At 35.3% G+C, this 42,321-nt stretch carries 33 protein-coding genes, 1 rRNA gene and 1 pseudogene (1 of these 35 cut by a window edge); 13 read left to right on the forward strand and 22 right to left on the reverse strand.

From position 1 onward, the window contains the following. The 3 genes from IPK14_10250 to IPK14_10260 all read right to left on the reverse strand — a co-directional run. Positions 1–749, reverse strand: a 16S ribosomal RNA gene (locus IPK14_10250); it reaches 805 nt to the left of the window's first position. A 627-nt stretch (positions 750–1,376) separates the two neighbouring features. Further along, positions 1,377–2,618, reverse strand: a complete 1,242-nt coding sequence (locus tag IPK14_10255; protein ID MBK7993776.1) for an alpha/beta fold hydrolase — start codon at positions 2,616–2,618, stop codon at positions 1,377–1,379. Further along, positions 2,609–3,262: a proline dehydrogenase family protein gene (locus tag IPK14_10260; protein ID MBK7993777.1), complete on the reverse strand. Its 654-nt coding sequence runs from the start codon at positions 3,260–3,262 to the stop codon at positions 2,609–2,611. The genes IPK14_10255 and IPK14_10260 overlap by 10 nt, the downstream gene beginning before the upstream one ends. A gap of 277 nt (positions 3,263–3,539) precedes the next feature. Here IPK14_10260 and IPK14_10265 point away from each other — a divergent pair, with 277 nt between their 5' ends. From IPK14_10265 to IPK14_10280, 4 genes are all read left to right on the forward strand, one after another. Continuing rightward, on the forward strand, positions 3,540–6,917 hold the full coding sequence (locus tag IPK14_10265; protein ID MBK7993778.1) for a methylmalonyl-CoA mutase family protein: 3,378 nt from the start codon (positions 3,540–3,542) through the stop codon (positions 6,915–6,917). Between the two features lie 225 nt (positions 6,918–7,142). Further along, complete coding sequence (locus IPK14_10270) at positions 7,143–7,826, forward strand: response regulator (GenBank protein MBK7993779.1); 684 nt, start codon at positions 7,143–7,145, stop codon at positions 7,824–7,826. Positions 7,827–7,840: 14 nt separating this feature from the next. Further along, positions 7,841–8,245: a cobalamin B12-binding domain-containing protein gene (locus IPK14_10275; GenBank protein ID MBK7993780.1), complete on the forward strand. Its 405-nt coding sequence runs from the start codon at positions 7,841–7,843 to the stop codon at positions 8,243–8,245. Further along, the gene (locus IPK14_10280; GenBank protein ID MBK7993781.1) at positions 8,245–8,976 is read left to right on the forward strand and encodes an enoyl-CoA hydratase/isomerase family protein; all 732 of its coding nucleotides are present in this window, start codon (positions 8,245–8,247) and stop codon (positions 8,974–8,976) included. Before IPK14_10275 ends, IPK14_10280 begins: the two co-directional genes overlap by 1 nt. A 64-nt stretch (positions 8,977–9,040) precedes the next feature. Here the strand turns inward: IPK14_10280 and IPK14_10285 are convergent, their stop codons facing one another. The 7 genes from IPK14_10285 to IPK14_10315 all read right to left on the reverse strand — a co-directional run bounded on the left by IPK14_10285 (position 9,041) and on the right by IPK14_10315 (position 16,347). Beyond that, the gene (locus tag IPK14_10285; GenBank protein MBK7993782.1) at positions 9,041–9,832 is read right to left on the reverse strand and encodes a zf-HC2 domain-containing protein; all 792 of its coding nucleotides are present in this window, start codon (positions 9,830–9,832) and stop codon (positions 9,041–9,043) included. Between the two features lie 16 nt (positions 9,833–9,848). Further along, positions 9,849–10,412: a sigma-70 family RNA polymerase sigma factor gene (locus tag IPK14_10290; GenBank protein MBK7993783.1), complete on the reverse strand. Its 564-nt coding sequence runs from the start codon at positions 10,410–10,412 to the stop codon at positions 9,849–9,851. A gap of 81 nt (positions 10,413–10,493) precedes the next feature. Continuing rightward, positions 10,494–11,564 carry a hypothetical protein gene (locus IPK14_10295; GenBank protein ID MBK7993784.1) on the reverse strand — a complete coding sequence of 357 codons (1,071 nt, stop codon included), beginning with the start codon at positions 11,562–11,564 and terminating at the stop codon, positions 10,494–10,496. Beyond that, entirely contained in the window at positions 11,561–12,865 is a 1,305-nt protein-coding gene (gene hemL, locus IPK14_10300; protein MBK7993785.1) for a glutamate-1-semialdehyde 2,1-aminomutase, read from the reverse strand. The genes IPK14_10295 and hemL overlap by 4 nt, the downstream gene beginning before the upstream one ends. 127 nt (positions 12,866–12,992) lie before the next feature. Beyond that, entirely contained in the window at positions 12,993–13,766 is a 774-nt protein-coding gene (locus IPK14_10305; GenBank protein MBK7993786.1) for a succinate dehydrogenase/fumarate reductase iron-sulfur subunit, read from the reverse strand. Next, on the reverse strand, positions 13,766–15,679 hold the full coding sequence (locus IPK14_10310) for a fumarate reductase/succinate dehydrogenase flavoprotein subunit (protein MBK7993787.1): 1,914 nt from the start codon (positions 15,677–15,679) through the stop codon (positions 13,766–13,768). The genes IPK14_10305 and IPK14_10310 overlap by 1 nt, the downstream gene beginning before the upstream one ends. Continuing rightward, positions 15,679–16,347, reverse strand: coding sequence for a succinate dehydrogenase cytochrome b subunit (locus tag IPK14_10315; GenBank protein MBK7993788.1), 669 nt, complete (start codon positions 16,345–16,347; stop codon positions 15,679–15,681). The genes IPK14_10310 and IPK14_10315 overlap by 1 nt, the downstream gene beginning before the upstream one ends. 377 nt (positions 16,348–16,724) lie before the next feature. On the opposite strand from IPK14_10315, the gene IPK14_10320 reads away from it, so the two are divergent. Then, complete coding sequence (locus IPK14_10320; protein ID MBK7993789.1) at positions 16,725–18,317, forward strand: hypothetical protein; 1,593 nt, start codon at positions 16,725–16,727, stop codon at positions 18,315–18,317. 67 nt (positions 18,318–18,384) lie between these two features. Here the strand turns inward: IPK14_10320 and IPK14_10325 are convergent, their stop codons facing one another. After that, a complete protein-coding gene (locus IPK14_10325; GenBank protein MBK7993790.1) occupies positions 18,385–19,245 on the reverse strand; it encodes a class I SAM-dependent methyltransferase in 861 nt (286 codons plus the stop codon). Positions 19,246–19,429: 184 nt separating this feature from the next. Here IPK14_10325 and IPK14_10330 point away from each other — a divergent pair, with 184 nt between their 5' ends. After that, a complete protein-coding gene (locus IPK14_10330; GenBank protein MBK7993791.1) occupies positions 19,430–20,035 on the forward strand; it encodes a hypothetical protein in 606 nt (201 codons plus the stop codon). Between the two features lie 22 nt (positions 20,036–20,057). Here IPK14_10330 and IPK14_10335 read toward each other — a convergent pair whose 3' ends face one another. Then, the gene (locus IPK14_10335) at positions 20,058–22,463 is read right to left on the reverse strand and encodes a pentapeptide repeat-containing protein (protein ID MBK7993792.1); all 2,406 of its coding nucleotides are present in this window, start codon (positions 22,461–22,463) and stop codon (positions 20,058–20,060) included. A 252-nt stretch (positions 22,464–22,715) separates the two neighbouring features. After that, positions 22,716–23,087 (reverse strand): hypothetical protein, encoded by a 372-nt coding sequence (locus IPK14_10340; protein ID MBK7993793.1) that lies wholly within the window; start codon positions 23,085–23,087, stop codon positions 22,716–22,718. A gap of 235 nt (positions 23,088–23,322) precedes the next feature. Between IPK14_10340 and IPK14_10345 the strand changes: the two genes are divergently transcribed. The 3 genes from IPK14_10345 (at position 23,323) to IPK14_10355 (ending at position 27,345) form a co-directional block, all read left to right on the forward strand. Next, positions 23,323–24,486, forward strand: coding sequence for a hypothetical protein (locus IPK14_10345; protein ID MBK7993794.1), 1,164 nt, complete (start codon positions 23,323–23,325; stop codon positions 24,484–24,486). A 61-nt stretch (positions 24,487–24,547) separates the two neighbouring features. Further along, positions 24,548–24,952, forward strand: a complete 405-nt coding sequence (locus tag IPK14_10350; protein MBK7993795.1) for a hypothetical protein — start codon at positions 24,548–24,550, stop codon at positions 24,950–24,952. 77 nt (positions 24,953–25,029) lie between these two features. Beyond that, positions 25,030–27,345 (forward strand): hypothetical protein, encoded by a 2,316-nt coding sequence (locus IPK14_10355; GenBank protein MBK7993796.1) that lies wholly within the window; start codon positions 25,030–25,032, stop codon positions 27,343–27,345. An 18-nt stretch (positions 27,346–27,363) separates the two neighbouring features. Here IPK14_10355 and IPK14_10360 read toward each other — a convergent pair whose 3' ends face one another. The 8 genes and pseudogenes from IPK14_10360 to IPK14_10395 form a co-directional block, all read right to left on the reverse strand. Further along, entirely contained in the window at positions 27,364–27,951 is a 588-nt protein-coding gene (locus IPK14_10360) for a hypothetical protein (GenBank protein ID MBK7993797.1), read from the reverse strand. Next, positions 27,929–29,087 (reverse strand): annotated as a pseudogene (chrA, locus tag IPK14_10365) (chromate efflux transporter). The gene IPK14_10360 and the pseudogene chrA overlap by 23 nt, the downstream one beginning before the upstream one ends. Before the next feature lie 8 nt (positions 29,088–29,095). After that, positions 29,096–29,377, reverse strand: coding sequence for a hypothetical protein (locus IPK14_10370; protein ID MBK7993798.1), 282 nt, complete (start codon positions 29,375–29,377; stop codon positions 29,096–29,098). A gap of 15 nt (positions 29,378–29,392) precedes the next feature. Continuing rightward, complete coding sequence (locus tag IPK14_10375) at positions 29,393–30,436, reverse strand: hypothetical protein (protein MBK7993799.1); 1,044 nt, start codon at positions 30,434–30,436, stop codon at positions 29,393–29,395. A gap of 39 nt (positions 30,437–30,475) precedes the next feature. Further along, entirely contained in the window at positions 30,476–31,669 is a 1,194-nt protein-coding gene (locus IPK14_10380; GenBank protein MBK7993800.1) for a hypothetical protein, read from the reverse strand. Positions 31,670–31,838: 169 nt separating this feature from the next. After that, complete coding sequence (locus IPK14_10385) at positions 31,839–32,405, reverse strand: DinB family protein (GenBank protein ID MBK7993801.1); 567 nt, start codon at positions 32,403–32,405, stop codon at positions 31,839–31,841. 165 nt (positions 32,406–32,570) lie between these two features. Then, a complete protein-coding gene (locus tag IPK14_10390) occupies positions 32,571–35,573 on the reverse strand; it encodes a marine proteobacterial sortase target protein (GenBank protein MBK7993802.1) in 3,003 nt (1,000 codons plus the stop codon). A gap of 130 nt (positions 35,574–35,703) precedes the next feature. After that, on the reverse strand, positions 35,704–36,258 hold the full coding sequence (locus tag IPK14_10395) for a Uma2 family endonuclease (protein MBK7993803.1): 555 nt from the start codon (positions 36,256–36,258) through the stop codon (positions 35,704–35,706). Between the two features lie 242 nt (positions 36,259–36,500). On the opposite strand from IPK14_10395, the gene IPK14_10400 reads away from it, so the two are divergent. Together IPK14_10400 and IPK14_10405 are read left to right on the forward strand one after the other, a co-directional pair. Then, complete coding sequence (locus tag IPK14_10400; protein ID MBK7993804.1) at positions 36,501–37,733, forward strand: hypothetical protein; 1,233 nt, start codon at positions 36,501–36,503, stop codon at positions 37,731–37,733. Between the two features lie 19 nt (positions 37,734–37,752). Then, positions 37,753–38,331, forward strand: a complete 579-nt coding sequence (locus IPK14_10405; protein MBK7993805.1) for a hypothetical protein — start codon at positions 37,753–37,755, stop codon at positions 38,329–38,331. Here the strand turns inward: IPK14_10405 and IPK14_10410 are convergent. Then, on the reverse strand, positions 38,301–40,265 hold the full coding sequence (locus tag IPK14_10410; protein MBK7993806.1) for a tetratricopeptide repeat protein: 1,965 nt from the start codon (positions 40,263–40,265) through the stop codon (positions 38,301–38,303). The genes IPK14_10405 and IPK14_10410 overlap by 31 nt on opposite strands. A 195-nt stretch (positions 40,266–40,460) precedes the next feature. Here IPK14_10410 and IPK14_10415 point away from each other — a divergent pair, with 195 nt between their 5' ends. Both IPK14_10415 and IPK14_10420 read left to right on the forward strand, forming a co-directional pair. After that, the gene (locus tag IPK14_10415; protein ID MBK7993807.1) at positions 40,461–41,573 is read left to right on the forward strand and encodes an aromatic ring-hydroxylating dioxygenase subunit alpha; all 1,113 of its coding nucleotides are present in this window, start codon (positions 40,461–40,463) and stop codon (positions 41,571–41,573) included. A gap of 38 nt (positions 41,574–41,611) precedes the next feature. Further along, positions 41,612–42,175 carry a ferritin-like domain-containing protein gene (locus IPK14_10420; GenBank protein ID MBK7993808.1) on the forward strand — a complete coding sequence of 188 codons (564 nt, stop codon included), beginning with the start codon at positions 41,612–41,614 and terminating at the stop codon, positions 42,173–42,175. Positions 42,176–42,321: the final 146 nt, after the last annotated feature.

The following is a 42,321-nucleotide window of genomic DNA, read 5'->3' on the forward strand; positions in this document are numbered from 1 at the left end:
GGCCCAGTTGCCCGCCTTCGCCTCCGGTGTTCCTCCTGATATCTACGCATTTCACCGCTACACCAGGAATTCCGGCAACCCCTTCCACACTCTAGTCGACTAGTATCGAACGACCTGCCTAGGTTAAGCCTTGGTATTTTACATTCGACTTAGTCTGACCGCCTACGCGCCCTTTACGCCCAATAATTCCGAACAACGCTTGCCCCCCCCGTATTACCGCGGCTGCTGGCACGGAGTTAGCCGGGCTTACATTAGCACCGTCATCGCTTGCAGTATTAGTACAAACTTATTCTTTCCTAATTTACGAAGTTTACATTCCGAAAATTTCATCCTTCACGCGGCGTTGCTGGGTCAGCCTTTCGGCCATTGCCCAAAATTCCCCACTGCTGCCTCCCGTAGGAGTCTGGCCCGTATTTCAGTGCCAGTGTGGCCGACCGCCCTCTCAGGCCGGCTACTGATCGTCGCCTTGGTGGGCTTTACCCCGCCAACTAGCTAATCAGCCGCGGAACTCCTCTACAGGCGAGAGGTCTTACGATCCCCCCTCTTTGATCTAACTAGGCTACCCCAACTAGATTTTATGCGGTATTAGCCTTCCTTTCGGAAAGTTATTCCCCACCCGCAGGTAGATTATTCACGTGTTACTCACCCGGACGCCACTCTACTCAGGATTGCTCCCTTTCGCGTTCGACTTGCATGTGTTAGGCACGCCGCCAGCGTTGATTCTGAGCCAGGATCAAACTCTCAGTCAAAAAAATCTTTTTGCTTTTATTAGTCTTATCTCAAGACTAAACAGTTTGCATATCTTGGCTATTGTTTACTTCTCAAAAAAATGACGTGTGATTACTTCCTTACCTATTCAGTTTTCAAACATCAATATTTAATATTTATACTTAAATATTTTTTATAAAGAACTTGTGCTTTAGAATAATTAATTCCGTATTCAGATTTAATTTTTTCTACCGCCGGAAAGTTTTGATTATACTTTTTTATTTCTTTTCGTCAACTTTTTTCCGGCTTTTTTAACTTCTTCCGAAAACTTTTCATTGACTTCCTAGCTTCTAAAACCATCTTAAACAATTAAAGCAAAAATATCTTTAAGCTTAGTTCTCACTAAGTTTTAAGTTAGTTTTGGTTGTTAGGATTTTCTCTTGCAAATAGCTTTTGAGGTTACTACCTTTTTACTTGCAGCGTTTGTTAGATTACTCTCACTGCTTTTTCTTTGCAACCCCTTTTTCCTGATTTTCTGCCACTATTTTTGTTTCATCAATTGATAAATTTAATGGCTTTTCAAAGAGGAAATTGCGATTCTACTCGCATTTTCTTTTCTGTCAACAACTAGTTGCCTTAAAAGTTGGAGACAATAGTTTAAAATAAGTTTAACTTATTGATTTTGCACTATTTAACTTCTTTTTCTTAACAGGGACTTTTTGGGTTATATTATTGAGATCAGTTTTTCCATTGCTTCCACTGAGTTTAGAATAAGCTTTTAATTTGGATTTTCGTTTTGATCTAGCCATTAACCATTGAGCAATAAATTCCCAAGTATCACTAGAGCCTTTACCAGCTAACATACCTAAATGACCGCCAGATACTTCATAGTAGGTTTTGTCTTTGCTGCTAATTACATCAATTATTGGACGTACCGATTCAGGATGCCCTAGAAAATCTTGTTTTCCAGCTAACACTAAATAAGCAGCTTTAATTTTACCTAGATCAACCTTTTTATCTCTTATAATTAACTTACCTGTAAAGAGTTTATTTTGTGTAATTATTTCATTAAAAAACTGCTTAAATGCGTCTCTAGGGTAAGTAACAAAGTCATCAAACCATTTTTCCATAGCTTCATAACCTTCAATATATTCTTCATCCCAAAGGTTAAACATTAAATTTGCAGGTAGTGTGATGGTATTAAGAGGCTTCATCATTTCAAACATACCCCTTGATACATAGGCTGGAACACCTTCCAAAGTATCTGCAATCCAATTGATCGGCTGGTTAATAGTTTTTGCTAGTTCTCCATAAGTAGGCCAGCGGCTAATGTCACAAGGGGATCCAAGTGCAACAATATTTTTAACTTGATCGCCTTCATCTAAAGCAGCAAAAATATTGCTAAATATTCCTCCCATACTATAACCAATTAGACTAACGTTAGGTGAGGCAGTTAATTCACAGATCCGATTAATAGCTTGTCCAATATTGCGTACATAATCATCTAGGCAAATAGTTTTATCGCGTTTAGTAGGTGCGCCAAAATCCAGCATAAAAACATCAAAATCATAATTCATCAGGTGTCTAACAAAACTATGTCTTGGACGTAGATCATAGATTTGAGGTGTAACCATTAGAGGAGGAATAAATAAAATAGGAGTATAATGAGAGTCTTGATAGTCTTGCCAAAATCGTTTTAAGTTAAATTGTCGATCACTCATTACAACTTCGGATGGTGTACGCTCAAACCTAGTCAAATATTTGCTTCCTGTTAAGAGTTTCATTGCATTAACTACACGAACAACACCCCGGTAAAATTCTCTTTTACAACGATTATTTACACTTTCCCTTGAAGACTCTATGGTGTCTATAGTTTGTCCCAACAGTTCTAAAATATCTTTTATTTCCACTTGTTTATCCTAAGAAGAAATTTTTCATGATAATTTTTGTCTGTGTCTATCTTTTTAGGAAACGCTACTGTAGCTGGCTCATCATAAGCACCTTTACATAATCTAATTCTAGCATTGCATTTTAGTAAATCTTGAATATCTTCCTTACTACGATAAAGATAAGCTTGGATAACTATGCCTACATTGTCATATTCTTGTCGCAGCTTTTTAAACATATCAATAGTAGCTGTCGTGTAGGGTGTATCTTCCATATCTATGCGGACAAAATTATTATAAGCTCTAGCTTTTTCTACCACTCGTTTGATATTACGTAGCCCTAGCTCAGGATCTATTGCTAACCCTAATTGAGTAGGTTTAAGGGAAACATTAGAGTTTAGTCCGTCTTTATCAATTTTACTTAAGATTTTTCCATATTCAACAACTTCTGCTTCTGCTTCTGCTTCACTTTTGATAGCTTCTCCTAAATGGTCAAAAGTAACACTAATATTAAGTTTATTAAGTTCTTTTACAGCTACAGCAGCTTCTTCAATAGTTTCACCAGCAACAAAGCGATCTGTAATTTTTTTAAATAAACTAATATTAGTTAAGACATTTTTTAGGCTTTCTTGTTTAGATAAATATAAAAGAGCATCTTTGGTAATCATAAAAATTATTTTTAACCTACACCGCAGAGATAGTAGCGAAAAAGATGCTACACCAAGCAATCAAAAGAAATCAACTTCTCTATAATAATTAAATACTTAGTGGTAAAAGTTAAAAAAATCTCCAGTAATTTAAGTTTTATCAAAGTAGCAAAAATTATAATATTCTTGTGAACAAAGAACTTGGCCCGAATTAGATTTGCATTCTTTGAGGCTTTGTGTTTTTATTTTTCTATTTACACATACCAAATTACTTTTATAACTTACTTAAATTAAAGCTATGGAAACACTACCTTATCAATCACAAAATAAAATACGAATAGTTACAGCCGCCGCCCTTTTTGATGGGCATGATGCAGCAATAAATATTATGCGGCGCATTATGCAAAGCAGCGGAGCAGAGGTAATTCATCTAGGACATGATCGCAGCGTACAAGACGTAGTAAATTGTGCTATTCAAGAAGACGCTAATGCTATAGCTATAACTAGCTATCAAGGCGGGCATGTTGAATATTTTAAGTATATGTACGATCTGCTGAAAGAGCGTGGATGCGGTCATATAAAAATTTTTGGTGGTGGTGGAGGCGTAATTCTACCCAATGAAATAGAAGAATTACATAAATATGGGATTGCTCGAATTTATAGCCCTGATGATGGTCGGGCTTTAGGTTTGCAAGGCATGATAAATGATTTACTAAGAAAGTCAGACTTTGCAACTGTAGCCAGCTTAAATGGCGAAGTAACTCATATAAAAGATAAAAGTCATAAATCCATTGCTAAGCTTATTTCTGCGGCGGAAAACCGATATGAAGAAAGCATAACTGAACTTAAACAAGTGCGTGAAATAGCAGTAGCAGCAAAGGTTCCTGTCTTAGGTATAACTGGGCCTGGAGGCTCAGGTAAATCATCACTAGTAGACGAACTAGTTAGACGGTTTTTAATTGATTTTCCAAATAAGCAAATTGCTATTATTTCAGTTGATCCATCTAAACGCAGGACAGGAGGAGCGTTGCTTGGTGATCGTATACGAATGAATTCTATTTCAAATAGTCGAGTATTTATGCGTAGTATGGCAACACGTCAAAGCAATTTAGCACTTTCAAAACATGTAAAAGATGCTGTTGATATATTGAAGGCTGCTAGTTATGACTTAGTAATTTTAGAAACCGCTGGGATAGGACAAAGCGATACAGAAATTACTGAGCATAGCGATGTATGTTTATATGTGATGACTCCAGAATATGGAGCAGCGACTCAGTTGGAAAAGATTGATATGATTGAGTTTGCCGACATTATTGCATTAAATAAATTTGATAAACGAGGTGCATTAGATGCTCTTCGAGATGTAAAAAAGCAGTATAAACGCAATCATAACCTTTGGGACATATCAGACGAGAAAATACCTGTTTATGGAACGATTGCAGCACAGTTTAATGATCCTGGGATGAATACTTTATATAAAGCTGTTATGGACAAGTTAGTTGAAAAAACCAGTGCTGATTTAAGGTTAAAATCTACTATAACAACTGGAACAAGTGAAAAAATCTTTATAATTCCTCCAAGCCGAACACGCTATTTAAGCGAAATTACAGAAAATAACCGAAATTATGATAAAAAAGCATTGCTACAATCTGAAATTGCAGAAAAGTTATATAGTATAAAAAATACTATTTCTGTTATTAAGGAAAACAAAGTAGCAGATAAAGAGTTGTTAGTAAAAGCTTTAGAAGAACAGTATGCCCAAATTGAATTAGACCTTGATGGTCATAATAAAAAACTACTTGATACTTGGCAGCAGCGTAAAAGGCTTTATCAAGATGAATACTATATTTTTAAGGTAAGAGATAAAGAAATAAAAATAAAAACTCACCATACATCATTATCACATACACAAATTCCTAAAGTAGCAGTACCTAAATTTAGATCTTGGGGTGATATATTAAAATGGAGTTTACAGGAAAATTTCCCAGGAGAGTTTCCTTATACGGCTGGAATTTATCCATTTAAGCGAGAAGGTGAAGATCCAACCCGTATGTTTGCCGGTGAAGGAGGGCCAGAGCGTACCAACAAACGTTTCCATTATGTAAGTAAGGGTTTGCCTGCCGCGCGTTTAAGCACGGCGTTTGACAGTGTAACACTTTATGGAAATGACCCTGATTATCGTCCAGATATTTATGGCAAAGTTGGAAATTCTGGTGTAAGTGTGTGCTGTTTGGATGATGCTAAAAAGCTATATAGTGGCTTTAATTTAGCTGATCCTAAAACCTCTGTCAGTATGACAATCAATGGCCCGGCTGCAATTATTACAGCATTTTTTATGAATGCAGCTATTGATCAGCAATGTGAGTTATATATCAAAGCAAATAATCTTGAAAAAGAAGTAGAGCAAAAAATAGATGAGATATACAAAGCAAAAGGTGTAGTTCGTCCAAAATACAATGGCTCATTGCCTGATGGAAATGATGGTTTAGGCTTAATGTTACTTGGTGTTAGCGGTGATATGGTTTTACCAAAAGAAGTTTATGAAAAAATCAAGGCTAAGACTTTATCTCAGGTTCGTGGAACTGTTCAGGCTGATATATTAAAAGAAGATCAAGCACAAAATACTTGTATTTTTAGCACAGAATTTTCCCTTAAATTAATGGGGGACGTGCAACAATATTTTATTGATCACAATGTGCGTAATTTTTATTCAGTTTCAATAAGCGGTTATCATATTGCTGAAGCAGGAGCTAACCCTATATCACAACTTGCTTTTACCTTAGCAAATGGTTTTACTTTTATAGAATATTACCTAAGCAGAGGAATGGATATCGACAGTTTTGCACCAAATTTATCATTCTTTTTTAGCAATGGTATAGATCCCGAATATAGCGTTATTGGTAGAGTTTCTCGCCGTATTTGGGCTAAAGCAATGAAACATAAGTATAATGCTAATGAACGTTCACAAATGTTAAAATATCATATTCAAACTTCGGGCCGCTCATTACATGCTCAAGAAATTGATTTTAACGACATCCGAACAACTTTACAGGCACTTTATGCAATTTATGATAATTGTAATAGCCTTCATACAAATGCTTATGATGAAGCTATTACTACACCAACAGAGGAAAGCGTTAGACGTGCTATGGCAATACAGTTGATTATTAATCGTGAACTAGGGTTAGCTAAAAATGAGAACCCTTTGCAAGGTTCATTTATTATTGAAGAGTTAACGGATTTAGTTGAGGAGGCTGTATTAAGTGAATTTGATAGAATTAGTGAGCGTGGCGGCGTGTTAGGTTCAATGGAAACTATGTATCAGCGAAGTAAGATACAGGAAGAAAGTCTCTATTATGAAACACTAAAACACACTGGAGAATATCCAATAATTGGTGTAAATACCTTTTTATCTAGTAAAGGTTCGCCAACTATTATTCCTGAAGAAGTAATTCGCAGTACTAAAGAAGAAAAGGAATTTCAAATAAGTACAGTTGAAAATCTTTGGAAAGCTAGCGGTGAAAAAGGCCAGCAAATGCTTAAAGAGTTACAGGAAACAGCTATTAGAAATGGCAATATATTTAATACTCTAATGGAAACCGTTAAATATTGTTCTCTTGGACAAATCACTAAAGCATTATTTGAAGTTGGTGGGCAGTATAGAAGAAATATGTAGGTTGTGGTTATATTTTATCTTTTTAGTGATTACAAGTTCTTGAATTTTAATAGCTTAGAGATTCTTATTTCTAATAATAGAAGAATTTGTTTATTGACACTTTATCCTAGCCTACACTATCATCAAGGGCTTGAACTAGTTAAGAAATTTTTATAATTCATACAAACTGGCTTTGTATGCTAGAAACATAAAGTTAATATTATCATTAGCTTGGAGCAATAATTAATGTCAAGAATTTTAGTAGTAGATGATGAAGATGAGGTGAGGTTAGCAGCACAACTTTCTTTAGAAGCAGGCGGACATGAAGTAACAGAAGTAAATGGTGCTATTGCTGCAATGAAGTTACTAAAAGAAAACAGCTATTTTGATTTAATTGTTTGCGATGTCATGATGCCTGGGATAGGTGGTTTAGAATTTTGTCAATTAGTCCGCCTTGATCCTGAATTAAAAGAAATTCCTTTTATCTTTCTTAGTGGCAAACGTGAGGATATAGAACGTTTAGCAGGTATCAAAGTAGGAGCCGACGACTATTTAGGCAAGCCTTTTGCGGTTCAGGAACTTCTTCTTAGAGTAAACCATGTTTTGCTACGTCATAAACAAGCATCTTCAGGAACACAACTACCTAATTCTAACCCTTTGTTGCAACTTAGTTTACCGCAATTTATTGAAATGGTTGTATTTCATGCTTTAAGCGGCAAGCTAACCACCAGTTCCCGCCCTAATGATGAAGGGGTTATCTTTTTTGAAAATGGGCATGCAGTGCATGCAGAATTTAAGAATTTAATAGGAGAAGCTGCTGTAAGAGAAATTATGCAATCTCCTTTGCTTTGCTTTTCTTTCCAGGCTGAAGAAATAACAGATCAAATAACTATGGCTATGGATATTAGCCGAGCAATTAAGCAAAATTAACTAGGTAAACAAAAATGTCAGATTATAAAATTCGTGTATTAATTGCTAAACCTGGCCTAGATGGTCATGATCGTGGTGCTAAGGTTGTAGCTCGCGCTCTTAGAGATGCAGGAATGGAAGTAATTTATACAGGTCTTCGCCAAACTCCAGAGCAAATTGTTACAGCAGCACTTCAAGAAGACGTTGATGCTATTGGCATTTCAATTCTTTCTGGCGCACATATGACATTATTCCCTAAAATCGTTGAACTAGCTCATGAAAAAGGCTTAGACGATATTTTAATTTTTGGTGGCGGAATTATCCCTGATGAAGACATTGCTAAGCTTAAAGAATTAGGTGTATCAGAAATATTTACACCTGGTGCATCAACAGATGATGCAGTAAAATTCTTACGTGAAAATGTGAAACCCCGTGAATAATGACACCTATTGAACCTAACCTACTAGTTTCACAACCTACCAATGATGAGAGAATCTTTGTAGTAACGCTTAATCGTGCTGCACTTCGTAATACATTAAGTATTGAAACTCTAAAAGAACTTACAAAAACATTTAAGCAACTTAGTCAAAATAATATTGCAACTCTAATCGTGTTACGCGGTTTAGGAGAAGCCTTTGCCGCAGGAGCTAACATTAAGGAATTACTGGCTTTAACACCTCACATAGCAGTAGATTTTTCCCTTTTAGGTGGAAACCTTTTTCGTACAATTTGTAACGCTCCTCAACTAGTAATTGCTGCAATAGATGGTTATTGTATGGGAGGAGGTTTAGATTTAGCCTTGTCTTGTGATTTGCGCTATGCTTCTAAACAAGCAATATTTGCTCATCCTGGGGCTAATATTGGGATTATTACAGGTTTTGGAGGAACTTACCGTTTACCCAAATTAATTGGAATGCAAAAAGCAACAGAGTTATTTGCAACGGCTGATCGGATCAATGCTTTACAAGCTTTGGACTGTGGACTAATTCAAGATTTTGCTGATAACTCTACAGCTTATGAATTAGCCTTAGAAAAAGCTTTAGATATTGTTCAATTAGGAAAAGATCATATTAGTAAGGTCAAAAAATTAACTCGTTTAGCAAGCGATCTCAAAGAGCCACAAGCTAATTTGCTGCTTAATCGTTACCACAAATTAATTAGCTCAAAATAAAAATAGCCAAGAGATTCTATAATTCTTGGCTATTTTTATTTTTTGATATTGTCTCTAAATATTATTAATTTCCAGATGGATAGGATCCATAGCCGTTTTCAACAGCCTTTTGTAAAACTTTTTCATTAACTCCACCCCAAAGATTAAATGGATCATCTTCAAAAGTATTAATATCTTGGTTACGTTGGCGTTGCAATTGATTTAAGGCTTTTTCAAGTTCGGCACGATGTTGGCGTTTTAGCTCTAAAGAAGCTTTTGAAAGTTGAGAATTACTTTTTTCTGAAAGCTCGCCTGACAAGGTGTCTATTTGTTTTTTGAGTTCTGTTTCTATTTGTGAGCGTTTTGCTTCTAGGGCTTGGTTAAGTTCTGCTTCTTTTTCACTTAAAACTTTTGCTACTAAAGCGCGGGTGACTTCATCATTTGTTGAAGTATTAGTGCTTTGTGTTGTAGTTTGGCTACTAAATAAAGCAACTTGGAAACTAAAACCATTTTGGTCATAGCGAATTTGGGTATTAAAAACAGCTAGCATTAGTAAAATACCAGCGCAAGCCGTCGCAAAACCAGTTCCAAACTTAAACCATGCAGGTAGCACGCTAGAAAGTTCTTGTAAAATTTCTTTTAATGAGCGAGCGCGAGGACGTTCATTAGCTAAATCTAAGACGACTCTAGGAGTTTCTTGCATGTTCCAGGCTTGTAGATTTTGCCGCAGCATACCAAGTTCACCAACTTCTTGTTTACAGCTACTACATTCTTGTAGATGTAGCTTAAACTCTTTTTCTTCCTTTGGCGTGCATTCTCCATAAAGATAAGTAATTAAATCTTCTTTACGTGAACATTCTTTTTTATAGCCGTTCATAATATTTCCTCGCATCCTAGAGAATACTTTTTAAGTGGCTTAAACGCTGTTTTAATTGTTCTAGCCCTGTGTAGAGCCTGGTTTTTACTGTACTAACTGGAATATTAAGAATTTCTGCTATTTCTTGAAACTTTAGCCCTTGATATTCCTTCATTACTATTACTTGTCGCATATCTGGTGGAAGTCCAGCTAAACCGCGTCTTACTAGTTCAGCAATTTGTTCACGTTGAAGACCATCTGTTAGATTTTCTGTATCTGTTACAGGTTCAAATCCTTGATTTTCTAATTGTTGGTCTAAAGAAATATCACTATGGCCTCGTGAGCGTATACGATTATGACAACAATTAATTGCAATTCTATAAAGCCAAGATGAAAACTTTGAATCACCCCGAAATTTACTTAAGTTTCGATATGCAGATAAAAAGGTTTCTTGGCAAATATCATAAGCCTCTTCATCACGTCCAAGCATCCGAAACGCTAATGAGTAAATTTGACGCTCCCACCGCCGAACCAGCGTATTAAAGGCTTCTGGCTCACCATTGAGTGTTCGCTCTATAATTTCCGTGTCCGTAAGTTCCATTTGGCGGCACTCCAGATTTTGCCTTGTCGCTGCAAAGTTAAGAGTTATAGCAAAAATAAAAAGTTTGGAAAATCCTTCGATTTATGGAACTTTTTTATTTGCCTCTTGCCAAGCTTGTAGGATCAAAAACTTTAGCTTGACGGTTGCCTGTGCCATTCTTTCTGCTTTTAGCTGTAAAACTGTAGTTTCCTGATTATTTACTTTGTCCTGATAGTTAAACCATACATTAGCATCAAGTTTTTGCTCCTTAAATGCTTTATCAGCCGCACGACAAAGCATAGGCAGATAATCATAACCTGAGAGCAAAGCATCTTGTGTAACTAAATATGGATCAAGGAGTTGTGCTTTTTCACTAGTATTAAGTTTAGAAACTTCATTAGAAAAATATTCCCAATATTTTGCACGATTTTTTTGTCCTACAATATTTTTATCTCTAAAAAGTAGACCTTCTAAAGCTGGATGGAAATTATGTTTTTTTTCTAATGCTTGATTACATAAACATTCATAGCCTTGATAATCTACAGTTGAATGATAAGGTTGGTAAGCATCAGATAAATAATGAGATAAATAGCCAATCCAAAGAAAAACTTGGTCATTAGAATAATTTTCCTTAAAACTAGACACAAGGCTTTTATAACTTTGTTCAGTGCGAAAAGTAATAAAACCCGCCTCTTGATAGCGTTTATCTTTGGGATCTCGCGGCAGATCACTAGGCTTTATTTTGTTTGAGCCATCTAAAGCAAATTTTTGGCGGGTAACATCTGTTTGGAAAAATTCGCTATCCAGGTAGTGCATTAGTGGTTCAGTGCTATTAAAGGCTGGAACAGGTGATTTAGTAGCAGTTAAATCATCTGGACGAACAGAAAAGCTATCTAGGCCGTGATCAAAAACTCGCTCATTATTATCACTAATAACATAAGTTTTTAGTTCATTTACTTTATTTTCACCGTTTAAGCCTTCTTTAAGAATATTCTTTAATTCCGTTGGAATGCTAGAATCGTCCAATAACAATTTAACTGCCATTCGAGTAATAATTACATGCCCTTTTCCTGACCAAGCAGGCACTATTAGAGGGCTAGAAACTATTAAGCTAAGCAAAATAATAAAATTGACTACTATTTTACCTTTATCATTAGTACTTACTATTTTCATGAGATTGCCTTAAAAGCTTTTCTTGCTGCTATGGCTGTACGTTCTAAGTGTTCATCTGTATGAGCAGCACCAACAAAACCGACCTCAAATTGTGATGGTGCCATATAAATGCCTGCTCTTAGCATTTCACGGAAAAACCGCCCAAATTTAGCCGTGTCTGATGTTTTAGCTGAGTCCCAATCTGTTACTTCCTGTTTAGTAAAGAAACAAGTAAAAATTGAACCTATTTTGTTAATTGTTACTGGAACGCCTGCTTCGTTTGCTGCATTCACAGTTGAAGTAACTAGTTGAGACGTTTTTTCAGCTAATTTTGTATAAATTGACTCATCTTTTAAGATTCTTAATGTAGCAAGTCCAGCAGTAACAGCTAAAGGATTACCTGACAAAGTGCCAGCTTGATAGACTGATCCAACAGGAGCAAGAAAGTCCATTATGTCAGAACGTCCTCCAAAAGCCCCTACTGGCAAGCCTCCACCAATGATTTTTCCTAAACAAGTTAGGTCTGGTTTTATATTATAAAGACCTTGTGCGCCGCCACGACCTAGGCGAAAACCTGTAATAACTTCATCAAAAATTAACAAGGTGCCTGATTTAGTGGTTAATTTGCGTAATTTTTCTAAAAACTCTACTTTAGGAAGGACACAGCCCATATTTCCTGGAACAGGCTCTAAAACAACGGCTGCAAGTTCTGAGCCGATTTCTTGAAATAAAAGTTCTAAAGCTGTTTCATCATTAAAAGGTAAGGTCAAAGTGTGTTTAACGGTTTCGGCTGGTACTCCGGGGCAATCAGGTAGTCCAAAAGTTGCAATACCAGAACCAGCTTTAGCTAAAAGTGCATCGCTATGACCATGATAGCAACCAACAAATTTAACAATTTTATCTCTACCAGTAAAACCACGTGCTAGACGGATAGCACTCATTGTTGCTTCTGTGCCAGAACTAACCAAGCGAACTTTTTCTATTGATGGGACAGCTAGTTTAATTTCTTCTGCAAATTCAACTTCAAGTTCTGTTGGTGCGCCGTAGGAAGTGCCACGAGTTGCAGCATCTTGAATAGCTGCAACCACTTCTGGATGAGCATGCCCAAGGATCATTGGCCCCCAGGATCCAACATAATCAATATATGTTCGTCCATCGGCATCAGTTATTTCTGCTCCAGAAGCTTTAGCAATAAAGAGCGGCCCACCTCCTACAGCACGAAAGGCACGAACAGGGCTATTAACGCCTCCTGGTATATGTTGTTGTGCTTTAGCAAATAGTGAAGCAGATCGCTCCCCAGCTACATGCTTATTTTCTGACATCATTGACCTCCAATTGTTTTGTTGATTGTTTTTAAGTTTTACTGATAGATTTTTGATTTTAAGACAACAAAAAATAACCCCCAACTATTGTTGGAGGTTATTTTTTAAGATATTTATTTTGTTAGATTTACTCACCACCACCACGCGCACTTGGTTTTTGGTAAGTTAAGCTAGCCCAAAAATAATCGCGGTTCATTCGAGCAATAAAATCTATGTCAATTTCTTTTGGACAAGCAGCCTCACATTCACGATGATTAGTGCAACTACCAAATCCTTCTGCATCCATGGTATCAACCATATTTAATACTCTTTCTTTTCGTTCTGGTTGACCTTGAGGAAGTAAGTTTAAGTGAGCAATTTTAGCAGAAGTAAATAACATAGCTGAACCATTAGGACAAGACGCTACACAAGCACCGCAACCAATACAAGCAGCAGCATCCATAGCACGATCAGCATTACTTTTTGGTACAGGTAGAGCGTTAGCATCAGCAGCATTTCCAGTTGAAACAGAGATATAGCCGCCTGATTGAATAATTCTGTCAAAAGATGAACGATCTACAACTAAATCTTTTATTACTGGAAAAGCTTTTGCTCGCCAAGGTTCAATATAAATTTCTGCACCATCACTAAATGAACGCATATGAAGTTGACAAGTTGTAGTAGCTTTCTTTGGCCCATGAGCTTGACCATTGATCATTACACCACATGAACCACAAATACCTTCCCGACAATCATGGTCAAAAGCTATAGGGTCTTCGCCTTTAGCAATTAATTCTTCGTTGACTACATCCAGCATTTCTAAAAAAGACATATCTGGACTAACATTTTTTGCATCATAACGCACCATTTGACCTGCACTTTGCGCGTTTTTTTGTCGCCAAACATATAGCACTAGATTCATTATTTATAGCTCCGTTGTGCAAGATGTACATATTCAAATGAAAGTTCTTCTTTATGTCGGAGGGGTTTTTGGCCGTCGCCTTGATACTCCCAAACAGCCGCATGGCTAAACTGTTCATCATTACGCATTGCTTCACCTTCTGGGCTTTGGTACTCGGTACGGAAATGACCGCCACAAGATTCTTCACGTTCTAGAGCGTCCATAAACATTAGCTCTGCAAGTTCCAAAAAGTCTGCTACACGCCCTGCTTTTTCTAACGATTGGTTAAATTCCTCACCACTACCAACAACATTAACATTATTCCAAAATTCTTCTTTGATAGCAGGTACTTTTTCTAGAGCGTCTTTTAACCCTTCAGCATTACGGGCCATTCCGCATTTATCCCAAACTAGTTTTCCTAGTTCACGATGGATAGAATCTACAGTTCGCTTACCTTTAATTGAAAGTAGCTTTTTAATTCTATCTAAAACTTCTGTTTCAGTTTGCTTAAAGGCTGGATGAGATGTGTCAGCTTTTTCTAAAGTGTTAGTACCAAAATAGTTACCAATAGTATAAGGAATAACAAAATAACCATCTGCAAGCCCTTGCATCAAAGCACTAGCTCCAAGTCGATTTGCTCCATGATCAGAGAAGTTTGCTTCTCCAATTACAAATAGCCCTGGAATTGTACTCATTAGGTTATAATCTACCCATAAACCACCCATGGTATAATGGACAGCAGGATAAATACGCATAGGTTGTTTATAAGGATTTTCATCTGTAATTCGTTGGTACATATCAAAAAGATTTCCATATTTTTCCCGAATCACATTTTCACTTGAGCGTTTGATTGCATCACCAAAATCTAGGTAAACCCCTAAACCAGTATCTCCAACGCCTCGGCCATCATCACAAGCATCTTTTGCAGCACGAGAAGCCACATCACGAGGAACAAGATTACCAAAGCTAGGATATTTTCTTTCTAAATAATAATCCCGCTCATCTTCTGGAATTTGCTGTGCAGGACGTTTATCACCTTTTTGTTTTGGCACCCAGATACGACCATCATTACGAAGCGATTCGCTCATTAGGGTAAGTTTTGATTGATAATCTCCACTTACAGGAATACAAGTAGGGTGAATTTGTGTATAACAAGGATTGCCAAACCCAGCACCCCGCTTAAAGGCTCGCCAAATAGCTGTAGTATTAGAGTTTTTAGCATTAGTAGAAAGGTAAAAAACATTACCATAACCACCAGTTCCTAAAACTACAGCATCTCCATAATGAGCTTCTATTTTGCCTGTAACTAAATCTCTAGTAATAATTCCTCGTGCTTGACCATTTATTAAAACTACATCTAGCATTTCTGTTCGAGGAAACATTTTTACTTTCCCTAAATGAATTTGGCGGGAAAGAGCTTGATAAGCACCTAGTAAAAGTTGTTGTCCTGTTTGACCACGAGCATAGAAAGTACGGGAAACTTGCGCACCACCAAAAGAGCGATTAGCTAATAGTCCGCCATATTCACGAGCAAAAGGAACACCTTGAGCAACACATTGATCAATGATATTGACACTAATTTGAGCTAGACGGTAAACATTAGCTTCACGAGCGCGAAAATCTCCACCTTTAACCGTGTCATAAAACAAGCGATAAATACTATCGCCATCATTTTGGTAGTTTTTAGCTGCATTGATACCTCCTTGAGCTGCAATACTATGGGCGCGGCGTGGGCTATCTTGGTAACAAAAACATTTAACATTATAACCAAGTTCAGCCATTGAAGCGGCAGCAGAACCACCAGCAAGCCCAGATCCAACAACTATTACAGTATATTTTCGTTTATTGGCTGGGTTAACCAACTTCATATCAAAGCGGTGTTTATCCCATTTCTTTTCAATTGGGCCAGAAGGTATTTTGGCATCTAATTTCATTAGTTCACCACCTTTAACATTACACAGACGGGAATAGAAATATTTCCAACCACAACTAAGACAGTACTTGATGCTGCAAAAGCACGGATTAAGCCATCATACTTAGGGTTGTTTGCTCCTAGAGTTTGAAATAAACTCCATAAGCCGTGATATATATGTATTCCAAGTGAAAGCATTGCAACAATATAGAAAATGGAAATAAAAGGATTAGAAAAACTACGAACTACATTTTCATGAACATGTCCAGCTTGAAAACCTGGATTAACAGTGCCAAAGGTAAAATCTAATAGGTGGTAAATGATAAAAAGTAGAAGTATTGGCCCACTGACACGCATAGTGCGAGACGCATAATCTGAGCCTGTTGCTACCCATTTATGGTATTTTACAGGTCGGCCTCTATGACTCATTGCTGTTAGCTGCCAAGCAGCAACAATATGTACTATTACTATAGTTAGTAAGCCTATACGAGCAATATAAAGCATTGGGCCAAAAGATCTTAAGGTTTCTGCATATTTATCTAATGTATAAACGCCATTAACTTGGCCTTGGTAAATTTGCAAATTACCAAGCATGTGCATTAGCACAAAACCAAAGCCCATTAGACCAGTAATAGCCATAATATATTTTTTGCCTAATGAACTTTTGTAAAGAGCAAGTAGCTTATCCAATTTAATTTTCTCCTACAAACAAGAAATTAATATCAGCAATGGTTACTGAATATCCCTTATTTTTCAACTTGTTACATAGTTTTTAATTATTAGTTAGTACTCCGCTTTTCTATTATATATATTTTAGGGCAAAAGTAACCCCAATTTTTCAGGCTGTGATTTTGCTTTGATAGTGTTAAGATAGCCTATTATCTTAAATTCACCAAAACCTAAGCTTTTATACTTATTTTTAACCTCAAATTAGTAGCTAACTAACCTTGCATAAAGCTTTCTGCTATGAGATACCTAAAATTTAGATCTATTTTTTAGCGTTGCCTTAAATCCATGTAATTTTTTGAGATACTTGGCAGGCAGAATAATCACCTAGGGAGTTTATTATGGAATCAAAGAATAAAAAAAATTACACTTGGACAGAAGTAAAACAGCTTTGCCAATTGTCTGAAGAGTTGATTAAGAAAGCAAAAGCTCTAAAACTAAGTCCTAATTCGCTTGCAAATAGCTGGGAAATCTCCAAGCAACCAGGAAAATTACCTGTATCTAATTGGATTAACAATCTTTATGAAAAACAAGAAAAATTATTAATAAAATCAAAACAAACTATTGATAGTGCTAACAAACTTAACAAATCAGATAAATCTATAAATAAAGTAGATAAAGTAGATAAAGTAGTAAAGTTTCCTGGTAATAATAAAAAGCCTACAGCAGTTAAACAAAATTTAGCAGAAGAAAATTTAGCAAAAATCTATAAATTAGCTTTAACTATAGAAGATGAAAGCGATGATTTACCTTTAGAGCTTTGGGATTTAGTGCAATGGATGGTAGAAAATAAAAAAGAATCTTTAGTTCGTGAAATAATGAATAATGAAGATTTATCAGAAACTGCTTTTGATTCATTAGATTTTATCTTAAAAGATGTAGGTTATCGTTATCCGGCTGTGTTGCCAGTTATGGGAAGCAAGGGAAAAGCAAAAATGGAAGAATTTGAGCTAATACCTTTTGCTATTTCGTTTTTAGTACCAATTCCTGAAGAAAAACTATCTAAAGTACCAAGCGTAATCCCTAAAGTAGTTAATAAATTATTAGAAGAAAAAATCATTCGTAAAGCTTTGGGGTTAAATGATAAACCTTTTATTTTACTTGATCCTCATCTCTACCATGTTGACCATGAGGAATGGCTTCAAGAATCTGCTGTGATGGAGTATTTACAAGGTTATTTAGCCTATTTTTCACAATCAACAACTAATTTATCACCATTAACCAAAAACTATAAAAAGCCATCGGTAATCTCTCAAACAGAAATTTCTGATGATGTTCCTCAATATTGTTTGCTTATGAGGGTTCTTTGTGGAGTAGTTTTAGCCTCTGAGGAAGACGCTATAGAGTTAGAAGAAGAGCTTTTTGATTTTGAAGAGATGGAATTAACAGAAAAAGCATTAAAAACAAGAGAAAAAGCTTGGGAGAAGGTAGAAAAAGCATTAGTAAAAGAATTTGAGCATAATGGCATTGAATTACCCTCAGGAATATTTGTTAATCCTTCTGCAATAGAATTATGGGATATCCCCAGATTAGGCAGTTCTTTGGGAAGAATATTACCATTACAAATAGATTTACATAATGCAATAGCTCAATTACTAACAGAAACAAATGGAGAGGAGTTATTTACTCCACAAATTTTCCTTTCTTTACATGGAGAAGATGAATCTGTAGAAGAGGTACGTTTAGCACTTTATAGCGACACAAACAAACCAGCATTTTTCCATTATCTTTGGACAATTAACCCAGATTTAGATGATCCAGAAGATATTTCTACAGCAATTGTTGCAATAGCTAGTGAAATTGAAGCAGAAGTAACAGTTTTAGAAGGGATTTTACCTAAAACTTACTGTTCTGATTGCGGAGAACCTCTATTTTATGGCCCGGGGGAAGATAGCGTAGCTGTTATTCACAACCATAAAGAGTATATTAACTAAAACAAGAATAACTATGTCAGGAAAACCAGCTTAAAGTAAAAACACAATTTAAGCTGGTTTTTAATATTTATTTCTTTTCTGCATGTACAAGTATGTACTCTAAAAGTCCGTATTGATAAGCTTGGAAGAGAAAAATATCAATAATAAAACCAAGTCGTCCTGCTACAAAACCGCGAATTTTAGCTAGTTCTGCCTTAACTTCTGGGCGTTTTTGTTCATAGTAGTAGCCGGGTATAGTTAAAGCTCCTACCTCTTGAATATCAATATTTTTATATCCAACTTTAGCTAAGCGTTGTCGGTAAGTTTCTGTAGAGTAAACATTATCTTGAGGAACTTTCCATAGAGAAACAACCGCACCTAGTACAGCTTTTTCGATAAAATTTCTTGGCTCGCGTTTTAGCGTATAATCAGCTATTCCAATAACACCACCTGGTTTAAGCACACGATAGGATTCTTCAAAAAACATTTGGCGAGTGTCAAAATGTTCAGGTGCTTCAATACTCATTACATTAGTAAAATAGCCATCAGGAAAAGGAATTTTTGTTGCTGTACCATGATGAAACTCTACTCGATCGCCACACTTAAATCTTTCTGCACGTCTACGAGCTAATTCAACGTGTTTCCAAGTAACATCTAAACCATCTATTTTGCGTGGGCTAAATTTTTCTAAAATATAAACATCTTGTGTTCCCATACCAAAACCTACATCTAACAAATGGCTATTTTGGTTAACACCTGCAATTGTAGCAATACGATGAACCATATTTTCTGCTGCTTCTAAATAGGTTTTTAGGCCGCTTTCCCATAATCCAAAGTTTAGATAACCATTATGGAAATCTCCAAAATTGTCTACGCCCCAGCCATAAAAGGATTCTACTTTATTTTCATGTGTTTCTTTTTCCCAAAGTTTTCTTTGTTCTGTACTCACTTACTTCTTCTCCATATATCAATACATTTCTACTTGCCAGTAAATAAACTAGTCATTATGCTAAATTCCCTTAATTTAAGTTAAATTAAAAGCTAGAATTTTAGGCAGATTGTTAGCTTTTTAGCTAAAGCCAAATAGACAGGTTATTATGCCCTCAAAAATTATTTTTTCCAAGCCAATCTGCATGTTACTACTAACGCTTTTGATAAGTCTAAGTAGCTACTTAATTTCACTTAGTGTTTTAGCTCATGACGAAGCAGATAACATAACAAATACAGAAATTGCCCCTAAAGGAAAGTTAAATGTTAGAGGGGCAAAAAGCAGTAATCTAAAAGTTGTTGTTAAATATCCTAGTCAGTTGCCTAAAGAACGTCTTTTAATGGAAATACTGTTAACAGATTTAGCAAATAACCAACCTATTACAGGTGTAAACATTACAGCAGTTTTTAACCTTGTTTTAGAAAAACAAGATCCATCAGAACAGATAAAACCTTTATTTAGCAACGCATTAGCAACAGAAGCAGCAGGTAATTATTTAGCAGAAGTAAGTTTTCCTAAAACAGGACGTTATAAACTAACTCTGCTAATGTCAAAACCTGGCCTAAATACACAGGTAATTATTCCTAATATTATCATTGCTGAAAAAATCCCTATTGAAATTAGTGTAAATCAAGCAACTAGCAAATCATCTATAACTAATTATTTATGGGGGATAGTGTTAGTTATAGTTATTATTTTAATAAGTTTATGGGTAATTAAACAAAAAATGCCTAGTAAAACTAGGCATTAAGGAATTTTTAGGAAAATTAAATTTAGTTAATTTCTTTCTTCATAGCCTGGATTCTGACATCTAGTTCAAGTTGGAAATAGTCAAATTCTTCGCGTACTTGGCGAGAAATTTGGCGTTCATACTCTTTTCTAGCACTAGCTAATTGCTCCTTTAGTGATTCATAAAATGTTCCCTTACGTAAAGCATCTTGGACGACTTTACGATTAGAAGCAAACATTTGAGAAACAAGACCTCGTGCAGTATGACGAGCTTTCTTTCTTTCCTCAGTTTCTGGAGGAAGTTTAACTGGTTTTGGATTAGTTGTTGTCATGCGTTGAGGTTGGTTTTTTTCTTCTTTAGCTGGGTTGGGCAAAGGAGTTATTTTTGGTGGTGGAGGTGCAACAGGTCTTTTTGCTACCTCTATTTGTTCTGGAGAAGGAAGTCCTTGCATTTCCTCATTTAAGCCTAAAATATCCGCTAAGGAGCTAGTACCAATAGCTTCTGGTTTTAGAGGGATTGTGTCTGAGCGTTCAAGCATTAATGGAACACCTACACCGATTTTGTCTTTTGTTAGTGCTATTGTAGCCTCAAACATTGGCTTTTGATCTGCTTCTTCATCACTTGTAACTTCATTTGTTTGTTCTGGCTCATTGCTACTATCGGGTTGAGACATTTCTGGCAAATCTGGCATTTCTAACATTTCTGGTAAAGATTCTGGTAAAGATTCTGGTAAAGATTCTGGCACTTGGACTGCACTAGCAACAGTTTCATCAACTATTACGGCTGGCATATCAGATAAGGTTGATGGCCTGGTGGAAGTTTGTTCTTCAGCTACAGGTTCTGAGCCTCCAGCAACTTCTGCAACAGGTTCTGAGCTTATAGATATTTCTTCTGAAAGAGTTTCTGTTTTGGCTTCTTCTATTGATGTAGAAGTTGTTTCAGCAACTGGAGAGGTCTCTTCTTCAGCTATAGCTGGTTCTGGGGTGTTAACTGTTTCTGCAATTGGTGTAGCCACTTCAGTAACAAGTTCTTCAACTGGTTCTGGTGTTGGTTCTGCTTCAAAAGGAATTGAAACCCCACTCATAGCCATAAACAGGGTTGCAAGGTCTGCACCTGATAGATCTGCACCTGACAAATCTGCTTCAGCTAAATTTGCACCTGATAGATTAGCTTCTTGCAAAACTGCTTCACTTAAATTTGCTTTTGCTAGAGTTGCACCTCCAAAGTTTGTATGTGAAAGATTTGCTTTGCTTAAATTTGCTTGTGAAAGATTTGAACCTGTTAAATTTGCTTGTGAAAGATTTGCATCTGAAAGATTTGCTTGTAGCAAAGAAGCATGTTGAATGTTAGCGGATTTTAAGTTAGCACCAGTTAAATTAATGTTATCTAACCTAGTGTGTGAAAAATCTGCTTGTTCTGCTTGGCTCGTGCTTAAGTCTGCGCCTGTTAGATCAGCTTTTGTTAAATGGGCGTGTGAAAGATCTGCTCCTTGTGCAATAACTCCTCTTAGATTTGCTTCGCTAAGATTACTATGAGATAAATTTGCCTTAGAAAGATTCGTTCCTAGCAAAACAGCAGATTTTAAGCTTGCTTCTTTAAGATCTGCTTCTTCTAAAACAGCATCACTTAAATTTGCTCCTGCTAAATTTGCTCCTGTTAGATGAGCATTTTTTAAGTCTGCTAATTGAAGTGTAGCTCCTGCCAAATGTGCTTTGGTTAATTTGGCACTACTTAATTTAGCCCCTTGAAAATTAGCTTGATTAGCTTTTAATTCAGTTAGATTAGCACCTGTTAGATCTGCACCTTCAAAAATGGCTTGATCAGCCTCAGCCATTTTCATATTAACTTCTGATAAAACAGCTTGGTTAAACTTTGTTCCTGATAATTTAGCATTTTCTAAGTTTGCTTTAAGTAAATTGGCTTGTGAAAGATTAGCTCGGCTAAATTCTGTTTCACTAGCGTTAATTTCTGACATATCAGCACCTTTTAGATTTGTTTCTGCCATATGTGCTTTAGTCAAATTAGCTCTACTTAAAGTAGCAGCTTGAATATTAACTTTTACTAGTTTTGCTTCTGTCAGGTTTGCTTCTATTAAATTTGCTTCTATTAAATTTGATTCACTTAAATTGCAACCGCTTAGTTCAGCATTTTGTAGATTTGCTTTGCTTAAATTAGCTTTTGCCAGGGTTGCGCCTGTTAAATTAATAGCTTGTAAATTTGCACCTGTTAAATTACTTTCGCTAAGATTTGCACCAGAAAGATTAGCTCTTTGTAAATTTGCTCCTACTAGCTCAGTTTTCATTAGTGTTGCACCGCTTAAATTTGCACCAACAAAGCTAGCACCATTGAGTTTGGCATTACTTAGATTAACTCTTTGTAGATTTGCCCCCTGTAGGTTTGCGCGTTGAGGCTCTGCCGCTTTTTGCCCGTCTTTACCAGAAGCAGACATGACTTTCCTCCTAAATTGTTGAATATATTTGGTTTACTTAAAATAGTTGATCTTTAAAATAAGGTATCTAACAAGAAGGCTATCTTAACAGTAAGCTCAAACACACGCAAGCAAGATTCTTAAAGCAAAAAATCATTTTTCCTATTAGCAAAATTACTTTATACAACAAATAAAAAAGGCTGATAGTTTTTCTTACCTATCAGCCTATCAATTCCCCTCGTTTGCCCTTAAAAAAATGCACTCTATTTTATTTTATTGAGGAGAAGTATTTACAGTATCATTGCTTAGTAGGATAGTTTCTTGATCCCCTTCTAAAATAATTCCTTTCAAAATACTATCATTATCTTTTCTAACTACCATTATTTCTGTTGTCGCAGCTTTAACATTGCGTAAGCCTTTGCGAGCATTAGATTTAGCTATTACTTTATCACCCTTCAAAATAGTCATTTCATTTGTTTGATCATCAAACTTAACTGTATATTTACCTTTTTTTACTACAGTTCCATTAACTACTACATCTCTATTAAAATCTACTTTTTTCTCTTTAATTTCAGCTAAAGCTAAATTAGCGGAAAATAAAACTGTTACTACCAAAGCCATTACCAAGCTAGCAAATTTTTTCATACATCCTCCCTTAATCTAACCTAAGTTAACAAAGTTGATTTATTAAATTATATTTTTTGAATTAACATCCACAAGAAAGTTAACACCGTTAACGAGACTTGAAAATAAAAGTTCGCAGAAAATTGGAGAAAATTTTTCTTTTTTCCGAAAATTCTTAAACATTCTGGTTTAGCTATTTCTTGAAGTAAGAAAAGGGAATAAAATAGCCCTAATTTTCCATTAAGGAGTTAAGACTGTGTTAGACAAAATCTTAGAAGATTTAGAAAAGGCAGCCACGCAAGTTGTTGATAGTGTGGTAGAAGTAATTTTTGGCCCAGCCGAAGCCTTATCAAAAGCGCATCCTGATCGCAGTGTTGAACTACCTCGTGACACCTTTGCACATGATGATGTACAAACAGAATGGTGGTATTACACAGGACACTTACAAAGTGGAGATGCTCAATTTGGTTTTGAACTGGTTTTTTTTAAGCGTCAGACAGCTTTGGATCGCTTAGGCAAAATTATCCCTATGCGTGTACTTACTCCTATAAGTTATTATGCTCATTTTGCAATTACAGACATTAATGCAAAACAATTTCGTTATGCTCATCGTCGATCGCTTGATGGAAGTAGACCTGCTGGAGCATCTACAGACTGCCATAACGTTTGGTTAGATAATTGGCGAGTTCGTGAGGTAAATGGTCATCATATCCTTACTGCTACTATGAATAAAACACAACTAGAATTAGTGCTTAAGCCAACCAAACCCATAATTAAACAAGGTGAAGATGGTTTAAGTTATAAAGATGCAGGTGAGGCATCTTATTATCTTTCCTACACACGATTTGAAGCTAATGGAGAGTTATTTATTGGAGAAAAGCATTACTCTGTAACAGGTTCAGCCTGGATGGATCATGAATTTGGAACTTGGACAATGAAAGAAAAAGTCCAAGGTTGGGACTGGTTTGCACTACAACTTGATAATAATCAAGAAATTATGGCTTTTATTATTCGTGGAATGGATGGAAAACCTACCCGCTATTCTGAAGCAACATTAATTGATGCAGAAGGCCTAACAAGACGTTTTGGCTTAGATGAATTTTCTATTATCCCAACTGGTGAATGGACTAGTCCTATTACTAATACAACTTATCCTAGTGGGTGGCAATTACGTATCCCAGCACTAGAAGCTGAATTAAATATTGATCCTGTTTTACGTTGCCAAGAACTAGACACACGAGGATCAACAATGGTTGTTTACTGGGAAGGTGCAAATACGGTTAATGGCACTTTTTCAGGTAAACCTACCACAGGACGGGCTTATGTAGAGTTAGTTGGGTATGATAGATCGCATGAGGATCTAACTTTATATGATTATTTCTTAAATGAAATAAAATTTCGTGCTTTAGGTTTCTATTAGGCTTAAAATAGCTTAAATAATACGCCCTATAATTTTTACTTAATAAGGATGGCCCAAATCTATGGCTAATTTAGAACGCCTTAAACTTAGAGGTGCTGATTGTATAGCCTTACCCGACAACCGTTGGCACTTAAAAGTTACAATCAGTTTTCATGAGCAAGTTTTTACTGGTGAAGTTATTTCTCATTCTGAAGATAATAATTTTGAATCTATGGCAGTGGCAACAGTAAAAGCTATTAATTATCTACTTCCTAGCAGTGTAAAGTTATCTTTAGCTGATGCTGGGCAAACCTATTCACATAAAACAGAGATGGGAATTTTTATTGTAGTAATTAAGGTTACTGAAAATAATAAAGATAAATATATTTCTGGTAGCAATTTAGTTTCCCTACCCATAATGCACACACCTGTAAAGGCTGTTTTTAGTGCTGTTAATCGCACATTAAGCAAGTATTTACCAGATTAAAATCCAACTTCTTAGACTAAACCTAAGTCTTTTCAAAAACAGGAAATCTCTTTTAAGCAAGTAGCAAAAGCTAAGTTATGCAAGGCAAAAAGAAAAATTTAATAGCAATAACTGGAAGTCATTTTGAATATGTTGTTCCAAACAACAGTGATTTTACTATTTTCTTTGATCTTTTACGCGCTCAAGGTTATCGGACAGAGTTAATAGATGAAGAATTATCATGGGAAAAAATTATTCCATTTAGTGCAATTCTTATAGGTGTTCCTATAAACAGTTTTACAGAAGACGAATCAACTGTATTACAAGGCTGGGTTGAACAGGGCGGAAACTTGCTTTTACTTTCAACAATGGGAGGTGATCAAGTACCTCATGGTTATGATTTACCAAGCCTACCTTTTGGAGAAATTACCAAAAGCATTCAAGTTGATAACAGTTGCCTTGGCATAGTAGAAACAACCAATGGATATAATTTAACTCCAGGTCTTTTTCCTGTAGACGGTCTTCCACAAAACATTTTATTTAATCCTCAAGTAGAAATTGACACTATAAAATTACTTAATCATAAAAGTAGCATATCTTATCAAGTTGGTTGCACATTATCCATAAAAGAAAGCTATAAAGAACTTTTAAGTCAATCTATAGATAAAAATGATGATTCTTTAAAAATTACACATTCTCTAAAAGTACCAGATTATGCTGTAGCAATAGAGGGTACAACCCGTTGGATAAACTTTGACTATAAAGAAATTTTTGGTTGTGATTATCAAACATTTTTAGGTGATAAATATGTCTTTTTGCGTCTTGAGAGAGGCAAGGGAACAATTTCTATTGTTGGTTCGGCAAGAATGTTTTTTGATGAGAGTATTAATAACAAGGATAACTTAGAATTTCTAAATTATTTATTTTCATTATGGCTTACAGATTCAGTAAATAATGAGATAAACAGACGTATGAAACGCCCTCAACGCCATCGTCTTTTGCATGGTTATCCAATGTCTCCGCTTATGAAGCAAACACATTTGGAAAACAGAGCAGATCTTGAACAATTCCAACTAAATTTGCTTTCAGAGCTTAATAGAAAATTTATTGTTGGTGTGTTGCCTCATCCATTTTGTAATCCAAGTGTTAAAGGATGTGGTTTTTGTACTTTTCCACATGAAATTTATACAAACACAAAAGTAGACCATATTGTTAAAGATGTAATTAAAGAAATAGATTTCTTTTTTGACCAAAACCCTTTTCTTAACATTGATGTTGAAGCATTATATTTTGGTGGAGGGACTGCCAATTTAACCCCGCCTAATTTGTTTAGAGATTTATGCCAAACTCTTAACAACCACATAGATCTTAGCCAAGCAGAAGTAACTTTAGAAGGCGTTCCCATATATTTTATTACTCATAAACCTACTATTTTAGAAGTATTAAAAGAAGAAATGCCCGTAAGACAGTTAAGAATAAGTATGGGCGTTCAAACCTTTAACACCGCACAAATAAAGCGTATGGGACGAGGTGCTTTTGGTGATAAAAATAAAATAAATGAAGTTGTAAAGTCTGCCCATAAACTTAACTACATTGTTTCTTGTGACCTTCTTTTCAACCTTCCAGGGCAGTCTTTAGCAGAAATGAAAGCAGATATTGACCACGCCATAGACATAGGCTTTGATCAAATATGTTTGTATCACCTTGTAATGTTTGAAGGTTTAGGAACAGAATGGTCACTAGATGATCAATTACTCTTAGAACTCCCAAATAATACAAAGTCGGCTTCTAATTGGCTTAAGCTACGTGAATACTTGCTTTCAAAAGGCTATTTGCAAAATTCATTAACTAACTTTGAAAAGTCAGACATTAGACATGGAGTTTGTCGCTTTGTTTATGAAGATTATGGTTATAGACCAGAAAAGTATGATCTCTTAGGTTTTGGGCCTTCGGCTATCACATTAATTTCTGATAAAAAATTCCATCACGCGCTTAAACTACTTAATCCAGAAAGCTCAACAGAATATTCAGAGCTTATTAATAGAAATCCATCTGCAAGTAAAAGCTTTGTTTATCAAATAAGGGATATGAAAATACTTTATTTAACAAGAAAAGTAGTTCTTTTAGGGCTTAATAGAAAAGATTACAAAGCTATATTTAATCAAGATCCATTTGATGATTTTCCATTTGAATTTACAAGTCTAGCTGAAAAAGGATTGATTGAAATAGGCACAGAAGAAATAAAACTAACTCCAAAAGGGATGTTTTATGCTGATACAATAGCAGGCACGTTTGCTTGGCGACAAATACACCTGCTACGTTTTAGAGACATTGCAAAAGGTGTAAAACCTACTGCTTTACGTCCAGGATTTCTTAGAACTATTTATGATGATTCAGCTTTTAACTTTATGTAAAAACACAGATAAAATAGCTTATTTTTTAGATTTTCTAGTTCTTAAGCTTTGTAGTCCTTGTTGACGAATTCTTTCTACAGAATCACGATAATACAAAACATTTTCTGCACGATGACAAGCTACACAAGCATTATGAAAACGCTCCATTTCAGCAAAAAATTGTTTTTGATTAGCCGTAGCAATTGCTTTTTGTAGGTTTGGAATTGCTTCATTAATAAAAGGTTGGGAGGATTCAGAGCGTTTTGGGCGACGTTCTAGCCCTAGTTTCATAATTAAATCTATTTTCTCGGCTTGGTATTTAGCATAATCCCAATTTTTCTTTGAGCCTGCAAAATAAAGTTCCCCATATCTATAAGAAATTTCTGCCATTGCATGATCAAATCCACGAAGATGTTTTTCAATTTGTATAAATTTTTCTTCCTCAGTCCCTTTAAGCCATTGCGTTGTTGCACCTTGAGCATGAACAGAAGTAGAAGTTTGTAAAGAGTTTGAAAGAGACAAGACAAAAGCAGTAAAAGCTAAAATTAAAGCTATAATAGTTAATTTATTGATACCATTCATTTTATTATTCTCCTCATTATTTTCACCAGCTAAAGATAATTCCAACTATTGCCCCTCCAAACACAAGCCAGGCTGAATTAACACGAAATTTTATTAGTAAAACAGCACTAAATAGACATAGTAAAATAGTTGTTAAATCAATAATTGTTGTTTTGCCTAGTTGCCAAGTAACAGCGGCCATTAATGCAAGAGATGCAACATTTATCGCGTCAAGAAATGCTCCAGCGGCAGATGATTTACGTAGGTAAGGAATTAAAAAACTACTAATAGCAACAAAGATAAAAGCTGGTAAAAATATCCCTACTGTTGCAACTATTCCACCCCAAAAGCCGCCTAACACATAACCAATAAAGGTTGCTGTGGTAAAAACAGGCCCTGGAGTTATTTGACCAACTGTAATTGCATCAATTAGTTGCGTTTCTGTAAGCCAACCTTTTGCTATAACTAAGTCATTACGTAAAAAAGCTAGCAAAACATACCCACTACCAAATAGCACAGAGCCGACTTTAAGGAAAAAAAGAAACAGCGGGTATAACCCAAAATTTGAAGTTTGTGTTTCTGTTGTTCTTAAAGCCGGCAAAATAAATAAACTTGTAGTTAAATTTAGAAAAGATAGTTTTTTATGATTAAAGTTTTTTGCCCAATGAAAAACTAATGCCAAAAAGCCAGCACCAAATAAAATCAGTAATTCATTAATAGAAACAAAAGCACAGGTTAGCGAGATCAAACCAAAAAAAGCTAAAAGTTTATTTTTTATAGCAGTTCGTCCAAGTCCCCAAAGAGCTTGTAAAACTACAGCAATAATTACAGGTTTTACACCATAAAGTAAGCCTGTAGCCTCAATTAATTTACCAAAGCGAACATATAACCATATCTATAGACAGAACAATAATTGCGGCTGGTAAAATAAAACAAACTCCTGCAACCAAAAGCCCTAGCCAGCCTGCCCTAAGATGGCCTAGATGAATAGCCATTTCTGTTGAATTTGGGCCAGGTATAAGGTTAGTCGCTCCAATTAAATCCAAGAATTTTTCTTCTGTTAGCCATTTGCGACGCTCCACAACTTCTTCTTTCATCATCGCAATATGGGCAGCAGGCCCACCAAAACCCAATGTTCCAAGTTTAAGAAACACAAATGCTACTTCTTTAAGTTTTGATATAGGTATTTTCTGCAAAAACATCCTAGCATTTAGTTTAACCAAGCAGGTTTTTCTTTATAGAAAAAGATTAAGTCTTGACCTTCGGGATACATATTTGCTTGATTTTTTGTGTAATTATTTACACCGCCATCATCTTGACCATCTGTACCAAGCAGCCAAATAACAGGCTTTTCATCTTCTAATCGATACTTTATAGCCTTTCTTGTAATTGGGTCTATAGGTGTTCTTAAATCTGCTTTCTCTCTCAGTTGCTCAAAAGCTTGTTCAAGGCTAGAAGGAAATCGGCCATTAATTTTTTTTATAAGCCTCACAAATAGCCAATGCTCTTAGAGCAGCACCCAAGCTTGCCCCATATAAAGCATTCGCATTGTTGAACGGGAATGAGACTGAACAATATCTCTTAAAAAACTATCAATAATAGATTCTGATAGTTTATCAGAAAGTTTTTCTGCTGCTTTTGTTGATGCAAAATCCCATTGTTTTAGAGGAACACTTAATAAAAAGATATTCATTTGAATTTTTTCCATTAAGTGTTTATATAAACGTTGCTTTAAGCCATATGGCAAATAATTAGCTTTTAAGTATTTTTTTAAGTATTCGTCTCTTTTTTCTTCTACTTCTCCAACTAATGTATTATCTAAACTAATTTGAGCAATTCGCCACTCTCTTAACATTACTTCGTAAGGTCTACCTACTTTACTATCAGCATCTTGCATTTCTTTAGCAATAATAATTAATGTATCTGATTTAAGGTTATCTTGGGCTATCAAATCAAATAAAACCTTAGCCATAATGTCACGGCAAACTTCTGAAACTAAAGGGAAAAGTAGCCCACTATTAGGGTCAGTATTAAGATAACTTGCCATTTTATAAGCAGCTAAAGCTATCTCCGCAGCTTGTTCTAATTTTCCTTCTTCAATTAATGCTCTTGTCTGTAAATTAGCTAAATTAAATAATTCTCTTGCAGAAACAAAATTAATTGTCCCATCAGAAAAAATTGGAACACGATTATAAAATTGAAATTTTGATTTTTTAGCCCCTTCTAACAAATGTGTTATAGTTTTTTTATTTAGATCTAACCATTGGTGACTTTCCTCATTTAGTGGCTCAAGTCCTTTTATAAGTTTGTCATGTGGAAGATTATTAAACCTTGGAAAGTTTTTTTTGCTTTCTTCTAGGGCTTTTACGGCTAGATCATAATCTGTAAATGCGTTTTCTGATGGCTCAACTTTTATTACTCCAAAGTTATCTGCACGAGGCAATTGACCAAAAGGAGGTATAAAACAAACATACATTGCTGCTAAAACTAAAACCAATGTTAAAAGCTTTAAGCTACGTGTAGCTACTTTTTTAACTTTGTCAAAATCCATAAAATTTTTACAACCTTAATTTCAGTTTTTATTGATATGTTAAATTTGAATATTACTAAAATATTGTTGGAAGAATTTTTCTTCTATAACCTCTTCTCTAACTATTAAAGCCTGCTCTAAAGCTTTTTCTCTAGCTTCTTCTCTAAGTATAGAAGTTTCTTTTAGTAAAATCATATACAGATACATCCAGGTAGCAATAGCTTCTAATGTACGTTTGCCAACTGTATCTTCATTAGATACAAATTCTATAATCTTATAATCTTCTTGAAGTTCAAAATAGTCTAATTCTGGATAAATTGCTTCTATTTGTTGTTTTGATCGGGTAAGTAGTAAAAAAGCATTTTCTCTACCTAGTTGATCTTTAACTGCGTAGAAAAATCGGCGAATAATAATAATAAGTTTATCTGGTTCTAATCTTAAAACTTCTACAACGGTTTCTTCTTTTGAGCTACTCCAAACATCATTATTTGTTGTAATTACAGGATCAGGAGAATCAAAAACGCTTCCTTCAGTTGGTAATATTTGAGGATCATCTATTTCTGGTTCCTGCATTAAGGATTCTGGCATATCAGCAGCTAAAATTTCTGCTGTAATTCTACCAAAATCACTATCTTCTTCATCTAGCAAATCTTGGTCAACAAATGGGGTAGTGTCTATTTTTATTGGAACTGAATCAACAACAGAGAAACTTTCTTCCTCTTGGCTTACTTCTGAAACAACTTTATTTTCTAATGGCGAAGGTTCTATTGTTAGAGCAATTAAATCTTCTGCCACTAAAGAACATTGAGCTAGAACTTCGTCTCTAAAGGGATGTTTTTCTATTTCTAAGGGAAACTCGCTATTAAGTTGGGTCAATTTACGGCGAGCAACAAAATTAGTTGGGTCAAGGTTAATTACACTTTTTAGAATAGCAACGGTAATTTGTTTTTGTCCTTGCTTCTCATAAACAGCAGAAAGTATTAGTCTAGGTTCTACAGCATTAACATCTACTTCGCTAGAATCAAGTAAAAGCTTTTCTGCTTCAGCCTGGTTTTTGTCCATTTGAACCAGCAACCGAGCTAAAGCTAACATATATAAGTAATTTTTTGGTGATAGATCCAAAGCACGACGAAGCAACCTTTCAGCAGCACCCATATCACCGATTTTTAAGGCTGAACGGGCACCTAGAAAAAACTTAGTAGCTTCATCAACAGGAATATTTTGTTGTTCTGGATTTTCCGCTGTTTTACTCATAATGTTAAGTTTGTTTCTAACTGCTTAACATTATTACATTAACAGCCAAATTTTTGTAACTCTTTATTGCAAGGAAGTCTAATAAGGACACTTTATCTAATAAGTTTTCTCTAGTTAAAATATTTTTTAATTTCTTAAACTTAGTTTGGGATTTTTGTTTATCTGAAAGTTAAGTAGGAAAGCCATTTGAATGAAAAACCCTTTTTGCTTGAAGAAAATGTCTTTCTTCATGATTAACAATGACCCTGTAAGCATCCATTAAGCTATAAGTAATTAGATTAGTGATAGGAGATGAGATTATTATCTTATCTAAATCTAAACTTTCAGTAGCCTTTATACATTTAACCATTTGGTTTTGCTGCTCAACAAATCTATGGATAATATCCCCTTCAATGTTGCTGTTTGATGGATAAAAGACCTTTGGAGCTTTCAATTTAGATTTTGATTCAGGAGCAACTGATTTAATTAGCATTTTTCCAAAAAACATGGGGAGTAATGGCATGCTTTCCCAAAAAGTGTTTTTTTTCTCTCCATTCAAAACTTTTTTCAAAATAGGGAAATAAGCTTCATTAGCTGTTCTTAAATGATCAAAACATTGTGAAATACTCCATTGGTTTATGTCTGGCTTCCAATTAAGTTGTTGTGGTGCTAGTTTTCCAAAGATCGTTAGAGTTTCATCTGTTACTTTATTTGCTCTTAAAATTAAATCCGACAAATTTTTCTCTTTACTACTCATTGCCTTTTATTTCCTTTTCTAAAGATGCTAAACAAGTGTTGCAACAAACTTTTGATTGGCTACTTAAGCTACTAAACTTGGCCTTAAAATAAAAGCAAATGCCCCTTCCAAACTAGGCTAGGGGCATTTGTTTTATTGAATTTTTTTAACTACTTTTTAATTACTTTATTTTTGAGAAAGTAGCAAGTAGCGTGCTGCTGCTTGTGCAATTGGTTGAGAAGCTGTTAAATTAAGCTCTTTAACCAAATTAGCTAAAACAATTTTGCTAGTTCCGCCTTTTGCTAAAGCTTCTTGTCCGCTGCTAATCAGGCTTTGATCAAAACTTAGATTTGCTTTCTTCGCGCTTTCTAGTGCTAAAACTACCCATGCTGTTGCATTTAAGTCAGCTTTGCCGCCTTCTTGAGCAACCCATAAACCATCTTTATCACGTAGTTTTAAGAGATTAGTCAGTAGTTTTTCTGCTGCTTTACTGACATTTGCGCTTGGTGAATCTGCAATAATTTCACTCATTGCCCAAAGTGTGATTGCTATGGTTTGAGTATCAGCCACATCACCATTTTTATTTCTTAAAACTCCATTAGCATCAATACTAGCTGTTAGAAGTTCTATTGAGCGACGTAGTTGAGGTTGATAAATACCTTTCCTTGCAGTGTTTCCATTAATTACAAATGCTAGTGTTGACATAGCAGTAGTGCGTAAAACGTTTTGATCAGCATCTGCCCAAGCACCACTTACAGCTTGATTTCTGCCAAGGTAGCGTTCTACTTCATCTAAAGCTACAGTAGCATCTGCTAAAGCTTCTTCCTTAGCACTATTTTTAGATTCTGCACGACTTAAATCAATTTCTCTTTCAGTAGCTTTTCCAAGTTTATCAACACTAGCAGCATTATCTTTTTTAGCACCAGCTTTTAGATCTGCTGGCATTTCAGCAGGTCTAGCATTTGGTTCAGCTATACTTCTTTGATCTGCACTTACACCAGCCATATTTGCTGCTGATGCAGGTTTGGATGATGTCATAGTATTTTTTCTTAGTGGTGTTGGTTGTGATGGTGGAGCAGGCTGCACTTTTCTCTTTTCAGCCATTCTAGGAACAGCATTTCCTGGTCTTGCTCCTCCAGATGCACCAAAAGCATTAAAGTTTTGCACTGTAGCCTCTCGACGAGCTTTTTCAAGTTCGCTTTCATCATCCTGATCTTGCGCTATTTGCCAATCGGCTGGAACTGGAACTGGAACTAGAATTGTTTGAGGTTTGCCACCTTCTTTTGGAACAATATTTTTTTCCTCTAAAGCAATAAAGGAAGTAAATTGTGTTACAAGCTTATGTTTTAAGCCTAGTTGGGTAATTTCTTGCTTAATATTTTGGTTATTTGGTGTCTCAATTAAATCATTACTTAAACGGTCAACTTTGCCTCTAGCCCAAAGTGCAGAAATTGCTTGTAAACGTATATTGCTGCTAGATGTATCAATTAAAACTGGCAAAGTGCTAAGTCCAACAGCACTTAAAGCTTTAATAAATACTTGTTCTCTATTTCCTGTAGCTTTGATTTTCCCTGTTATAAACACTGGTTGATTAACATAAAGGTCTGGTACTGGGTTTGGGTAAAAATCGCTTACTTCCATTTGTCCCCAATCAATAGCAATATTAGTTAACATTGGCGCAGAGATACGAGATTGAAACTTATTAATAACTGTCTCAAAGTTTTGTTGTGTAGGAAGTAAAAATTCTGCTGTACCAGCACCGATTTCAGCTAGTTTTCTTAAGAAATATTCATTGACCGCACTATCAATACCAAAAGTAAAAATTTTTGTTTGACCAAGGTTTTGTTTAACTGCTTGTAAAAGCTGGGCTTCGTTGCCAATTTGACCATCAGTAATAAAAACAATTACGCGAGCTTTTGCTGGTTGTCCTGGCATAGCTTTATTGTTTTGTAGGGCGTGCATTAGCGGATTAAGCATTTCCGTTCCACCTTCAGCACGAAAATTATTAACAAATTGGTCTGCTTGATTGATGTTACTTTGAGTAACAGATAGTGACTTAGGCCAAAGCGGTTGAAACCCGCTAGAAAACCGAATGATATTAAAATCATCTTGAGGATTTAGCCCGCGTAAACAGCTACGCATTGCATTTTTAGCTTGTTCTATTTTGATTCCTTGCATTGAGCCTGAAGTATCAACGATAAAGATCATTTCCTTAGCTACTAGATCTTTAGTTTGAAAGTCTGAAGGCGGTGCAGCCATCATTAAAAAATAGCCTTCGCCTTTTTGATCAGTTGCTAGCATTACGGCTGCTTCTGGTTGTTCGCCTGCAATTCTATACTCTAAAACAAAATCCCGATTAGGTATTTCATCTTGCCGATTTAGCTGCACTCGATAATGAGAAGGTGCAATTTTATCCGACTTAATTTCATGTGCCATTGATTGTAATTTTTTAATAGGAAAGCCTGCTTGAAGTTCTACAGAAAGTGAAATATTTCCAGGTCTGATATTTGCAGGTAGGTTTGGAGGAGTAATTTTATCTGCATCTGGCACAACAGTTTTGTCTTTATCAGGTACAGGAATAAAACGCCCACCATGTACTTTTTTTATTTTTCCGTCTTTTATTTCCATACCCGCAGGAATATAGCGAGGAGCAACAACCATAGGAAAAGCTAGTCTAAAAGTCCCGTCATCATAAGCAATTCGCTCTGTATAATGAATTTTGACTACAATTTGGCTATTGGGTTCAATGTTGGCTACAGCAGAAGTAAAAATATTAGGACGTTGCTGCTCAAGAAGTGCTGCTTTGATACCTGCCGATTTAGCTATTTCATAGCTTTGGCGAGCCTCTTCACGCTCTTTTATTTGGCCTTGAATTTTGCGTTTGCCTATAACTATATCTAAATCATCTACAGCAGCATTAGCAGGAAGAGGAAAAACATAAACAGCTTCAATATTTTCTGAAAATGAATTAACAAAGGTTTGCTCTACTTCAACAGAAGCAACAAACCCAAAAACAGATATTTTTACATCCGTATTTTTAAGCGGTATAGGTAGCGGTTTAGGCCCGGTTCTTACTAAAACGCCTTCTCCCGGTATCCCACAATCAACAATACCTTGAGCTAGTGTATTAGCAAAAGCAACTAATAAAAATAGTAGCCCTAAAAAACAATGCCAAAGTGCAGCTTTCATAATACTTTCCCCTACTTTTAAGAAATTAGTGATTAATCGACAAGTTTTTGTTTTGTAGTTTTAGCTTGTAGACTAAACAACCCGCGAAAAGTTCCAAAAGATAGGGGAAAATTAGAAGAAAATTTTTAATTTAGCGAAATAATTTTGCAACTGGATAAGAAAATCCAGAAAACATATCAGGTAAAGTTAAAGTGTCAGCAGTGTTAAAAATGTTGATATTGGTTAAAGACCGATAGACTTTGACATTGCGTCTACGAGGATTTATAACAATAACAATAGAAGTGCCATATTTTAGCCAAAGAGCAATTTTGTCTTCAACTTCATCATAAGTATCATTAGGAGAAACAACTTCAACAGCTAAATCAGGAGCGAAAGACCAATAGCCTTTAGGAATACCTGTTTCAGGAATACGAGCTTTACTAACAAAAGCTAAATCAGGGGCGCGAGTTGTATCTGGGTTTTTAGCAAGTGTAAAACCTGTTTCAGCAGCACAAATTACCCCTAAATCATGTAAATCTACAAAATAGCCTAACGCAATAGTAAAAGTAGCAGCCAATACTCCATGTTCTCCGCCTGCTGGGGCCATACGGCGTAATTCTCCTTCAATTAATTCATATCTATAACCATCTTTTGGCATTTGTAATAATTCATCTTCTGTAACAAGAGTTTTTATTGCTGTAGTCATAACTCTTAGTTCCTATCTGTCTTAAAATAAGTAGTCCCTCATTAGATCTTTTAGCTTTAGGATTGATTATAAGTTAAGGCCAAAGAAATGGCGATTTAATAACTCAACCCTAACCTGGCAAGTTAACTAAATTTTTCTTAAAATTCTGGGCAACATATTTATTCTTAGCCCGATAATTTCACTGAATAGCCATTCATTTCTTTAAGCTACAAAAATATTTCAAATTAGGCAGGAAAGCACCTATGCGTATCTCTAATGACTCCATCAATCAAGCAATCCAAAATAATCAACAAACTGATAGCATCCAAAAATCCCAAACATCTGATCATTCTCATAGTGATGAACCATTGCGCGATGTAGTGATGCAAAACACAGCAATGAGGCAAGAGTTAACTCAAGATTTGCCTACGCATTTAACTCGTCTTTCTGGTCAATTTGAAAAATCTAAAACTGACTTTCAAGCTCAAGCTACACGTCAAGCGGCTAACGTCGGGCTGCCAGCCACCTCAAGCACAGCAGCAAAACCTATAAAACCAAGTGATATAACTAGCAGTCGTAGCTTTGACCGCCTTTCCCCTTCTCAAAAAGGTTTAGTTAGAGATGTACTTGCACAAAATGCAGGTAATTCTCAAGTTGCAGGCCAACTTAAAGAAATGATCGATAGTCCGATGTTTTTTAAGAAGCTAACTAGCAATGATCGTAGCTATGCGCTAAATGGCTTGGCAAAAAGCCCAGGAGCTTTAGCCGCAGATTTACTTGATTTTACCCAAACAGCTAGTTATAAGGGCTTTAGCAAAATGCAAAAACAACAAGGTCAAGTCATTATTGGCCTACTGTCCGCTGATGCAGCACTTAATCCAAGCCATAACCCAACAAGCCGCAATACTGTTTTAGCACTTACTACAGGAAATGTTGAACTTGGGCTACCTACCAAGAAAGAGCTACTTGATGAAGGTTTCACCCCTGAAGATTTACAAAGCCTCTATGGGTTTGCTTATGAAAATACAATGTATTTTAATGTATATTTACCTGGTCTGCTTGATAGCCGTCCTGATATGGTTCGCACAGCAGCACACGAAATTAATCACGTCCTTAATGACCGCGACAATGACACAGAATTTGACACCCCAGAACGCGCACTAGATGAATATAGGTCTTGGTATATGGAGAATTTTGCTGTAGGAATTAACCCACCAACCGTAGAATATATGCAAGGTGTCTGGGAAAACTTCTTTAGCCCAAATGCTGGTTACGATAATATTCGAGAAGTTTATCTACAAGATCCTGATTTTCGTCAAATTGTTGACCAAATTAAAGTAGATTTAGATCGCGGTGTAGTGACTGACCCAGAAACATTTCGTAAGTCATTAGCAGAATTAATAGGCAAGGATCCTTTTATTAAAAATCCTCGCTATTTAACTACACCAGGAAACCTTGATAACACTTTAACACCGCGGGCCAGACCAGCAGAATAAAACTTTAGGAGTTTAGTTGATGGGCATAACAGCTATAGAAAAAGAAATCGAGCAATATATCTTAAATAATTTAAAAGAACGTTTTAATTTACCAGCAGAAAAAATCTCGATTTCTGAACCTCATCCACTCAACTTCCCCGCAGATGCTCGAGTTTTTCGCGCTGAAAAACGTGGTAGCTATGGAAATATTTATTACAATTATATTCTAGTAAATGGGAAATTTTATTGCTCAGTAGATGAAAATAATTTTTCCCAATTGCTAGCAGCAGAAAAATTTACATCCCGCCCTCATTGGAATGCACATCAATTTGCTACTCTCTTTTTACATTTAGTAGTAAGAGAACTTCGCTTAGTAGAATCGTCTAGTGATATTGCCAAGTCATCAGATGAAGCTTTTAACGCTCGTGTAGCAAAAATTACTTCTCCATCTTTAGAAATCATTGATAACGGAATTGAAGCCCGTTTTTGGTCATATCAAGCACGCTATAAAAGACTAGATTATTGGCAAATTCATATTGATTCTGATTATCAGATGACTTATGAAAGACTCCTGAACCAAAATAAAGTCTATTTTTTTTCAATACTTGCTCTAACTTGAAGTTCTTCTAATTTTCTCCTAGCCGTTTGATGATTAGGATTATTTTTCAATACAAATTGATAGCGTCTTAGAGCATCTTCACGTCGGTTTTGGCTTGCATAAAGAGTTCCAAGGTCTGTTTGTACGTCCCATAAAGCAGGCTTTAACTTTACAGCCTTTTCAAAAGCCTTTATTGTTTCTGTTACATTTTCTTGAAGTAAATATCCTAACCCTAAATTTACATAAACTTCTGCAAGTTGTGGGTTAAGTGCTATAGATTTATTAGCATATTCTATTGCTTCGACCCCATTTTTTTGTTTTACCCTTAATTGTGCCAAACTATTATAAGTATGAGCATTGTTAGCTGAATACAATAAAGCTCTTTTATAAAGGTCTTCGGCCTCTACATACTTTCCTTGATCATAAAATATAAGACCTAAATTATTGCAAACACGTGAGTAAAGATCTTCATTATTATCTCGATAAGCTCCACTTGGAATAATTTCCAAAGTCTTTTGATAATATTTGGCGGCTTCTTCCTTCTTATTTATTTTATGATACTCATTTGCTAAGTTATACATCATAACTGGGTTGTTTGGATTACGTTCTACAGACTGCTTAAATAACTCTATGCTACTGCTCCAATAACTAGTTTGATAAGTCGTAATTATCATTAAAACTAATGTTATTACTACTGCAAAACCTGTTAAAAACTTTTCTTTTATTTGCCAGTTTTCACTTAATCCAACACCCGCCCAAACGACTACAACAAATAACCCTAGATAAGGAACATAGGTATAACGCTCTGCTATTGGCAACCTAGTCATTGGAAACATTGTTCCTAAAAACCAAAACCAACCTACTAAAAAATAAGGGTATTTCTTTGCCCACCAAACTGCTAGTAGTGTAACTAATAACAAGACTAAAAATGCCAAACCTACTAAAATAAAGTTAGGCTGCATATATACTTGATAATACATTGTTAAGCCATTAGGCAGGAACATTTTCTTAATATAAAAAATGTAGTTGGTTATTGCATTAAGGTCAAAAACAATTGAAGCATTCAATTTCATTCCTGTAGTAACTTCTATAGGCTCTTCAACTCTAACTATAGTTCCTGAACCACTTCTAGCAGCCTTTCTTGCTACATTGGCTAAAACGCCAATAATGATAAAAAGTAACCATTTTTCCAAAAACAAATCTTTTAGCTTTAATAAAAACGGCTTTATTCCTTCTGCTAAAGATTTATCAAATCTTTTTAACGGCCAATAATCTAGCAGTAAAAGCGCAAAAGGAAACGTTATAAGCAAAGCTTTTACCATCAAACCTAACAATAAACCCAGACTAACTACTCCATAATGTAACCAATTTGACTGCGTTAAGTATCGTAAATATGCCCATACAGCAAAAATGCCAAAAAAAGTGCTAATTAACTCTTTACGTCCAGAAATCCAAGCAACCGGCTCAATATGTAGCGGATGAATAGCAAAAAGAATTGCCACCATTAAACTAGCACCATAACGCGAAGTCAAATGTAATAATAGTAGAAAAATTAAACTACTATTAGCAATATGTATTAAGATATTTGTCAGGTGATATTTACCAGCATTAAGGCCATAAATTTGGTTATCTAGTAAGTATGACATCCATGTTAGAGGATGCCAATGTCCCATATAATAGGTGCTAAATGCCCATTTTACCGCAGACCAATTTATACCAAATAACACATTAGAGTTTTCATAAATATAATAATTATCATCAAACCCAATAAATGGATAATTTACTAGTTGTAGATAAACTACTAAATTTAATATCACTAATAGTAAAACACCTTGAGCTTGCTTTTTGTAGCTTTCCTTTACATCAGGCAAATTTATTAAACTAACAAGTGTTTTTTCTGTATTTACTTTTGTTGTTTGGTTATCAATAGAAAATTGTTTTTTCTTGCGAGCCATTTAATTTAACTATTAGACTTTCTTTAGATTTTACAAATTGAGTCTAAAATAATAAAAAGCTGGTGGCTAGCTTTCAATGCTTAGTAATAGGTAATACTTTGTTTACAGAGTGCTTAGAAACTTCAAAGTAGATTTTCTAATAGGTTTTATCTTATTATTAGTAAATATTAAACATATAATATCTTAGTAAAATTTATGAGTATAAAATTAGAATCTGAAATAAATAAATTTGACAGCAATGTTGCAATAGAGGCGGCTGACACTCCACCATCATCTTGGTACTTAGACCCACAATTTTTTGAGTTAGATAAAAAAGTTTTAATTAGTTATTGGCAATTTGTTGCTAGCCTTGATCAATTTAGCGAAACAGGTTCTTATCTATCAGGTTCATTTTGTGGCGAACCCTACTTTATTGTTAAAACTGAAACAGGCGACTTAAAAGCGTTTTTTAATGTCTGCCGACATCATGCCGCAGAACTTTTGCACGGTGAAGGATGCACTAAAGATATAGTTTGCCCCTACCATGCTTGGAATTATTCTTTAGATGGGCAATTAAAAAAAGCTCCTCAAATGGCTGGAGTAAAAAACTTTAGCCGTGAAAAACTTTCTTTAAGCGAAATTCCATTAAAAATTTGGAATAAGTTTGTTTTATTAGATTTTTCTGGAAATGCCAAACCGCTAGATGACGACTTAAACCGTTTTGACCAAAGGCTAGTTGAAGCACAAACAAATGAACTAAAATTTATAGGCAGGCGAGTTTATGAAATAAAATGTAACTGGAAAGTCTATATAGACAATTACTTAGATGGTGGTTATCACGTTGACCATCTCCATAAAGGTTTAGCAGGTCAACTAAAAATGGATGATTACAAAGTTGAAAACTACAAAACTTGGACATTACAATCCTGTGCAGCATCACCAAATCCAACCCAAAATAGCAATATAGACTTCAAAGAGCGTATAGGAAAAGAAGCCCTTTATGCATGGATTTATCCAAATTTTATGATAAATCGCTATGGTAATATTATGGACACCAATTGGATTGTCCCCTTAGCACCGGATCATTGTTTAACTATTTTTGATTATTATTTTTTACCAGATACATCAGAAGATTTTATAACAGCATCAATTAAAGCTAGCGAACAAGTACAAATTGAAGATGTGAGCATTTGCGAATCTGTCCAACGTGGCCTTAGTTCCAAAAGCTACACTACAGGCCGCTATGCACCAACACTTGAAGGTGGAGCATATTTACTTCACCAATTACTTAAAAAAGATTATCTAGTGCATTATAATATAGATAAGTAGATAGAGTTTTTTCTCTTCAGTCTTTAAGGGGATATATAATGAACATAATGAATAATAAAGACTCTCAAAATTATCTAGTAGAAATACTATTAAATGCTTATTCAGGAGAATTAGCAGCAGCCTTAGCCTACAAAGGACATTGGAAATCTCTTAAAAATTCTGTTGAGATAGCAAAAATCCAACAAATAGAAAACGAAGAATGGAAGCATCGCCATAATGTTGGATTAATGCTTATTTATTTTGGTGAAAAGCCAAATAAATTCAAAGAAGTAAAATGTTGGTTTATTGGAACGGTTATTGGAATAGGTTGCCATTTAATAGGATGGTTTTTACCTATGTATTTTGCAGGCAAATTAGAAAGTAACAACACTATGGAATATGAAAATGCTGCAAAATATGCACATGATCTTAATTTAATAGATTTTGAAAATGAATTAATTTTAATGTCAGCCGTTGAGAAAGAACATGAGTTATTTTTTTTACATACAGTCTCTAACCATAAATATTTACCTATTATGAAAAAAATATTTCATTGGGGAAGTCCTAATGCTTTACTAACTACTGAATTTGAATCTAAAAAGTCCAATTTAATCAAGAAATAGTCTGTTCTTCATATTTAGCAAAACTTACGTATTTATAACAGCAAATTTTCTTATCCAACCCTAGCTTGTTTATTCTCAGTTATTCCTACCTAGAGAAGGCAAGATAATTACACCAACCGCAGTGATTATTTAGGTCTTAACCCGCA

This window comes from Blastocatellia bacterium (assembly GCA_016713405.1).
In the GTDB taxonomy this organism is placed as follows: domain Bacteria; phylum Acidobacteriota; class Blastocatellia; order Chloracidobacteriales; family JADJPF01; genus JADJPF01.

What these genes read in the sequence shown, in the direction of transcription:
- IPK14_10260 (MBK7993777.1), bottom strand. Translation starts at nt 3,262, where the DNA reads ATGATTACCAAAGATGCTCTTTTATATTTATCTAAACAAGAAAGCCTA.
- IPK14_10265 (MBK7993778.1), top strand. Translation starts at nt 3,540, where the DNA reads ATGGAAACACTACCTTATCAATCACAAAATAAAATACGAATAGTTACA.
- IPK14_10270 (MBK7993779.1), top strand. Translation starts at nt 7,143, where the DNA reads ATGTCAAGAATTTTAGTAGTAGATGATGAAGATGAGGTGAGGTTAGCA.
- IPK14_10275 (MBK7993780.1), top strand. Translation starts at nt 7,841, where the DNA reads ATGTCAGATTATAAAATTCGTGTATTAATTGCTAAACCTGGCCTAGAT.
- IPK14_10280 (MBK7993781.1), top strand. Translation starts at nt 8,245, where the DNA reads ATGACACCTATTGAACCTAACCTACTAGTTTCACAACCTACCAATGAT.
- IPK14_10285 (MBK7993782.1), bottom strand. Translation starts at nt 9,832, where the DNA reads ATGAACGGCTATAAAAAAGAATGTTCACGTAAAGAAGATTTAATTACT.
- IPK14_10290 (MBK7993783.1), bottom strand. Translation starts at nt 10,412, where the DNA reads ATGGAACTTACGGACACGGAAATTATAGAGCGAACACTCAATGGTGAG.
- IPK14_10295 (MBK7993784.1), bottom strand. Translation starts at nt 11,564, where the DNA reads ATGAAAATAGTAAGTACTAATGATAAAGGTAAAATAGTAGTCAATTTT.
- hemL (MBK7993785.1), bottom strand. Translation starts at nt 12,865, where the DNA reads ATGTCAGAAAATAAGCATGTAGCTGGGGAGCGATCTGCTTCACTATTT.
- IPK14_10305 (MBK7993786.1), bottom strand. Translation starts at nt 13,766, where the DNA reads ATGAATCTAGTGCTATATGTTTGGCGACAAAAAAACGCGCAAAGTGCA.
- IPK14_10310 (MBK7993787.1), bottom strand. Translation starts at nt 15,679, where the DNA reads ATGAAATTAGATGCCAAAATACCTTCTGGCCCAATTGAAAAGAAATGG.
- IPK14_10320 (MBK7993789.1), top strand. Translation starts at nt 16,725, where the DNA reads ATGGAATCAAAGAATAAAAAAAATTACACTTGGACAGAAGTAAAACAG.
- IPK14_10330 (MBK7993791.1), top strand. Translation starts at nt 19,430, where the DNA reads ATGTTACTACTAACGCTTTTGATAAGTCTAAGTAGCTACTTAATTTCA.
- IPK14_10335 (MBK7993792.1), bottom strand. Translation starts at nt 22,463, where the DNA reads ATGTCTGCTTCTGGTAAAGACGGGCAAAAAGCGGCAGAGCCTCAACGC.
- IPK14_10340 (MBK7993793.1), bottom strand. Translation starts at nt 23,087, where the DNA reads ATGAAAAAATTTGCTAGCTTGGTAATGGCTTTGGTAGTAACAGTTTTA.
- IPK14_10350 (MBK7993795.1), top strand. Translation starts at nt 24,548, where the DNA reads ATGGCTAATTTAGAACGCCTTAAACTTAGAGGTGCTGATTGTATAGCC.
- IPK14_10355 (MBK7993796.1), top strand. Translation starts at nt 25,030, where the DNA reads ATGCAAGGCAAAAAGAAAAATTTAATAGCAATAACTGGAAGTCATTTT.
- IPK14_10375 (MBK7993799.1), bottom strand. Translation starts at nt 30,436, where the DNA reads ATGGATTTTGACAAAGTTAAAAAAGTAGCTACACGTAGCTTAAAGCTT.
- IPK14_10380 (MBK7993800.1), bottom strand. Translation starts at nt 31,669, where the DNA reads ATGAGTAAAACAGCGGAAAATCCAGAACAACAAAATATTCCTGTTGAT.
- IPK14_10385 (MBK7993801.1), bottom strand. Translation starts at nt 32,405, where the DNA reads ATGAGTAGTAAAGAGAAAAATTTGTCGGATTTAATTTTAAGAGCAAAT.
- IPK14_10390 (MBK7993802.1), bottom strand. Translation starts at nt 35,573, where the DNA reads ATGAAAGCTGCACTTTGGCATTGTTTTTTAGGGCTACTATTTTTATTA.
- IPK14_10395 (MBK7993803.1), bottom strand. Translation starts at nt 36,258, where the DNA reads ATGACTACAGCAATAAAAACTCTTGTTACAGAAGATGAATTATTACAA.
- IPK14_10400 (MBK7993804.1), top strand. Translation starts at nt 36,501, where the DNA reads ATGCGTATCTCTAATGACTCCATCAATCAAGCAATCCAAAATAATCAA.
- IPK14_10405 (MBK7993805.1), top strand. Translation starts at nt 37,753, where the DNA reads ATGGGCATAACAGCTATAGAAAAAGAAATCGAGCAATATATCTTAAAT.
- IPK14_10410 (MBK7993806.1), bottom strand. Translation starts at nt 40,265, where the DNA reads ATGGCTCGCAAGAAAAAACAATTTTCTATTGATAACCAAACAACAAAA.
- IPK14_10415 (MBK7993807.1), top strand. Translation starts at nt 40,461, where the DNA reads ATGAGTATAAAATTAGAATCTGAAATAAATAAATTTGACAGCAATGTT.
- IPK14_10420 (MBK7993808.1), top strand. Translation starts at nt 41,612, where the DNA reads ATGAACATAATGAATAATAAAGACTCTCAAAATTATCTAGTAGAAATA.